The organism is Pseudoflavonifractor sp. BSD2780061688st1 E11, assembly GCF_005844125.1.
In the GTDB taxonomy this organism is placed as follows: domain Bacteria; phylum Bacillota; class Clostridia; order Lachnospirales; family Lachnospiraceae; genus Sellimonas; species Sellimonas catena.
In genome coordinates, this window is the sequence record NZ_SPHM01000022.1 from 1 (window position 1) to 57,671 (window position 57,671).

The following is a 57,671-nucleotide window of genomic DNA, read 5'->3' on the forward strand; positions in this document are numbered from 1 at the left end:
TAGCCGTTGACCACAGGCATGAAACCTCACGCCTGCCGCTTGCTAAGCGGATTTACTCTGCCCCTTATGGGCGCACAGACAATGTGGTTATGATAATGTCTGGTATTCAGATGCGTTGTGATAACGACTTCATACTGTCCCTTTAAGAGCCGGTCTGCCAGTTCCTGTCCGATGAGATGTGCCAGTTCCGGTGTCACCTCACCTTCTGCAAAACTCTGTACCAGATGGTATCCTTCCACACCGCCCATCTTATGGAATCTCTTTTTTGTTGCCACCATATCTGCATACGCATTTTCATTGGTACATCCGATGGTATCTTCGAAGACCGCCTGTTCCGTCTTTGTCCGGTTCATGGCATAATCAATGGCAGCCTCCAAAGAGTCTGCTTTCTGTGTGGTTTTTTCTTTGTCTTTCACATATTCGATGGAACGGTCCAGGCGGTGGACGGGGATAACACTTGTATAAGCCATCGGTCATTACCACTCTTCCTTTACCAGATGCCATGTCTCTTTGGTAAGCCGCAGCATTTCCTGAATACTCTGCTCGCTTGCCATACCAGAAGCATTGGCAACATGTGCAAGCTGATTGGCATTGTTGCATAAGCCTGCAATCTTTCGGAGCAATTCGGGATGATGCTCACAGGGTTTTGCATGAACCTGCGCTCCTAAAATCAACGAACGCATAAACTCTTCCCGGCTCAGACCGCTTCTTTCGACCTGCTCATTCAGTTCCCTGACTTCCCTTGCATTAAGCCGTACCGGGATCACATGGTTTCGTTTTCGCATTGCATCACCGTCCCTTCTTTTTTCTCTTCCTCTTTCATCATACCGCCAAGATCCTCATCGGATTTTTTCGCTGCAACCATGCAACAGGTCACTATCACTCCTATAAATCCTCCGCTCATCAATGCGATTACAATCATTACTCCATTTCTTAACATGACTTGATCCTTCCTTTCCATTTCCGTCTGTGTCCGGGGGATTGGGGTTCTCCCCAAAGTGCGTTTGGATATCCAAACGCTATGCTTGCAAAACGAGTACCGCCAGTTTCTGTAGCACCGGATTGACTCGATTCTGATTTATTTTGATTCTTTTATCTGTACCAGTCCATCAAGTGTCGTACAAATGATATGGAGTCTGTCTGCCATACTGATTTCGGTATTCATTGTTCCTGTCACTTCTTTCCCACATACGACTACCATCCGGCATCTCCGTAAAAGGATATGGGACATTCTTCCATATCCCTGCATATCTTCTGCATCAGACTCTTCCAAGAATGGTGAGAATACAAATCTCGGACAGATTGGTACATACCCAAGTTCATAGATTTTTCTGCAATATTTCTGCACTTTTACCCGGCTTTCTTCTGCTGAACAGCACACATAAGCCAGCGCCTGTTCCATACGCTCCATCTCCTTCCTGCATCCAGTTGGATGCCACTCATTTTCTCTATAAAAAACAAGATGTCCAATTGGACATCCCGGCTACTTTTCATCCTCTTTCTGCTCTGCTTCTAATGCAATTTTCACTCTGTCACTTCCCAGTTTGTAGTAGGCATCTGTTACCTCAATTCCCACTGCACGATAACCTGTCATAACCGCTGCAAGGACAGTTGTTCCTGCTCCGACAAACGGGTCCAGGATCAGCCCTCTCGGTTCACAAATCTGGATAACATCTTTCATAAGCTGCAACGGTTTCTCTGTCACATGAATCCGGTTCTGCGGATTGCCATATCGGAAGACGCCCGGCAGACAAGATACCGGACGGTTGATCGGCATCGGTCCGTTACTGCCCCACACAATATATTCAGCCTGCTGGCGGAAACGGCCTTTCTGTGGACGGGAGTTTCCCTTATCCCACACCGCTGTTCCTCGCCAGATCCATCCTGCCCACTGCAATGCATCGGTAATCGATGGATACTGACGCCAGTCAATGAACAGACAGATCGGAGCACCTTTCTTGCAGGCTTTCCGCACATCATAGAGCCATTCAGCCATCCAGTGCGTCCAAGATCTCTGGTCTTTGTTATCCCCATCGAAATCCGGAAGTGCATTGGCAGCACTCATACTGCTGTATTTCTGATTTGTAGTACGATTTCTTTCATTCTGTTTTGTTCCACCGGATGCATACGGCGGATCGGTAATAACTGCATCAAAGATTCCCGGCTGGAATGCTTTGACCAGTTTTAATGTATCTCCATGTAATATTTTCCAGTTTTCCCCTTCAGTATATTCCTCCGGGTATGTTCCCTCTTTCATAAGTTCTTCCAAACTCAGGCCATTTGTCATAGGCATCATCCTTTCTTTTCTCAGCGTTCCGGCTGATTTTTCTTCTTTGTCTTTTTATTTTCTTTGGGCGGCGGACTCAACTCAGTTTCTACATATTCGCTGATAATCAAAAGTGCTTTGTAATAGTCCCCACTTTCCAATACCCTTTTACGCATTTCTTTTGCTTCTGCTGTCTGTTTATTCTTTTTCAAAAGAGTTGAGGCATCGCCCATAATGGAAAAAATATTCCCATCATGTCCAAGGAGCTGTAACTTGGGACGTTGTTTCTCAGGCTTTGTCGGAATCTGCTCTGTTTTCTTTTCATACATTTTCGGCTGTTCCATATTAGGATGCCAAAAATGCACATTCATCGTTCCACCATCTACCTTGATATCCCTCTGTTCAAATCCTTCACCCCACCCGTCACTGTACTGCCCTGTAATGTATTCGGTGAATTCCTGTAGTTCTTCCTGACTTAAAAATTCATTTAATTCCAGTTTGGTACAGCCGTACAGGATTCCGTCTTTGTTTTCTATCGTAACAACTGCACTTTGTATCTTTTCCTGAATGGACTCACTTCCGTCAAAATACTGCATGAGATCATCTTCCCCATAGCGTTCCAGTTCTTCTCGGATGACTTCTTCATAATCGGCAAGTTCTGTTCCATCTAATGGCATTCCATATTCATCACTCTCCGACCACTCTTCTTCCCATTCGGATTCTTCTGAATAAAGATTTCCAGTCAGCTCCGTCAACAGATGTACGTGCATCGTTCCTTTTTCTTCCATTCTCTATCACCTTCTTTCCAATGGTCTGTCCCTGCATTTATTTGCCTGCTTTTTTTCTTTCGCAAGGTCTGCATAATCTTCCCCTTCTTTTTCCGGCAGATTGCAGATAATCTGATACGTTCCCTCGTAATGTTTTTTCATCTGTTCTTTCGCCCATCTCCCGGCAAAGTCATTATCGGTGCATATTTCAATTTCTTTGATTTCCGGATGGTTCTTCAGAAACTCTTCCAGTGCGTCCGGCGGCTTTTTAAAACGTTCACTCTGTATCAGTGCGTTTTCTTTCGGAGCAGCGATTCCCCCAAGGGAAAGACGATATTTATCCCTCTTTCCTTCTTCCAGTGTCATGTGTGCCAATGCATCAATACACGCTTCATATACGGCAACTCGCTTTGTTTCTCTTTCAGGTGGAATGCAAAAGCTGTACTTTTTTTCACTCCCGGTCTGCTCCATCTTGAATCCCTTCCCGTTTTTTTCATAGATTCCTCGCAGGAATGCATATCTTGCTTTTCTGGATTCATCTTTCCCAACAAAAACTGCGTTATGGTACGGGACACTTTCATAAAGGATTTCATGTGAAATACAATATGTGATCACTTCATCGCTGATTCCTCTGTGGTTTAAATAAGCCCTGATTCGTCTGCAATTACAATATCTCTCCGGCAGTTTAAATAGTGGTTTTTCCTTTTCGGCAGACTGTGTCGGAATAAAAGACGGACTCTCTTCGCACAGCAGTTTTACAGCATCTGTAAATTTCATTCCATCCACTTCAATCAGGAACCGCAGTGCAGACACTCCCCCGATATCTCTGGATTTCCAATGCCATTTACTCGACAATTCATTGATTTTAAAACTGTCATGGTCCGTCAACTGCCATTCATTTCTGGTTCTTGTCTTTTGCAGTCTCTGTGCCTGATGTGTTCGCAAATACTCATACGCAGTCATATTTTTTGCTGCCTGAATCTCTTCTTCTGTTACCCAAGGCATTACAGAATCGTATCCTGAAGAGCCAGTACCTTATCTGTCCGCTCCCAAGGAAACTCCTTTCTTCCAAAATGACCAAAAACTGCCGTCTGCCGGAAAATCGGACGATTCAATCGAAGGGATTCCATGATCTGAACGGGTGTCACTCCAAACACCAGTGGGATTGCTGCCGCCAGACAATCATCTGCACACACTTTTCCTGTACCAAAGGTATCTACCTCAATCATAACCGGTTCTGCTACTCCGATTGCATAAGCCAGAGACACCTGACACTTGCTTGCAAACTCAGCAGCTACTATATTTTTGGCGATATACCTTGCCATATAAGCCGCCGAACGGTCTACTTTCGAACAGTCCTTTCCCGAAAATGCACCGCCGCCATGCGGAATCATACTGCCATAAGTATCCACCATCAGCTTTCTCCCCGTCAGTCCGGTATCTGCATCAAACCCTCCACACACAAATTTTCCTGACGGATTAATCAGAATCTTCGTATCCTCATCCGGCGGCAGTAATCTGAGTGCTGAGCGAAGCACTTTCTCTCTAATCTCGGCATCTAACTTCTTCAGGCTCTTTTCTGCACCATGCTGGCAGGAAACAACAACACTTTCCAGTCTCACTGGTTTTCCATCTTCATATTCTACGGTTACCTGTGCTTTTCCATCCGAAAAGATATCTTTGATATATCCGCTTCTTCTGCAAGCCGAAAGTTCACGTGTGATCCGGTGTGCCAGAACAGTCGGCATTGGCATAAGCTGCGGAGTATCATCACACGCATATCCGACCATAACACCCTGATCTCCAGCTCCCCTGCTTCTATCTCTTAATTTTGCGCCGATATTATCCCGAAATTCTTTCGACACACTCACTGCTTTCGCAATATCTGGACTCTGCTGGTGTACAAACGTATCCATTTCTATCCCATCTGTACAATATCCACACTCTTCTAAAACTTTTCGGATCACATCAAACACTGGTGGTTCATATCCGCTGGTGATTTCTCCTGCTACAAACACATTTCCTCTTGTAGCAAGGACTTCACACGCCACTCTCGAAGATGGATCGTAACGCAGACATTCATCTAAGATTGCATCTGCTATCTGATCGCATACTTTGTCTGGGTGTCCTTCTGTTACTGATTCTGCTGTATAAAAACGTCTCATCATTCTTCTCCTTATATACAGACAGGGCAGAAGCTGCTTTATGCACATCTCCTGCCCTGTCAGATTGGTTTATCCTGTAATTCTTATTTTATTTTTCTTCTGTTTCTTTTTTGTTGTCTGTCATTTTTGACTTCTTTCTGCGGTATACAGTCACTCCTGTAGCTGTTCCAGCAGATGCCAGTGCAAGCAGAACAAACGCCCATATTTTCTGGTTATCACCTGTTTTTGGTGCATTTGTTTTTTCTGTTGTTTTCTCCGGTGTTCTGGCATCTTTCATTTCTACTTTCTGGACTTCCATTGTATCTTTCAATGTAAATGTGACATCTTCCGCAATCTCGTAACCATCCGGTGCTGTGATCTCACGCAGAGTAAGTTCTTCATTGACTGGGAGTTTTTCAACGGAATGTGGTTTTCCATCTGTAATCCACTCTTCCAGAACAGTTCCGTCTTTGCGGATAATCTGAAGCTTTGCCCCTTCCAGTTCTTTTCCGGTTGTAAGGTCTGTTTTTGAAATTTCCACTTTGGAATATTCATCTTTCATCTCAACCTTTGTCACACTGCCATCTTCTTTGACTTCAAACATCACATCGCTGGCAGACACATAGCCATCTTCATAAGGAGCCAGTTCCTCATGTAAGGTATAACTTCCTTCCGGCAGTCCGTAAATGACATGTTCTTCCTTACTGCTTACCCATTCTTCCACAACATTTCCGTCTTTATCAATGACCTGCAGTTTGGCTCCTTCCAGCTCATTTCCGGTAGTTGCATCTGTTTTTGTAATGCGTGTTTCTGTCGGCTGATTCTCAACTTCTTTGTTCAGTTCAATCTTTGCAAGATTCTGATTTTCGTAAGTTGCATCTACATTCCATACTTCCTCATTTGGAAGATATCCAGCTTTTCTGACTTCCTCTTTGACATAGTATTTTCCATGTGGAAGATCACTGTCGAAAGTAAGTGTTCCCTTTGCATCCGTTGCTTTCTTTTCCAGCAAGGTATCTTTCTCTACGAGAACCTCTCCCTGATTAGAAAGAATATCTTCTGCAGCATACAGTCCAAAAATAACACCTTCCAGCTTTTCGCCTGTGACAGAATCTTTCTTTTCTACTGATACGAAAACTTTCTGTCTTTCATTTTTATAGGTAACGCCTTCATAAACAACTGCCTGTGTATCATCCTCTGCTGTCAGGGTAAATTCTTTCTGTTCTGTATTTAGGACAAAATTCTCTCCTGCTACAACTTCTTTCAGATAATACGTTCCCAGTGGCAGATTGTTGATAACTGCTGTTCCATTTTCATCTGTAGTCAGTTTGGCTACCAGGTCATCTTTCTCATATCGGACAACTGGATTTCCTGCTTCGTCCTTTGCTCCGTCCGGTGAATAGATGGTATCTTTGGCATATATTTCGAATTCAGCGCCTTCTACTCCGGTTTCTTCATATTTAAAGCCTTTATAAATACCTGTTTCTTCTTTTCCAGATACGGCATTTCTTACTTTTGAAACCAGTGCTTTTACTTTTGCCAGAACAGAATCTCCGGTTACTTCGGTAAGCTGTTCTCCCTTTTTCGTCAGGAGCAGGCTTCCTACCTGTTCATCGTTTTTCTGTTCTACCTCTACAATCGCAGCTCCTGTATCTGGATCAATCTGATGTGCAGTGTTTGAGGATACTGTAATTACAATACCACTCTGTGGATTTTCTTTATATGTTCCTTTTGTAGTCTGTTCTAATGGTGAAATAATCGTTGTTCCATCATACAGGGACTCCTCGCTTCCCTGTCTTACAAATCCTTCCGGTGCTTTCACTTCTTCGATTCGGTAGGTAGAGCACTTCAGTTCCTGCGGTGTGATCAGATATCCTTCCTCGTTTGTTTCGAATACACTGATCTTTTCTTTCTTCGGATACTGAACAACCTGTTCCACATATTTCTTATTTGTCACATCGTAAATCTTATAAGAAGCACCAGCCTTTAAAACAGTATTTCCAGTCTGTGCATCCTTCTTTACAATTTTCAGCAAAAATTCAAACGGGCGGTCATCAAATACTCTCCACTGCATTGGCTCTCTGCTGTCATTTTCCACATTTACAACAAATGGATCAATGGTTTTCAAATTCTCAGGGGTAGTACTTTCCACTACAACATAACTTCCATACGGCAGTTCCGGGCTGACTGCATATCCTTTTGTATCAGTGATCAGTTCTGGTACTGGTACGGCTGTTCCATTCTCGTAAGTAACTGCAACCTGCTCTTTGCTGAAGTCATAATTTTTGAAATCGCTTGCTGTATAGCTTTCTCCATTGGCTGGCTTCAGTTTTCCATTTTTTACCTGTGTCAGGTCGCTGATCAGATATACCTTAAATCCTGCTCCTGCAACCAGGTCTGTTTCTGTCTGCTCTCCATCTTCACTGATTTTGATTAACTGGAATGCCTGTTTCTTTACCTGCTCTTTTACCGTAAGGTCTCTTGTCACTTCGGCAACATCCTGACCTTCATAAGTTACTGATACCTCGTATTTGGTAGTATCCAGTGTATATCCTTCCGGTGGAGTGATCTCTTTTACATACATTTCTCCAAGGTATAATTCTGAAAATTCCAGTGTTCCGTCATCTCCGATGACTCCCTGTGCAATCAGGCTGTCCTGTTTATACAGAACCCCTGTTGTGCCATCCGGATGCACGATGTCCTCTTTTGCATACAGACCATACACAGCACCACGAAGAACACTGTCCCCCTGCGCTTTAAATGCAAGTGTTTCTTTATCGATCTTTGCGATTTTCACCTTTCCGGTGACTCTCTCATCTGTTGCTGTTACAGTCATTGTCTTTCCGGCAGTAACAGCCACTTTATATACTTCTGTATTCAGTTTGTATCCTGTCGGAGCAGTGATCTCTTTCACGTACACTGTTTTCAGTGCAGAATCAAAATAATCGCTGACTGCTTTTCCGTCTGTTCCGGTTGCTGACATTGTCATCAGCAGATTTTCACACTTCTTATCAGTATAAATACCATAAACTGCTCCTGACAGTGGATTCTGTGTATTGACATCTTTCTTCATAAGTTCAATGCGTGTCATATTCAGCCACTGTACACTGAAGCTTACCGGCGCTGCTGTTTCGCTTTCAAATACACCGATATCCTGCTTGGAATCTCCGGTTGTCAACACCAGTGTTCTCCATGTCTTTCCGACAGAACCATATAAGTTGCCGGAAGCATAACTGCCTGTCAGTAATAAATCTGCGGACAGATAGAATGTATCTCCACCATAAATCTGGATTTTTCCATTTGTAACACTTGTTCCTTTGGAAAGATTATGTGCTGTCACATTTTCTGGTACACTCAGTGTCACATAGTTTCTGTGATCTCCAGACAGTGTGATATTTGGTGTTTTCTGGATGTTTCCATCCCGTACTGCATTCAGCTTTGTGCTTGAAAGGCTCAGTTCACCTTTTGGCGGTTCTTCCTGTCCAAACAGATAATTGATATATGCGATAACCCCTGCATTTACAAGGTCATTATAATTACACCCTGTAAATCCGGCTTCTCCTGCATAAGCATAGCTGGCTGCAATGTGTGTATACACATACTTTTCATCTTCCGTTTTTCCAGACAGATAACTTCCTGTCAGATCTCCTGCCCCGCCATAACCATAATAAAGGACTTTCTGCAGATTTTTATTGCTGTCCAGTACCTGTGCTACATAACTTCCACTCGGTGGGGATGCTTTCTGGGACTGAAGGCAGTATGCAATTTTTCCATTGACTGTAAACAGGCAAGTAAGATAATTTCCAATATAACTTGGATAATAAATAGTTCTCCCCTTTGTCAATGTAACTGTGGAACCGCTGCTTGTAGCTCTTTCAGCCGCAGACAATACCATCACATTTCCCTCTTCGATGTCCTCTTTCAGTTCTTTGATTGCCTGTGCAGATGCATCTTCTTCGGATGTTTCAATTTCTACATCTGTGTAGTTCTGCACAGGCGAATCCGAATCATCTTCAGATTCTGTATCTGACTTCTGTTTCTCTCCACCATTTTCTTCGGAATGTGCCTGTCCTTCGGTATCCGTCAGAGTCACTTTACGGGTGATGGTATAGCTGTCACTCTTATCTTTTGGAACGACCATATAAGTGGCAATATATGTTCCTGCTTTGTCTGAATGATACTCTCCACCATTCTCATCTTTGATACTTACAAGCGTAACATCTTCTTTTTCTGCATCATAATGGATTCCTTCCATACTGGTTTCCACTGCAAATGTATCATCTGAAACTGCTTTTGTGATATCATCTGCTGTAACTGATGTATCTTTCTGGCTTGTTACCGCCTGTTCAGATGCCTGTACTTCCGTCTGCTGTTCCGAGCCTGTCTGTTCGGCCGCAAACGCATTCGCACTGCTCAAGGTACTGATGCCCATCAGGACAGCCAGTCCAAAAGCAGCAATTCTGGTCTTTAATTTTCTAACCTTCATGTGCTTTTCCTTCCTATTATAAATAGATTTTTTCAGTAAAATACCGCAGAAGATGTTTCCTCTGCGGTACGTTTTATCTTGCATATCGATTTTTTTCTTTTTTTACTTCCTGTCTGGTACGTTTTACCGCTTCCATGACAGACTCCGTTGGAATCTGGTTATCCTTACATCCTTCCAGAATTCCATCCAGATAAAATTTCGATGGCTTTGCCGGAACATCTTTGTGCGGAGCGTTCATCATATATACAAACACTTCTTTCTCCACACCATCCTGATTTTTTACCCGAATCGATTCTTTCCCATAAAAACTTGGGAATCCTTCATAAAAATCCAGACTCTTCTCACACGCTTCTGTGATTTTCCATAAGACTCCTTCGACATAGCTTCCTTTTTCCGGCAGAACCGTTGCTACCCCATTGCCCGGAGCCCTTCCCCGAAATGCCAGCCGATAATTTTCAAGCCGGACGTTTTCCACAACTTCCGCAGCCGGACACCTGTACTTCATCTGCTCCAGATTCATGTTGCTGCCATAAGCGAAGTAATATCTATCTTTCATTTTTTCTCACCTCTATCTGACTCCTTCTGTCCTTTGATTTTTCTTCAGACACTCATACGTGCTTTTATCATATCTCCACGCAAGATCACCATCCAGATTTGCCAGCAGATGTTTTCGAACATTTTTATATTCGTCTCCAATTAACCCAAGTCTCAATAAAAATGTACGAAATGTAAATGCCGGGTTTTCTGATATCAGTGTCTTTTTCATCTGTGTCGATCTCTGATTGATTGCCTGTGCGGAAATGGCTAATGCCAGTGTAATATTTGCTCTCACCTTTCCTGCATGTAGTGTGCTTTCAAAACAACGCCATTCCAAAGTTCCCTTGGAAAACACAGCATGAAGATTCAGAGCATAATAACGGGTATGATCATAATGGGTATGACTTCCATCCCTGCCTCCATACCAGACATTTCTTACTCGGTCCATTGTGATTGATTTATTTGGTATTTTTCGGATTTTCTCCAATACCTCCGGTCGCACCCTCTGACAATAACTATTTGCTCTTCTCTCCTGCACTTTCAGTGCTTTGAACAGGATATCTTCCTTTGCATACATAATTGTCAGTGCATTTTTCAGACTCTGCGGTGTATGATTCGATGCATCTACATGAACATGCTGACCACAGGACTCATTTACAAAACCTCCATGCTGTCGCAGACATCGTACTACTTCCTGTAACTTTCCCATTTCATCATAGGATAATTTCGGTGATACCATTTCTGTTGAATATTCTCCACCTGCGTCTACAATTCGACCGTATACTTTCCGTTGTGTATAAATGCTCCCATCAGACATAAATTTCCACTTTTTTCCTTCCAGATCTATCACTGACCAGACTCCATAAGTAGTGCCGTCATAATATGCTTCTGTTCCAAACATTTCAGCAACAACTTCTGCAGCACGTTGTCTGGTAATCCCTGTCATTTCGATTTCTGTGCCAAAGTATTGGTCTTTTATTCCGATCATGCCTAATGGATTCCTTTCTCAGACACTTTCTGTGTGTTAAGTTCGGAGTCTGCCTTTTGTAACAATCTGCCAATTGCCTCGATAACATTGACAGTTACTCCGTTTCCAGCCTGTTTATAAAGCTGTGCGTCAGAAGTGCTGTCTATGATCTTATCAATCTGCCAGTCGTAATAACCCTGCAGTCGCAGACATTCCCTCGGAACTAACCTTCTTATTCTGCCGTGATACAAGATGCCATGACGATCGGTTGCAGTAATTGTAAACATCGGTTCTTCGGGTTCTTTCATACGTCTGCCGTTCTGACGAACATTCTCTTTTGCTGGTGTTAAGACTGCTCTTGCTCCATCCTCTGCTAATACACCAGAACATTCTCCTTTGTATTTGTGGACACCGCATTGTCTGGTATTCAGGCTTCTGCATTCTTCCGTTACCACCGGCGGAGGTGAAAGATCGACAAAGTGCAGCGTTCCCTGTTGAACACCTGTTGTCAGGGTATGTGCGATCTGGTGTCCGACTCTTCCTCTCCTGCTGTTGAGATTCGCATAACCCAGATCGATGCTGTCCCCTTCTCTTGCAAGTTTGTAGCCGAGCTTTGTATTCTCTTTGATTGGAACACCTACATCATATAATCCTGTCTTGCCGCCCATTCCACCTGCCTGTGATGTCAGGGTACAGCTTAGTCCTTTGGGACTGTAGACTCTTTTCCCCTGACTTCCTGCCCGGACTTGAACAAGAGCTGCTCCATTTGTTTCTGGTTCAGGTAATACTTTTCCGGCACATCGGAAATCAAAATATCCGACAATATACACCCGTTTTCTTGCTTGGGGGACTCCGAAATCCTTGCTGTTAAGCACTTTCCATTCGACATGGTACCCCAGTTCAGAAAGCGTACTGAGGATGGTGCAAAACGTCCGGCCTTTGTCATGCGATAACAAACCGGGAACATTTTCAAGGATAAAATACGAGGGTCTTTTAGCTTCAAGAATCCGGGCAATTTCAAAAAAGAGAGTTCCTCTTGCATCTGCAAATCCTTCTCGCTTTCCGGCGATAGAGAATGCCTGGCAAGGAAATCCTGCACAGAGTAAATCAAAATCTGGCATTCGTTCTGGTTCGATTGTTCTTGCGTCATTACAATACCACTCCCCTTCCGTATCAAACAGCAATCGGTAGTTCTTATCCGCATAAGTATCCACCTCGCAATGTCCGACACAGACAAAGTTTCCTGCCCGTCTTAAGCCTTCACGAAATCCCCCGATTCCGCTAAAGAGATCAAAAAATTGAATGGTTGCGGCTATCAACCTCCTTTTTGCTGATAAAAACAGGCGGCATGATCTCTCATACCGCCCTTCGTTATTCTGTATCAATTGGTTACCATTCTGTTGGTTCTTCTGCTTTGGATTCTTCCGGATCAGTCTCTCCTTCTGGTTCAGTTTCCTCTTCCGGTTCACTTTCCCCTTCTGGTTTGTTTTCCTCTTTCGGTTCACTTTCTCCATCCGGTTCGGCTTCCTCTTCTGGTTCACTTTCCCTTTCCGGCTCAGTTCTTTCTTCCGGTTGAGTTTCTTCTGTTCCCAATTCTCCAGTTGTCTGTTCGGATTCTTCAGGCTGCTCTTTGCTTTGCCATTCGACCTCTACCTTTTCCAGTGCTTCTTCTATAATCTGAATTAAGAAGTCTTTCTGTTTCATGTGTTTCTTTCCGATGACTACTTTTAATCTCTGGAATAATTCCTCTGATACCTGTACTGCTACTGTTCTTACTGCTCCCATGCTTATTTCTCCTTTTCCTTCCACTCTGTTGAAATGTTCTTCAATGACCTGTTGTAAAAATTTTTGTGTGCTGCTTTCTGTGAGTTCAATCTCTTCTCTTACTTTCTCATGTAAGTCCATCGGGATCTTTCCGCAGATATTTTTCATCTCTGCCATAACCTTTCTCCTTTCACTTTTGCTACACACAACATACTCCAAAGCCGCATGGAAAGCTATTCACAATACCCACCAAAGATATCGATGCATTTCTTGCCTTACCCCTAGCAGATCCAACAATGTATGTATCGTGCAATCATAGGCCTCACCCCCTTTACAAATTTTCCATTTGAGATAGAAAATCCATCATCTGATCTGGTATTTCTTCCGATGATGGTTTCGTTTTCAATTGTTCCGTAGTGCCACATATTCCTAATTCCCGAACACTTTCTTTTATCGTCTTTTGAATGACTTCTTCCATCCATTTCCGATCCTCTTTTTCCAGAATTGCCTGAACCAGATACTGGCTTTTCTGCCCTTCTGGAACACTTTGAAATTTCTCCCATGCCCTCTGGTGTTCTGGATTTTTCAGGTTCGGGCGGAACGAATATACCGGGCGTGTCATCTCGTCCACATCTGCTCTACAATCCGTTCATACCCTGTTGCGTTGGCATGGACGTCCTCTATAAAAACGGGGCGGCAAATCGCGTCCTGTGCGGTCACGTGGCGTTTTAAAATTGCGGAGCCTCCCCCCATAAATACGGTGGGTACTGCCCGGAGATCAAACCCGGATTCTGTCACCGCAGACAGTATTCTTTCTATATATTTCCGTCCGTTTTCCTGTATGATCCGTCTGGCCTCCTCTGCCATACTGCAAGATTCCCTCCGAAGCACACGCTCAATTTGAGTTTCTGTCACAGACAGTCCGGTATTTCTACGCACTTGTTCTGCTGTCTCATCAATACATCGGATTACTCCAAGTTCCAGACTTCTGCACGTTGCTGCATTCGGAACAGCATTGTCCAGCCTCATAAGGTCAACGGTCCAGCCACCAATATCAACAAGCAGAACAGACGGTTCATTCTTCAGATACTCTGGATGCAGAGCAAGCGCAGAGTATCCCTGTGGGAACAGTTTCACATCTTTTATTGTTATCTCATATAACTCACTTTCATATAAAAATCGCACTGGCTGCTCTTTCCGCAACAGATACTCCCTGAATCCCTGTTTCTCTCTTCCAAAACTTGAAAGCGGAAGTCCAACAGCCAGAATTACCTCTGTCTTTCGTTCCGCTTTCCGATGCTTGATTTCTTCTGCAATGGCTGCCAACGTCAGCAGATAATAATTATCATTGGACGTTTTATTTTTTACCAGCGTCTGTCTTCCCGTACCGCAGACATAATACTTTCCTTGATATTGCAGAACATTCTGCATGGTATACGGCTCGTAATCATACCCAATAATTCCACTTGGGAAAGACACTTGTCTTGTTTTAATGGCATAATAGCCATGATCAATTCCTATGATTATCGCAATCACATCCTTTCATTTTTTCTGTTTAACGTAAGGTCAAAAATGTTGTCACTGCTGCAACGGATCGTTGCAAAAGTGCCATTCGTGAACACTTTTCTATGTTCCAGCGTCCCAAAACCTGCGGAAAATCTGGCTTTTTTATACCACTATCGCCAGAGGAACACTACTGTTCCTTCCCAGCCGGTTATAAAAGATCCCTCTCCCGGCGGCGGTCCAGCCTGTCCGGGGGAGGGATATATCGCAAGTTTCCTTTTTGAACAATTGCCTGTCTTTTTATTTTTATGAGATGTTTTTCCTGCTTTTGTAAAATGGGAAGATACTCCGGTTCTGTCAAAAACTTCCGTATATAATTGCCCTTTTTTCCCAGCTTGTTATCATTTTTCAGCAGTTCTATTTCTACCATGTAATGGGTATCTGGATGAAATCTCTTCTCACACAAAATGCTGTCCCCTTTTATATAATCAGATTTAGCCGATTCTCTTGCTGCCGCCAAGAGTTCATAAATACTTACTTCCACCTCTTATCACCTCCCAAAAGACCAGAAAAAAGCAGACCTCTTAATCGAAGTCTGCTCCTGTCGGATATGGTAATCCTCTTTCTTCATATTTTTTATCGATATAATTTCGAATCCATTCCCTGTATTCTTCCGTTAATGCCAGTTCCTGAAATTCTAACAACCACTTTTCCCCTTTTGCTTCGTCATCAAGCCATCGATCTTCTATGCACTCCGGCTCATCTAACATTTTCATCATCGCTTCAAATGGCTCTTTTACATCATCACCAAATTCTTTCCATAAGGCGATTCCATAGTTCTCCAGTTCAAAAAATTCTGTCAGATATGTCAATCGTTCCATATCCCCCAATGTCATTCTTTTTTCATCTGACAATAATGCTCGATCTCTTTTGCCACATAGATTTAAAAATTTTCTCTTTTCCATCTCCACATCCATTATACTTTTACCTCTTCCTGTTAAAAATAATTCCTTATTACGAAACATTATAAAATTTAAATTCTTTAGAATCAATATATATGTTTCTGTATTACGAAACTTTTTATTTTATAAGGGGAGTTCATCATTATGCAAAAGATTAGACCAGATATGGATATTGGTAAAAATATCCAAGCAATTCGATATAAAAACAATATGACTCAAGACCAAGTAGTTGCAAAATTAAATCTTATGGGTATCTCCATCACCAAAAGTACCTATGCCAAACTGGAAACAAATCGCATGAACATTAAGGCATCTGAATTAGTTGCACTTGCAAAACTCTTTCATACCGATATCAATGCTTTCTTTTCCGGCTTGCTATAGTTCGACATTCCCCGACTCCCTGTGTATATAATAGCATATTAAAAATAAGAACCAGTCTATATTCTTATCGGATATAAACCAGTTCTTTTTTCTTATCAAATAATATAAAAGTGACAGGGAATTCAGATTCTTATCTTCTGTCACTCATGTAATTATTATTCTATTTTAAATTTAATGAATTTACCCATTCTTGAATTTCTTTTTCAATGTTATTTTCTATATAAACGTCATACACATTTTTCCACATTATCTGTGTATACTGTTATTTTCAACCCCATAATTATAACTTGGTACACGCTATACACTACTATAAACTGTACTCCATTTTAGGGTAACCGATATAGATTCTTTTCACATCCTGCCAGTTATCTACAGTGTCAGCCACCAGCTCCACATTCCGCAGACTTTCATCAGCGTACTCCTGGGATACCCGACTGTTATCATCGTTATAATTCAAATCCTCATCGGTATAGGGATCAACCGGCTCCAACTCGAACAATTCTCCGCCTGTTGTATCAGCAATGACTTCAGCTACACGCTCTGTATTTCCGGTAGCTGAAAAATACACGACAAGGGTTTTCCCCTGGGTTCCATCGCCATCTGTCTCTGCCTCGTTACTCGCTTCGGTACTATCATCTTCTGTTGTAGCTGCACTGGATTCGTTCTCCGATGCCGCCCCTGTATTTGACTGTGTCTGGCTTTCATCTTGTCCGCTCCTGGCCCCGCATCCAGCCAACATACCGACTATCAGAATACACACTGTCATCAATATAAATCCACGTTTTCTCATAGGGAATGACCTCCTTCATTTAATATGATCTATACTCAACGTAATACACAAATCTTCTCTTTCTCTGTGTACACAGTTCTTTTCACTCTTAAAAATGCTACTCAATACACGCTATACACTCAAAAAACCATACTGTATTTTAGGGTATCCGAGAAATACGGTATCATATGCGTCAAGATTCTCGACACTGGATGTCAGTTCCGGCCTTGCGTCCTCTCCCCGTTCTTCATTTGCCCGTTCCAGACAGGCATCCCAGTCACTTGGATAAGAATCGGTAACCTGAATGGAGAACAGATCGCCTCCGGTTTCTTCCTGCACCCATCCTGCCAGCTCCTGAACATTTCCCGGCGCAATTACGCTTGGAGAAGCAACGGCATCTACATCCTCTTCCAGAATCGCATTCTCCGCCCAGGAAAAATAGGCTACCAGAATGTTAGAGTCTGTTCCCTGTGTCTCCTCACCGGTCTGTGCCGAATCTTCCTCCGCTGTTCCCTGAACGGTATCTTCCGGATCCGTCTCGTCTCCGGCAGAGTCTGTTCCGGACTGCTGTGTTGTTCCCTGTGTATTGTCCGCACTTCCATTGCTTTCATTGCCGCATCCGGCAAACGTCAATACCATTGATAAAACCAGACATAATGAAATCATTCGTTTTTTCATAAATCCGTCCTCCCATCTGTGTTGGATTCCATTTCATACAGAAGGTTTTCCTTCTATACCTTTATTATACGGACGGTATTTCCCGGAGACAAATACTTATCCTGCATAAGGAATGATACAAAAAATGAATGAAAAATCACCATATCTGCGGTATTCTTTCCGCAAATATGGTGAGATCCCCTTCTCTCCAAAGATCAGTCTTTTTCTGCCCGGCCGGATTTTGGAAGCTCCGGAAATGGAATAAACGGTTTCGGATGTTCTTCATGTTCTCCGATCATTTTCTCCATCCAGATCATGTTATACCATCTTCCGAATTTGTATCCGCACTGGTGGAATTCCCCTACCAACCGGTATCCCATGTGGGCATGAAACTGCGCACTGTTCTTCGTCAGATATTCATCTTCCGTCTCCGGATAGCCGATACAGGCATTCAGGTTCGTGATGTGCTGTGCACGGGCAATTTCTTCCACCGCCTGATACAGCGCCCGTCCGATTCCTGTTTTTCGCACCTGTTCTTTTACATAAATGGAAACCGAAGCAGACCAGTCATATGCCTTTCTTCCTACAAAGGAATCAAGATAGACATAGCCGGCCGCTTCCCCGGATATTTCCGCCACCAGATACGGATACCTCTTTAAAATCCTCCGGATTCTGTCCCGGAATTCTTTCACATCCGGCACTTCATACTCAAATGTAATTGCAGTCTTCTCGACATAAGGTGCGTAGATTGCAAGAAGTTGTTCTGCATCATCAGGACCGGCTGTCCGGATCCGGATTTTCGTCTCTTCCATCCTGTTGTTCCTCCTTTATCTGATGGGTTCCATAGTCCAGACACATGGACACAAAAGTCTGCATGCTTCTGGTAATATATTTGCTTTTATGATAAATAATATTAAGTTTTCTTTCAATCGGCCGGCGCAGGAATGCCTGACAGACCAGACCCTGTTCCAGATCCCGCTTCACAAGCAGATAGGGAAGGACTGCAACGCCAAGCCCTTTTGCCACGCCCTGCACAATCGCCTGGGTACTGGAACTTTCCCATGCCGGATGGACGGTGATCTGCTCCATGTCGAAGCAGGCATCCAGAATCTCTCTTCCGGCGCTTCCCTTTTCCCGCATCAGAAACGGATTCTCTGCCATCTCTCTCAGTGTGACATCGCACTTCTCCGCCAGAGGATGCTCCGCCGGTACAATCGCTACAAGAGAATCCTCCAGAAACGGTACCGCACATACGGAATCTGAAGACGGCTGGTTCTCAATCAGGCCAAGATCAATTTCATTTTCCAGCAAAAGCCTTTCAATCGTTCCCGACTGATTGACGACAGCCTCCATCCGGATTTCCGGAAACTGCTCCTGAAATTCTTTCATCAGGGACGGCAGGATATGAGTCCCGATCGTAATGCTGGCTCCAACCCGGATTGTCCCGATCTCATCTCCGTTTTTCAATTCCTTTTCCATTGCCTCAAACAGGGAGACAATGTGGACGGCGTATCCGTAAAATTCTTTCGCGGCGGCGGTTGGATAAATCCGTCTTCCGATCCGCTCGAAAAAGTGCTGCCCGTAATATTCTTCCAGTTCTTTGATCGTAACGCTCACAGACGGCTGTGCCAGATGAAGCTCTTTTGCCGCCTTTGTGATACTGCTGTTCTGGTAGACCGACACGAAGATTTTCATATGCCGAAGTGTCATGGTTCCTCCATATATAAGAAATTCATTATCTATTTTATAGAATAATACTATTTTTCATATAGATCAAGACCAGTTATACTAAAACAGGAGGGAGGACATTCCAATGGAAAAGAAACATAAGATTCTGTTAAAGTTATTTATATCAACGTTTTATCTCAGTGCCTTCACCTTCGGAGGCGGATATGTCATTGTAACACTGATGAAGAAAAAATTTGTCGATCAATATCACTGGATTGAAGAAGAAGAAATGCTGGATCTGGTTGCTATCGCCCAGTCCGCCCCGGGAGCCATCGCGGTCAACGGTGCCATCGTCGTCGGATATAAGCTCGCCGGGATTGCCGGCACGATCACTGCGGTCATCGCAACCATCCTTCCGCCTTTTCTTGTGATTTCTGTGATATCCATCTTTTATGAGGCGTTCCGGGACAATCAGGTCGTAAGCCTTGTGCTGGAAGGAATGCAGGCCGGTGTCGCCGCTGTCATCGCCTCTGTTGTCTGGGAGATGGCAGCCGGAATTCTTCTGGAGAAAAAATGGCTCTCTATTCTGATTATGGCGGCATCCCTGATCGCTGCGGCCTGCCTTAGCATCAATGCCGTCGTTATCATCCTTGTCTGCATTGCTGTCGGTCTGCTGAAGACATTTATGCCGGGAAGAAAGGGGGATCCATCATGATTTACCTTCATCTGTTTCTCAGTTTCCTTCAGATCGGCCTGTTCAGCTTCGGAGGCGGCTATGCGGCCATGCCTCTGATTCAGGACCAGGTCGTTACCTTGAATCACTGGCTCTCCATGAAGGAATTTACGGATCTGGTTACCATTTCCCAGATGACGCCCGGACCCATCGCCATCAATTCCGCCACCTTTGTCGGAATCAAAATCGCAGGAATTCCCGGCGCCGTAGCGGCCACCTTCGGCTGTATTCTTCCATCCTGCATTATCGTCACGATCATTGCAAGACTCTACTTAAAATATCGGAATATGGCAGCGCTCCAGAGCGTTCTTTCCACGCTGAGACCTGCAGTTGTCGCTTTGATTGCCTCGGCAGGAATCTCGATTCTGATTTCCGCTTTCTGGCCGGAAGGATCGATCCACTTTGGCTCTACCAACTGGATTCTGGTCGTGCTTTTCTTCTTCTGTTTTCTCTTACTTCAGAAATGGAAGGCAAATCCGATCCTTGTCATGGTACTTTCCGGCATTCTCTATGCAGGTATTTCTCTGCTTATCGAATAAAACAAACGGGAGATCTGTCTTTGATCTCCCGTTCTATCATTCATTTCTAAATTTTAATCAGCAGAGCTTCTTTCCATCGCTGAATGCGTTTCCTACTGCTTCTCCCAGTGCCGTATAGGTATTGTGAACCGGATCAAAGGTAATCGGGCACCATTTAGAAAGATCTACCGTTCCTTCTGCGTCCAGAATGGATTCATCCACACTGACATTGACGATTTCTCCGATGATATTGCCGTCTTCGTTTACTTTTTCCAGCTTACATTCCAGTGCCATCGGCAGCTCATCAATCAGCGGAGCATCTACGAATTCACTCTTTGTTGTATGGAATCCTGCCTTTGCTAGTTTATCCGGCTCTTTGTTGGCGGATACGATACCCACATAATCGGATGCAACAAGGTTCGCTTTGTCTGCAAAGCTGACAGTAAACGCTCCTCTTGCCTTGATATTGGCAGTTGTCTTATGTCCAGCGCTTAAACAGAGGACTACCTTTCCTGTATCATAAATTCCGCCCCATGCCGCATTCATGGCATCCGGGGTTCCGTCCTCTCCGTATGTTCCGATAATCAGTACCGGAAGTGGATACATCCATGTTTTCTGTCCAAAATTTTTTCTCATAACGAAAATGCTCCTTTCTTATGCTTGCTGAAAATATGCGTCAATTTCCTGCATCCGGCTCATCTGGTCTACGTGGAACGGACATCTGCGGTTACAGTGTCCACACCGGATACAGTCGGAAGCATTCTTTTCCAGCTTCTGATAATGTCCAACGGCCATGGAATCTCCTGCCTTTGCAAGATCATAGTACTTGTTGATCAGAGCAATGTCAAGTCCTGCCGGACATGGGTGGCAGTGATTGCAGTAAACACAGCTTCCTTCGGCCTCCTTTGGTACCAGTGTTCCGATCACGGAGTAATCTTTCATAGGAATATATAACCAAAAACTATGTTTACGGCTTAATGGTCTTCACTCTCAGGAAGAAATACAACAGGTGGCATACCCACACAACCGCCAGACAGATCCGACCGGCCGGAACATTGCTCATCATCAGAAATCCCGCCGCCATGACCATGGTCATGGTCCCAACAATCCGAATCTTTGTCCTCATAGTCATGGCACGCTGTTTTACAAAACTGTCCAGATGTTTTTTATAAAGTTTCGTTCCGACAATCCAGTCGTGAAGACGCTTTGAGCTTTTCGCAAAGCAGAATACTGTAGCCATGAAAAAAGGCACGGTCGGAAGAACCGGCAGGACGATTCCTGTCGTGCCAAGTCCCAGGCAGAGAAAACCCAGTATGATCCAGAAAATCCTGAACGGATTCTTATTCTTCATTATTATTTCACTCCCGTTAAGCCGGACCGGATGTGAGCTGTCACACGGTCAGGACAAATTTTTTCCCTTCAATGGTTGTCACTCCCAGAGAGATCCCGTACAAATCCCGGATGCATTCTTCTGTAATCACTTCATCCGGAGCTCCCTGAACTGCAACCTCCCCCTCTTTCAGGCCGATGATGCGGTCTGAAAAGTGGATCGCCTGATTCATATCATGGAGCACCATGATAATAGTGATCCCATACTCCTGATTGAGTTTCTTCACCAGTTTCAGGATCTCGATCTGATAACGGATATCCAGATAGGTGGTCGGTTCATCCAGAAAAAGGATCTTCGTATTCTGCGCAAGCGCCATGGCGATCCACACCCTCTGACGCTGTCCGCCGGAGAGACGGCTTACTTCCCTGTCCCGGTATTTTAAGATATTGGTAACCTCCATGGCCCATCGGATCATTTTTTCATCCTCGTCTCTTCGTCCCTGCATCATCTTTCTGTGAGGAGTTCTTCCAAAGGATACAAGCCTCTCCACAGTAATGTCATCCGCGGAGGAATTATACTGATGGACAATGGACACCCTCTTTGCGAAATCTTTCAGACCCAGATTCTGGATATTCTTCCCGTAAAGGAAAATATTCCCTTTACGCGGATAAAGATTCTTGGTCATCAGATTGAACAGGGTTGATTTTCCGCACCCGTTCGCTCCCATGATGGTTGTGATCTTCCCTTCTTCTATGGTAAAAGACGTGCCCTTTAAGACTTTGTTTTTCCCGTAGGAAAAAAACAGATCACGCACTTCCATGGCCGGTTTCCTCTGTTTTGTATCAGGCTGCATATTTCTTTGACCTCCTTAACAAAATGATAAAGAACGGACCGCCGATCACGCTCATTATAATGGACGCCGACACTTCGTAAGGTGCTGCCACGGTCCGGCCGATGGTATCCGCAAGCAGAAAGGTAAATGCACCTGCCAGCATGGAAAATGGTACCAGTGCCCGGTGGTCGCTCCCGACAAGCAGCCGCCCGATATGAGGTACGATAAGCCCCAGGAAGCTGACAGCTCCCACGACCGCTGTAGAGATACTGGCCAGAAGCACCGCAACCAGAGAAACCAGAATCCGAATCAGATTTACGTTGACACCAAGACTTCTGGCTGTCTTGTCTTCCAGAGACATCAGGTTGCACATCTTTGTAAACAAAAGTGAAAGGACAAGCCCTGTAATTACATAGGGGAGAAGGGTCTGTACATCTTCCCATGTTTTCTGAGTGATATTCCCTTCCACAATGGATGCCACACCGGAGGAAGTTCCTCCGCTCATTGCATTCAGGGCATCTGAAAGACCGGTGAACATGGCGCTTACCGCAACACCGGTCAGGATGATGCGAAGCGGGCTTAATCCTCCTTTCCACGACAGACTGTATACCAGAAAAAAGGCCAGTACCCCGCCTGCGAACGCGAAAAGCGGGGTAAAGAAATAAAGGACCGGCAAGAAGGCCGTGATCAGTACCGCGACAAAACCGGCTCCTCCGGAAATCCCGATAATTCCAGGGTCTGCCAGCGGATTTTTCAGCACTGCCTGGAAAAGGACGCCCGAGACCGCTACTGCCGCCCCTGCAAACAGGGAGATCACGATCCTCGGGAAACGCAGGTCATAAATAGCCGCCACATCATCGATCCTTTTGATGAACAGTCCCCTGAACAACTCTGAAGGAGAAACCTTCAGGCTTCCGATATTGACGGACACAACGATCAGCAGCACGAGCAGGACTCCTGTGACGATAAAGGAGGCTGCCGCCCGGGCTGTTTTTCGTTTTTTCCGGCTTTGGTCCTGCCTGCCGGATTCTTCTCTGTCTTCACTCATAGCTCATCCTCCTTACTTTTCCTGTTTCTCATCCTCTTCATTCTCCGGATAAAGCATCGGCTGGAGTTCCTCCAGTGCTTCCGGATAATTGAAGTTCGCGCTCATACCAAAATATTCATAGGTCAGATCGTATACCCGTCCGTTCTTCACAGCGTCAAAATGCTGCCAGATATCATCAGTGGCAAATTCTTCGTTGAACATCTCCACGATCTGATCCGGGAGCGCATGTGCCGCACGCAGAATCACATCCGGCTCTTTCGTCTTCATATCCTCGGTATTCACCGTAAGGAATTCCTGGTCCGTCCCGGCGTAGACGTTCTCACCCCCTGCCAGTTCCACCAGACTTCCCACATAGGAATTTTCCGTGGCAATGATATAGCTTCCCGGAAGACCCATCAGGATCAGAACTTTCGGAGCATCCTTTCCTTCGTTCTTATTTTTGTAATCCTCATAAAACGCCGTAAACTCGTCCACCATGGTCTGTGCCTGCTCTTCTCTTCCAAAAATTTCGCCCAGTTCCTGAATAGAGCGGTACATCCCCTGAACACTTCTGAGATTTAAAAATGCCCAGTCCGTATTGATGGCTTCGTATTTCGGCTGCAGATCCGACTGAAGGGTGGCAGGACTCAAAATCCAGTCCGGGTCTAAGGAAGCCACAATCTCCATATCAGGAGCCATAGCGGTTCCAACTTCTTTCACTTCGTCATACCGCTTCGGAAGTTCCGAAACAGAGCTTGAACATACGCCGGTCAGGTCGAGCTCCAGCCGGTCACAGATCTCTGCCGTAGAAGGAGATGTGGCAATAATCTTCGGTTCTTCCCCCATTCCCTTTACTTTGGCTTTTGCTGCTTCTACAGCGGCCTTTTCTTCCGGATCTGTGATTTCAAGCATGGTACTGACACTCCCGCTCTGCGTGGAAGCACTGTTGTCCTCCGTAGTTTTATCTGTGTTTCCAGCGCTTTGATCCACACATCCTGTAAACAGGCTACAGGAAAGAACCGCAACGGCTGCAAGTACGGAAATTCTGCTTTTTCCTTTGATCTGGCTATACTTCATCGTCATCATAACCTCCGCCCCAGCGTTTCCAGTTCTTTCGAAAGAAAAAGATAATCACTGCCGCTGTACCCATCAGAATCAGCCCGGAAACTGTGACTGCCGCTCCGACGGCAAAAGGCCCGCCTGCACCGGAACCCGCCGTCTCTTCCGTCTCTTTGGATGCATCCGCTGCCGTGGAAAGACTTAATCCCTGTGCCTCATCAAGTTCCGTATCCGTAGATGCGGCCGGCTGAGCCGCTTCATCTATGGAACTGGACAGTGCCGGTGTCTCCGTACTTCCTTCTCCGGATTCTGTGTCCGTATTTCCGGAGGACGTCAAACCGGAACTGCCTGAAAGTGAGGAACCTGACAGATTGGAACCGCCCCCTGTAATTCCACTTCCGGTATTTGTGCTTCCGGTATCTCCTGTTCCACTTTCCGTACCTGCACTGCCGGAGCTGTCCGCTGTCGATGTTTCTCCGTTTCCGGATGCATCTGTCACCATGGTCGCATTCATATTTGTATTGTTTCCGGCAGCGTAATCACTCGGATACAGGTAAAAGACTACATCTCGTCCCATAGGCGCCACGTACATAGAACAGCGGACTACACAGTTCTCGCCCGGCACCTGTATGCAGATGTCTGCCGTTGTACCATTGTCGTCCGTTCCGTTTCCGGTTACTCCAACTGCCGGAGTCGCCCAGCCGCTGTCGCCTACATTTTGCACCCAGAAACTGTGTCCGGAAGTCTGATCCATCAGGCTGAACCGGACTGTCAGATAGTATTCTCCGCTGTCCGTCAGTTCCAGAATTCCCGTTGTGTACACCACTCCGTCTACCATGCCCTGACCGGTGGCGTAAGATGCCTCGCCGCCGGAATCTTCTATTTCACCGGTAACCGGATGGGCGTAGCATGGATGAACCGTACAGGTATAAACGTTCCCGGATGCCGCCTGTACCGGGAATGCTGTTGTCCACACTCCCGCAAAGACAAAGAGTACAACGGCAAGAAGCCCGATTCCCTTACTTTTAACTCTATTTCTTATCTTCATCTATTTTTCCCGCCTCTGCTCCCTGTCTTGTTTTCTTTTCCGCCTGCCGGAACGAACAGTTGTCAGTACACCCGCACCCAGACAGATGCATCCTGCAGCCAGTACTGCGATCCACAGACCCGAGTTTGAAGAAGTATCATCTGTCTTTACACCGGATGCAGACTTCAGACTGCTTCCTCCAAGAGAACTTCCGCCAAGGGAACCGCTTTTCAGCGAATTGCCGCCAAGGGAACTGCCCCCAAGGCTGCTTCCACCCGGAAGTGTACTGTTCCCAAGACCACTTCCACCTGTCAATCCTCCCTGGCCGGAACCGTCATCCTTGTCTCCCGTATTATCGTTATTGCTTCCCGGTTCATCGTCATCTGAAAACGACGGATCATCTTCCTCCGCAGCTTTCAAAGTCGCCCAGTCAAGAGCCAGATAGACTGACTGGTCACCCAGACCTTCAGATATCGATTCCATCACCGGCACATAAACTTTGAGAGGGACAAATCCATCATCCAGAGCTTCCGGAATCAGTTTGAACGTAACAAGATCCGGATAGTCCGTACCGTATTCATCACGGATCCGGTCACCGTTTTCATCTGTCTGATAAGAGTCTACCACTGCATCTTCCAGTTCTCCCTGAGGATATCCGTACTGATCTTTCGTATATCCGGTAAGAAAATACTGAAGCCCGCCAAGATACCCGAGTTTCCCGCTGATATTCATCCCTTTCATATCCAATGTGACTGAATAGACGCCATCTTTTACAGTCAGCCTGATCGTATGGTTGATGGCATTATCTGCCATGGAAAGTGTGGACTGGTCCACCTTTACCATCCTGCCCGTCACTGCGTAAGTGCCGTCTTCCAGGTTGTGAATATCCAGTTCTGTGTCTCCCGGATCCTCCGGATCCTTCGAGTCCTCCGGTTTCTCTTCCTCATCTGTATTCTCTGTTTTATCGTCATAGGTAATGGTAAAGGTTGCGGTTCCCGTATAATTTCCCGGAGATGCCGCCGCAACATCTTTTCCTGTGATAGTAATATTACCGTTCAGTACAATACCCGTCTCTGTACCGCCCGCTTTTGCCACTCCGGTCTCTGAAGCTGTCTGTGAGCCAAAGTCATTTCCGAAAGGAAGTGTTTTTGATCCACTGTAAAGATTGCCGCCCGCCGGCGCGCTTACCGTGACCGTCTCGCCCGGTTCAACATCAGATACACGGATCTCATAGGGCTGTACATTATCGACAGTTGTCTCCAGTTTTCCCATGGAAAGGGACTCCGGAATCATGATCATGCCGTCCGGCTCCGATGTCTGGTCGGAAACATTCGCAGTAATTTCCATAGACTGCTGTCCGGTTTCTCCGCTGCCGTGTCTTGTCAGTGTATTCCAGTACATGGTAACGATAGTTTTTACGCTGAACTTTCCGTTTTCAAAGTGTATGCCGTTGATTTCGCCGTTTAAGGCGCTCATAGCCGGTACATAAATCTTAGTGTTGTTATAATAATACCGGCTCAGCCCGGTAAGCGGAAATGTGACGTCCGTCACCACTTCATAATCTCCCCGCTGTTCCGTTGCATATGTTACGTTCTCCATGGAAAGTTCCCCGGCCGGATCGTTGCCTTTATAATAGCCGTTAAACCCGAGGATATACATCGGTTCCTGTTCCGTTCCGGAAACCATCGTGTAAGAAAGACTCATTTGTCCGTCTTCACTGACCGTCAGAAGAGCTTTTGCCGTTTCAGTCTGAACAAGGCTGTGGTCTACCACGTCGCTTCGTACTGCAACGGTCACGTCATATGTGCCCGGATCCGGTAGTTTCTCCGGAACATCCTCCGCAGACTCCTCAGCAAGGTTCAGACCCAGTGCATCTGCGACTGCCTCCTTAATTCCATTGGAGGAATAGGTCGCGCCTGCCACGGCATCCAGATCCCGGATACCCTCTGCGTCGTTATCCGCCAGTCCGGAAAACATCCCGGAAATGCCATCAATGGCGGTCTTTAGTTTGCCCTTGTTTACCTCCGCATATGTTCCGCCGAAATTATCTCCGGTAATCGTCACATCCGTGATTTTTCCGTCTGTAACAGTTACTTCCGCATCAATATCGTATTCGCCAAACTGGTCGATATGATAAGTTCCGCTTTTGATATACGATCCGCTCTTCTCCCCTGGCGCCGCTTTTGCCGCTCCTGCCGGAGTCAAGGCTGTCATAGCAAGCAGTCCTGCCAGGGCAAGGGCGGTCCATCTCTTCCTGTTTCTTTTTCTTCTCATTCTTTCCTCCGTCCGAAACTATCCGTTTTTGAAAAACAGAGATCCCCACAAGATATCGTGCGGGGATCTCTGCATCGTTCGGCTGACATATACTAGTTCGCCGCGTATGAAATCATAAAGGTTGTTGTTCCTGTGTAGTTTCCGGCTGCCGCTTTCGCCACATCTGCGCCGCTAACTGTAAGCTTTCCGCTCAACGTTTTGTCCGCCACATCTTCTGTTACGCTCTGGCTGCCAAAGCTGTTCGCAAATGCAAGTGTATTATCACCGTTTGTCAGGCTGCCGGCTGCCGGAGCAGAAATCGTCAGTTCACCATTCAGATTTGCAGCATCAACTTCTACTGAATACACTGTTACATTATCTTTCTCTGTACTCAGAGTTCCCATGCTTGCAGATTCCGGAACAGTTACCGTATATTCTGGTTCGGAAACCACTTCCTGTACATCTGCGGTAATCTGCATATTCTGCTGATTCTGTGTGTCCCCTCCCGGTTCCTGGCTTCCGCCTGCCGCCTGCAGATCAGTTACCTTTACAAAGAAATTCTGTGTTGAATTCATAACCACATTCACATAGGCGCTGGCCGCTACTGTACCGGCCTCCAGATCATCCAGCACATCCCGCGGAAGCTCCACAGTAAGCACCTGGGTCGGCAGAACGTCTCCGGCATTGACGCCAAACAGCGCTGCATCTGTATCAAATTCTTTTTCCGGTTTTGTAGTAGTGTCCGATTCTGCCGTATATTCTGTTCCGTCTACCGTAAATTTCACATCTTTTACAGTTCCATCTGTACCCTGATCCGGGAATGCCGGGATCGGGTAAGCCACATAGAATGTAAGCTCGGCAGAATCCGCCGTCAGTTCTACATCTGCCTCGTGTACAAAAATCGGATCACACATGCTGTTGTTTCCTGTTCCGTTTGCATTCAGGAAATGGATTTCTCCTGTATAGCTGCCGTCCGCCGGCTCCGCTGCGAATGCGGTTCCGCACAGCATCGTAGATATCATCGCCGTTGCAACGGCACCGGATAAAATTTTTCTGAATCCCATAATTGATTCTCCTCTCTGTTTATGTTTTTTGTTTATGCTAAAGTGCTTTGCACTGTAACATCATCAGCATCTTTTTTCACGCAGTTCTTATGTGACTACAAGTGTGCAGTTGACTTCCGCCCCGTTCCTTGGAGTCATATCTTCGTCTGCAGTAAATGTTTCATACTTCACCGTCAAGGGATATTCCCCCGTCTCCATCTCCTTTTCCAGCGTGATCTCATAGAGACTCTGTCCCGGTTTGATTATTTTTGACGTGTAGATAGTCTCCTCTGTCTCAGGCAGATAAAAGGAAATCCGGAAATAGACCTGATTCTCTTCCGGGTTATTCAGCTCAACGGACACATCTTTTGTTCCGGAAGGAATTTCTATTGATTTGTATCCTGGAATCCGGATCCCCTCTCCCACGGAAGGAGTTGTAGATTCACTCTCCGGCTTTTCCTGATCTTCCTCAAACGCCACATCATAATTGGTCACTTCTTTTGGCCTGGTATAGAACCAGATGCCTGCGGCCGCAATTATCACCAGAAGGATCAGGATCCCGATTTTTTTCTTACTCTTCATATCATCTTTCTCCATAGTTAACTCAGTTAGTTATTACTAACTCTTGTTTTAAAAAGAATCTCACATAAACAAAGAATGAAATATGTGAGATTCATACACTGGAATTAGTTTCTACTAACTGCCGTAATCATATCATACCATTTCTATTTCTGTCAATCCGTGCTAATGATACTAATTCTCATTTATTCTATTTTCTGTTTCTTCTGTTTTCCGGGAATCCACGCACACCGCATGAACCGCGAACCGTCTGCTATATCCGCTGTCAGTGCATGTGGAAAGCGTCATTACTTTATGACTGCTGTCCGGATGAATTCCTGTGTCGATCAGAGAATTACAGACCATACTGTCAATCAGCTTCTGATATTTCTCCCCCGGTTCATATCCGATCTTATAGACATCCCCGCCGTTTTCCGCTTCGTGGCAGGCAAAGATCTGATACCGGTATACTGCCCCTTCTGTGTACAGGGTAAAATACGGATTTTCTTCCCAGAATTCTTTTTTCCGGTATTTTTTCAGGCCGCCGAACATGCTCCCGTCATTCATGTTATGCCCGTATATGACTGTATAATAATCCGTGAAATCCGGCCGGTTCAGTCCCTCCAGAAAGATGCTCCCGGCGATGTGGGATTTGCCATACAGATCCCGTCTCAAATATTTCTCATTATCTCCCGAGTAGAAAACCGGATAATCGATTCCTGTGTTTTCCGGATCATCTGACCGGATTCATGCCACGATATCCGGATTTTCTTCTCTTAATTCGTCAAACCGGATCATCACATCCGTGAGCCACCAGTCTTTTTCCTTTTCCCCGCCGTCCCCTTTCCGGATCTTTGTATAGCTTTCTCTCAGGTTTTCATAGGTCCGGGATGAATTATGTTTATCAAGATAATCCGGGAGAATGTTCCCGAGAGAAAGACTGATCAGCACAAGGGATACCGGAATCAAAAGTTTTGACAAACTGAAATGTTTTCCCTCTTTACAGTCCTGCTTTTTTCTATTCATTTTCATTTATGCCGCTCTCTCTTTTCGGCATCTCCTGACTATGATAAATAATCTTTGATATTTTCTTTCCCTTGCCAAGATAACCACATTTTCTGACTCCATCCCGGACAATCTGATCCAGCTTTTCTTTTGGCATCCGGAACACAGTACTGTCCTCCAGAATAATCTCGCATCCCTCTTCATCTGTAAGATCTTCTGCACATTCCACTTTGTACATATTTTTTCTGTTGATCGCCCCGATCTCTTCCAACGCATTGATCATACGGTAGACAGTCGCTACTCCGATCCTGTTGTCTTCCCTCGAAGCCTTATAAAAGATTTCCTTGCAGCTTGCACAGTCATTTTCCAGAATAATGTCAATCAGTATCTTCCTCTGTCTAGTAATACGGCATCCGTTTTCTTTCAGTCTCTCAATAATCTCATCTTTTCTGTTCAAGATACTATCCCGCTTTCTGCCCGTAAAACGTTGGAACCTGCACTAATATGTTAGCCATATCTACTCCTCCATACACTGCTGATTATCATTATTCTGTCATATTTTTCTTTCCTTAAATTAGTATAGACTAACCGAATTGAAAAATCAACAATTATTCATGTTGTTTTATATTTGACATGGTATAAAAGAATACTGTTAACAGAAAGAGGGAGATTCCGCACACAACGTGAATCTCCCTCTTTGAATGATTTTTATTTCTTTTCATCAGTCAGCAGATTTCTCATGCTCCTGAGACTGATCAGTAAAGTCGATGTGTTATGAAAAAGAGCTGATGACGTTGGCTGAATCATGCCTGCAACGCCAAGAAGGATCAGTCCTGCATTGATACCGATGATCTGATGATAGTTTTTTACGACCCGATTCATCATTCTGTTTGCAAGATGTTTCAGTGTAACCAGTTCCCGAAGGTCTTCCGCCGCAATGGTTATGTCGGCAATTTCCCTTGCGAGTTCTGCACCATCGCTGATAGCGACACCTACATCCGCCGCTGACAGGGCCGGAGAGTCATTGATTCCGTCCCCGATCATGATTACCTTATGCCCCTGCGCCTTCTCTTTCTCCACAAACCCCGCTTTTTCTTCCGGGAGCACTTCCGCATAATATTCATCTACGCCGACCCTTCGGGCGACTGATGCTGCGGTCTTCTCACTGTCGCCGGTCATCATAACGGTTTTCTTTATTCCTGCCGTTCTCAATGCCCGAATCATATCCCCTGCCTCTTTTCTCAGCGGATCTTCAATACATATCACTGCCGTCAGTTCCTGTTCAATGGCAAGATACAGATGAGAATATTCGTCCGGCAGTGATTCGAATCTGTCCCGGTATTCCGGACGGACTTGACATGCTTCATCGTCAAATACAAAATGGCTGCTGCCGATTACCACTTTTTTCCCGTTAATATGGGAAGAGATCCCATGGGCAACAATATATTCTACTTTGGAGTGCATTTCCTCGTGGGCAAGATTCCGTTTCTTTGCAGCATCCACTACGGCTTTTGCCATGGAATGAGGGAAATGCTCCTCCAGGCACGCTGCAATCCGCAGGCATTCTTCTTCCGGCACATCACCAAACGGAACCACTTCTTTCACCGTTGGTTTCGCCTTTGTGAGCGTGCCTGTTTTATCAAAGACCACCGTGTCAGCTTCCGCGGCCGCCTCAAGGAATTTTCCGCCTTTCACGGTGATCCCGTATCCGCCTGCCTCCCGGATTGCTGAAAGTACGGTGAGAGGCATGGCCAGTTTCAGTGCACAGGAAAAATCCACCATGAGCACGGATAAGGCTTTGGTTACATTCCGGGTCAAAAGCCATACCCCCGCGGTTCCAAGCAGGGTATACGGTACGAGCCTGTCGGCAAGATGTTCTGCTCTGCTCTCCATAGAAGATTTCAGCTTTTCAGAATCTTCGATCATTGCCACGATCTTTTCAAATCTGGTGGAACCTGATACCGCTTTTACCAGAACATCAAGTTCCCCTTCCTCAACTACTGTACCCGCATAGACGGACTGTCCCTGTACTCTGCGTACCGGCATGGCCTCTCCCGTAAGAGAAACCTGGTTTACCATCCCTTCCCCGCCGGATACTTCCCCGTCAAAAGGAATGACATTTCCCATATGTACGGTCACTATGTCACCTTTCCGGATCTTGTCGGCCTTTACAAGAATTTCCTGTCCGTCGCGTTTCAGCCAGACTTTCTTAACATTCAAAGACATGCTCCGCGCCAGATCGCCAACTGATTTCTTATGGGTCCACTCTTCCAAAAGCTCTCCGACTCCGAGAAGAAACATCACAGATCCTGCAGTATTAAAGTCCCGGCGCAGGACAGAGACGCCGATTGCCGCTGCATCCAGAAGTGGGACTTCTATCTTTCTTTTTCGGATGCAGTGCAGCCCGGCTGCAAGATATTTTAAAGACCTGGCCGTCACAACCACCGCCCGGAGCGGTCCCGGAACCAGAAGCCGGCATCCGTAGTGCAGCAGCATTTTTGCAATCAGCTTTTCTTTATATGACGCATTCAAGGATCTCCCGGAATTCCGGATCATGTTTTCCGGTACGTTTACCTTTTCGTACCGGAATTCCTTCAACATCCGGATCAGTTCACCACGGTCTCCTGTATAGCAGATGACAGCGTCTGAGGTGCGTTCATACACTTTGACATCTGTTATATTTTTCTGCCTGTCCAGATACCAGAAAAGAGTATCCGCCTCCTCACATGTCATTTTCTTCTGAACGATGTGAATCCGGAGGCGGCCCTTGATCTCATGCTTGATAATATATTTCATGAGCGGTTACATCTTTCCATTGTCAGAAGAGGCCGCACCGTCTTCTTCCGCCTCCTGGACTGCCGCTTCTTCCACTGCGGCTCTTTCCTCATTGATCTGCTGTGCTTCTGCAAGAATATCCTCTGCGTTTTCCTGAACATTCGTTACCGTTTTCATCACGCAGTCCTTTGCGCGCAATGCAGCCGCCGTACACGTTGTATATACTTTCTTTGCATCTTTACTGGATAAAATCTTTACCCCTGCCGTCCCGAAAAGGACTCCTCCTGCGAATAATCCGATTTTCTTCATCAATGAATCACTAAACATATGTTTTACCTCCTGCTATAAATTTTTTTGATGTTTGAATTACTTATGCTTGTATCCGGTATAGAATACCATTATGAAACAGAACACGGCAGCCCATGCCCAGAATCTATGCTGCTTCATGCGCCATCACTTCCTTTTTTACTGAATTATCATAAGGATACTCTATAAGCATAGCAACACATTTTCAGGCTAGTCAAACCTAACCGGTCTTGTTGATAAATCTTCTCAATATCCATATAATCATCGATGTTCCCTTAAGTTCTATAACAAAACGGACCGTGGAGATCTGCTCTCTTCGGTCCGTTTGCCATATCTTAATCTATTGGGTTCCTGACGATTACGCCATCTGCGTCGCTGCGTTTTCGATACAGCGGTTTGCATTCAGGCTTCTCGGATATCCGATGTACGGAAGAATCTGAGAGACAACCCGTACAAGAAATTCTTTGTCATTTCCAAGATTCATATTTCCGATTGCATGGGACGTCAGCTGCGGCTCACAGCCTCCCTGTGCCGCCAGAAAGCAGAAGGTAATCAGTTCTCTCTGCCTGAGATCCAGTCCTTTTCTTGTATAAATATCTCCAAAACAGTTAGACGCAAGCCAGCGGTTGATGTGTCCGGCTTTCCATGCTTCCAGCATCTGCGGTCCGAAGATCTCAGCCTGGGCGGCAGCTCCTTTTTCCAGACGGTCTTCCATCGTAGTCGTTCCACGGTTCTCCTCCGGATTCGGGATTCCGTTTGCTTCAAACACTTCATTGGTTGCTGCAAAGAATGGAAACACTCTTCCAAAACCAAGATAATCTACTGCCTGATAAACGACTTCTTTTACCATCGCCGGAGTCAGGGCGCTTTCGACTGCCTTTGGCAGATAATACCGGTATGCGTCAACGGACTGGCTTCCGATCAGCGCAGCAAGGACTGCAAGATATCTGGTGGTCTCATCCAGTGTCTGTCCCGGTTCGTTTACAACCTCGTTATATGCAAATGCTTCCCACCGTTCCATAAATTCTGAATCTGTCTTGTGAAAATTCATTGTTTCTGTCATCGTTTCTGCCTCCTGTTTCTATGTGAATTTCAGGCTCTCCACCTCTTCTTACAGTATAAAACTCCGGTTTTGCAAGATCAAATACTTAATCTGAATAGGTATATATAACCAGAAACTTTGCTTCCGGCTTCAGCGGCCCGTAAAAATACGATGCGGTCGCGCCTCCGTCAATGAGTATATCCGCTCCAGTGATGAAGGTCCCCTTTTCACTCATCAGCAGTTCCGCCACATTGGCCACCTCATCGGCAGTTCCCGGGCGGCCTGCCGGGCATTTAGCGAACATATTTTTATAGAAATCTCCACGTGGACCGTTAAACTCATCTATTGCCAACGCGTCACGATAATGCCGGGAGAAATGGAATTGATACGTGTCTTTGATCTTTTCCGGCTGAAGGATATCCAGCTTCAAAAGTTCCTCTGTCGGTATACAGGCAAGCATTTTACTTCTAATGTCTGTTTTCTTACATATGACCAGATTATGATTGTTTCAAAAGCGCCCGGTTCATATTGAACCGGGCGTGGTATCTAAATATATCATATCTTTACATATCTTTGGTTCCTGCTGTTAGGTTTATCTGGAATTGTCATACGGATAAGATTCATGTCTACTGCCGGCCGTAAATAATTTCTTCGAAAACCTTCCTTAGATTTCAACCCCAGTTTTTCCATAAGTGAATTGCTTGTATAAGGAATATCATATTCCATAACATCAAGCAGTTTCTTAATGTATTCCGAAAGCTGCCCATTATCTTCACTGATCTGAATGGAAATGTCATCCAGAATTTTATCAATTTGTGACAACATAAATTCAATGAAAATTGTTGATGCACCATCCAGATGGCATTTAGCAATCGCGTCATAGTATTCTTCTTGAAATTTTTCGATCTGACTCTCAATTGGAATAAATTCAAATATCGGCTTCCACTTGGAAAGGATCGCAGTATGCCATAATCTTGCCATTCTACCATTGCCATCAGAGAACGGATGGATAAAGACAAATTCATAATGAAATACGCTGCTTAAAATAAGAGGATGAACACTATTTTGTGCTTCTTTCATCCAATCAAAAAGTTCATCCATTAACTGGGGAACAAATCGTGAAGGTGGTGCCATAAAAATGCACTGATCGCCATTAAAAACACCTTCTTCACCTCGACGGAAGTCACCTGATTCTTCTACAACATATTTGGTCATTATGCCATGAAATTTTTTCAAATCTCTTATGTTGTATGGATTGATCTCGGAAATTTTTTCATATGCGGCATAGGCATTTTTTACTTCCTGAATTTCCTTTTGTTCACCAAGCACTGTCTTTCCGTTGATTACATCTCTAACCTGCCCCAAAGAAAGAGAATTCGCTTCAATCTTCAATGAAGAATGAATGGACTTGATACGATTGTTTCTTCTCAAATGTGGTTTGGATTCTAAATTACTGGTTGCCGAAATTCGTCCAATCTTTTCTGAAATCGAAGATACATATGATAATATTTCATTTGTTATTGTAAAAGGCGGTTTATACACTCCCATGACAGTACCTCCATATACTTGCGTATTATCTTGCGTACTTTCTTCCTCTATTATACAGCAAGTCAAAAATTTTTCAACACCTATATGAGTTCATCCACTGAAAAAGGGATCGCACACCAGTAAACGGTGTACAATCCCTTTTCTGCTACTCTACAAATAAAATATGGATCTGTCCTTTTTTATCTTTGACGACTTCTGCCTCCACATCGTAAATTTCCCGGATAAACTCCGGTGTCAGCAAACTCTCCGGTGTCCCTTCTCCTGCGATCCTGCCGTCTTTGAGCGCGTAAATACGGTCGCAGAACATGGCCGCAATATTCAGGTCATGGACGGCCGAGATCACCGTCACATTCCGCTCCTTTACAATCCGCATCAATTGAAGCTGGTGGGTAATGTCCAGATGGTTGGTAGGTTCATCCAGAATCAGGCAGGGTGTCTGCTGGGCAAGGGCTCTTGCGAGAATAACCCGCTGCTGTTCCCCTCCGGAAAGCGTGGAGAAACTTCTATCCGCAAATTCCGACATGCCGACAGCCTGCAATGCTTCTTTTACAATGGCATGGTCTCCGGCATTGTCCCGTTCCAGTGCCTTTTTGTGGGGAGACCGCCCCATCATGACGATTTCCTGTACGGTGAAATCAAAATTATAATGGTTATGCTGAGCTACCACTGCCAGTTTTCTGGCGGAATCTTTGACGCGGATCGTACTCAGCTCTTTTCTGTCCAGATAGACAGCACCCTGATCCGGTTTCAAAGTCCGGTAAATGCACTTGAGAAGCGTTGATTTTCCGCTTCCGTTCGGCCCGATCAGTCCGATAAATTCCTTCTCCTTACTTTGGATGCTGATTCCCTTTAAAATCTCCTGCGCCCCGTAGGAAAGATGGAGATCTTCCGTATTGATTTTCACGCTTCCCCACCTCCAAACCCATAGGATTTCCTTATCATCAGATAAATAAAGCATGGTGCACCGATCAGGGAGACTAAAATTCCGATCGGCAATTCCACATAGTCCAGAATGACCCTGCAGGCCACGTCGGTCCAGATCAGAAAGACCGCTCCGGTCAATGCGCTGACCGGGATGAGCCTTTTATGGTCTGTCCCCAGACACATCCGCACTGCATGGGGAATGATCAGCCCGACAAACCCGATCATTCCTGCCGCACAGACTGCGGTTCCCACCATCAGGGAGGAAAGAATCAGATACACGATCCGCACCCGGTGGAGGTCGGTCCCAAGTGTCACCGCTGTCTCATCGCCCAAAAGCATCAGATTCAGCTTCCGGGATTGAGTCCAGAAAATCAGTGTTGCGACTATCATGACCGGAAGAACAACCGGCACATTGTCCCAGTCAGCCGTGGCAAGACTTCCCATGCTCCAGTAGGAAATCTGAGTCGTTGCTTCCCGGTTCTGGGAAATATAAATCAGGAAGTTCGCAAACGCGGAGCAGACGGTACTGACCGCCATTCCGGCCAGAATCAGTTTCCCCGCGCTCGTGCGTCCTCCGATGCCGGAAATAAAAAGCACACCAAAGGACGCTGCCAGCGCCCCGAAAAAGGCCATAATCCCCATGCCCTGATCTCCAAATACGGAACCGATCCCAAGCAGAATGGATGCCGCAGCCCCAAGGTATGCCCCGGAGGAGACGCCAAGGACATACGGGTCTGCCAGGGGATTTTTGACAACTGCCTGCATGACAACGCCGCACACGGAAAGCCCTGTCCCCACTGCTGCCGCCATCAGCACTCTCGGCAGACGGATCTGCCAGACTACATCGTGGACAGCTCCCTGGCCGTAGGCGGACAGGCTCTTTGTATGAAAGACCTCATATCCGATCACACGGTACACATCCTGAAAGGACAAATCCGCATTTCCAAACAGTACCGCCGTAAAAAGTGACAGTATAAGAGCCGCAGACAGCCCAAGAATCAGAATTCCATATGTCTTTGTTTTCATCGCTCCTCTTTTCATCATGCTCCCTCTATTCGTTCAGATCCAGATCCGGATACAGGCCTCTGGCGATAGTCTCAATCCCGTCCTGCGTCCTTGTCGCACTTGCGTACATCTCACTTAACATAATCGGAACAACCCGGTCATTTTTCACGGCGCTCAGACTCTGAAAGGCTTCATCTTCCAGAATCTTATCCAGATTTTCCTGCTTCACCGTTTCCGGATCATCCCCGGTATATGGCATGTAGACGACAAAAATCACATCCGGATCTGCCGCTAAAATGTCTTCCTTTCCAACCGTGGATGCGTCCGGATTTGCAAGGCTGGCACCAAGCTGGGTCACCATGTCCCCCGCAATGCTTGCCGCGCCATAATTGGTAAAGGTATCATTCATGCTCTCCACCACCATGACAGACGGCTTTTCTTCCTGTTCTTCGGCCAGCGTTTTTACGTGTTCTACGGTCTCTTTCATTTGATTTACGATCTCTTCTGCACGGTCCTGCACATCAAAAATCTTTCCAATGTTCAGGATATCGTTATATTCATTTTCCAGAGAATCTTCTTTCACCGCGGTATTCGTATTGATATAGACATTTGTTCCTTTTTGAATCCATTCATCCGGGCTTCCAAGGTTATCCTCATCAAACAGGGATACCCAGGAAAAAATCATATCCGGTTCCAGCATCGTCATTGTCTCTTTGGACGGTGTAAACTCGTCCAGATAGTCTGTTTTGGAAAATGCGGCTTTCTGATCATCCGGCACCTCATTATCAAGCCCTGCCGTCGCTACAATCCGGTCCTCCAGTCCAAGAGCAAGCAGCGTCTCCACCGATCCCTGGTAAACCGCTGCCACCTTTTCCGGCGCCTTTTCATAAGTCATCGTGTACTCGGCGCCATCCCGGCCATAAGTCGTGATCGTCAGCGGATATTCGGTTTTTTTCGTACTCTCTGTGGTGTCCTTGCTGTCAGACGAACCGTCATCTGCAGCCTGATTGTCCTCTTTCACCTGATCAGAGCTGATTCTGCCCGCATCCCCGCTGTTGTTTCCGTCACTGCCTCCACAGGCGGAAAGTCCTACCGTCATTGTGGCTGTCAGAAGACACGCCAGTACCTTTTTCACCATGTTCTGTTTCATGTTCTCTCCTTCTTTCTTTCGGTATATTTTCCTTTCCTGTTACAGGATCTTTGGCTTACCCGTCAGATCCATATTCCTACTTACCGGAAGATTCGTTTTGCAGAACAAAAAAACCTGCTTTTTATAAGCAGGCACGACAAAAACATATGGACAGGCAAAGACCGCCGCCCATATTTTCAGATGTCTGCTTTACACGGAAGCTTCATCTTCTCTATCAAGCAGGTTTCCTGGCTTGCCTCTCCTTGCCTGTCCCAGCCTTCTCACGGCATTGCCGCAATGACATAAATTGGGACAGACTCCTTGCTTACAGTGACCGGATCGCCGGAGATTTCCACTCCGTTCCCTTTTAAAATTCATCCTCTTTGACAAAGGAATTCTTCACTTGATAAAGTTATTCAATTCTAACAGGAAATATTACAGTTCCCAATTTAGCACACTTTGGCGTCAATTGCAACCGCAGTTCCCACCGGACATTCTCCCTATGCTTTTTTCTAAAAGCCAGTGCAGAATCTCAGCAAACTCTTCCATGTAATAGTTGCTCCGGTCTTTCTTCCAGAACATGCAATAATTACGCAGAAACGGCTTCCCATCCTTATAAATCGGAATCCGGAGAAAGACGCGTCTTTTCCGCTCCCTCCTCTATCTTCTGATAATATGTTTCTCCATATTGCTGAAGCTGTCAGTCAAGGTAAAATTGTTCTCAATGCCTTCTGTCAGATAGATTTCTCCATCTTCTGTCATCAGAATCATGTCAAATCCCTCATGAGATTTCCAGTATTCCTGCGCACCTTCCAGTCCTTTTACGAACATGGAGGTGGAAAGGGCATCTCCCGTCTTTCCTTCCTCGGTCACAATCGTCACAGAAGCCAGTCCGTTATCCACCGGATATCCGGTCTTCGGATCAATGATATGTCCGTATCGTTTTCCGTCCTCTCCGGTAAAATACCTCTCATAATTTCCGGAGGTCACCACGGCGCAGTCCGATACCTCAAGCACGCCGACCTCTCCGTCTCCGTAAGGACTCCGTATGGCAAGCCGCCAGTCATTTCCATCCGGTCTGGAGCCCACGGTCTGAATATTGCCGCCGATATTTAAAAGAGCCGACGTTACTCCGCTCTCTTTCACAATCTCTGCTGTCAGATCTCCCGCATAACCCTTTCCTACAGCGCCCAGATCCAGCTCCATTCCTTCCGGCAGACGGATTTCCTGCCCGTTCAGCTCCACTTTTTCGTAGCCGACACGGTCAAGAAGCGACTGAATCTCCTCACTTCCCGGAATCCGGTTTTCATCGGTCGTAAATCCCCAGGCCGTCAACACCGGATAAATGGTAGGCTCCAGTGCTCCATCGGTCTCTTTTGCCATTTCCAGGGCAAAGCTGACAACACCTGCTGTATCCTCACTGAGCGTCACCACATTTCCATTACTGTGATTGACCGCGTAAATTTCGCTGTTTTCATCCGTGACGGACCACTCGGACTCCAGTGTATGAATCTCTTTCTCCGCCTTTTCCAGCGCTTCGCCGGCATTGTCCCCGTAAGCGGTAAAGGTCATATAGGTATCCATGGCGAAAAACTCTTTTCTGGATTCCTCCTGACTATTGCCGCCTGTATTCTGTGCTCCCTGACATGCCGTCAAAGCAAGACTGCACAGAAGCACAAACGCTGCTGTCCCTGTACGGTAGTTATTTTCTGTCTTATATCTTCTCATGTCTGAACCGCCTTTTACATTGCTTTTAATGAGATTTTATATATTATTATTCGGTACGAAGCGCTGTCACCGGATCGCTCTTTGCCGCCTTTCGTGAAGGGATCAGTCCGCCAAGCAGCGTAAGCACGACACTTAACGCGATCAGAATCAGTGCCGGCACTACAGGGAGCACGGCGCTTACCTCATTCGTATCTGCAAGATGATGGATCAATGCATTTCCCGGTATGAGAAGCAGAAGGGTAAGCCCGATTCCAATGAGCCCGGCGCAAAGCCCGATGATAAAGGTCTCCGCATTGAACACCTGGGAAATATTCCCCTTTGAGGCACCAATGGCCCTGAGAATTCCGATTTCCTTTTTCCGCTCCAGCACGCTGATGTAGGTAATGACACCGATCATGATGGAAGAAACCACCAGAGAAATGGCCACAAAGGCGATCAGTACATAGCTGATAATATCGATAATATCCGTAACCGAAGACATAAGAGTACCAACCATATCTGTGTAGGTGATCACCTGCTCGTCTTTTCCCTGTGCCTCCATCTGACTATTATAGCCGTCCAGAATCTTTACGACTTCTTCTTTGCTCTCAAAATCCTTTGGATAAATGGCAATACCTGCCGGGACATCAAAATCCACATATCCCAGATTTCTTAAATTACTGTCATAGGAAGTCTCTCCCGTAGACTGCATGGACATCATCAGCTCGGAGAGCTCCTCCTCACTCATGTTCATTTCAAACGCATTGGCAAAGGCGTCTGCATCGATGGTCATGGCATCTCCCATGGCCTCCTGAAGGCTCGTTCCCACCCGACTCATTGCTCTTTGCATCACCGTCTCCATTCCGCTGCTCATCTGGCTTACCACCTGGCTCATGGCAGAGCTGATCTGAGTTTCCAGTGCGTTGGAAATTGCGCCTGTATACGCGCCCATCACTTCTTTCATATAAGTTTCAAGGGCCGTACCAACCTGCGACTGCAGGCTCTCCATATCAACTATCTCCGAAATTCCGGAGGAAAGCGCTTCTTTCCCCGCATCTGTATTCAGGTAGCTGACAAAATAGTCATCCATCTTTGTCAGATCCGGCAGCTGATTCTTTTCTGCGTAATCCAGATATCCGGCTGCCATCTCCCGGGCAATCTTCTGAAGCTGCTCTGTGGTGATGGAAATATCCTGTACAGAATCAAAGATTCTGCTGCCCCAACTGTTGATGATCTCTGCCGCAGCCGGTGTCTGAAGGTATTCCAGAAGATATTCATCAAACCTCTCCGAATCCGTATATCCATGCTCCGATGCATACTCCATAAAACCGCTTAAAACTTCACGGAAGAGGTTCTGAATCTGTTCAACCGATGCGGTGATGCCGCCGTTTGATTCAATGATCTCCAGAATATTTTCTTTGAGAATCTTCTGTGCGTCCGTACTTTTCAAATATCCTGCAAAGTCTTCGCTCAGCCCCGAATAATCTGCCTCCGGATGCTCTTTTGCGTAGTCCTGATAGCCGGAAATCAGATTTCCCGCCAGTTTTGTCATCCCTTCCGTCGAAACAGTCAGGTTCAGATTCCCCATCAGATCATTCAGATTCAGACTGCCTGCATCCGGAAGCTCGATCTGGATTCCGGAAAGATCCACCATTTTGGAAAGGTCCAGAGTGTTTCCATCCATCTGGAACAGGTCGGAAAAATCCACTGCTCCGGACAGACTGCCTGAGAGCGCATCGCTGTTGAACTGAAAAGCATTTTCCAGTGCATCCGTATTGACGGTAAATAACGAGTTCATATCCAGCCCGTTCTGGCTTTCTGTCTCACCGAACGCCTCCCCGGTAAAGACATTGACGTCTGGATTCGCAATCTGCTGTTTTACGATCTCACTGTCTTCCGCCTCTTCTGCTACATGCCGGGTCAAAGAAGACGGGTAGCCGATTCCGGAAGAAAGTGCCACTGCATTGGCATCTTCTGCAGGCTGGACAACACCTACTACCTTGAGATCTTCCCCGTTTTTCACGAGATCTTTCATATAGGTTTCATTGCCGGATTTGTCTGTCCAGACACCATACTGACTGTCGTACGTATAATAGTCCGCACTGTTGACCAGTTTAAAGGTAATACCGAGAAAATCTTCATAGGAATAGCTTCCCATATTTTCCGGTGTTTCGATATCTTCTTCATTGATAAACTGCCGGATCATCTCATCCAGTTCCACAGCATCCCGAAGTCCGAGTGTATAAAGCATAAAGTCACTGACATTCCCGTTTGCCGTCAGGACAACCACACACTCATTATAATTCTCCGGCCATCGACCGGCCTTTACATCGTACTGCCCTTTATAGAGATTTTCATTTTCCGGCATTTCATAAAACATGTCCGTACTCATCATGGAGGACATCATACTGTTGGACCCGGAGGCTGATCCGAATCCAAGTGCATCAAATGAGCGGTCCGGATTCACCTGCCGGATGGAATCTCCATCTTCACGGTAAATCTGCGGAAATACAGAATAAGAGTATTCCACCGCATTGGTATAGTCTTTGATATCACTCTCACCGCTCTCCAGATACTTTTTTAAGGATTCCAGATCATTGGAATCCATGGTAGAAAACATATTGCTGACCATCTGGATCACATCCACGTCGCCGGCCTCTTTCTCTTCCCCGCCTCCGTCTCCGAGCATGGCGGTCATATCAATCCCCGTGCTCTGGATTTCGAGCGGATACTCCGAAAGTGTATCCTCTTCCACAGACTGAATATACTGATTGACACCTGTAGAAAGCGCAAGAATCAATGCAATTCCAATAATTCCGATTGATCCCGCAAAGGAGGTCAGAAGCGTCCGCGCCTTTTTTGTCCTCAGATTATTAAAACTAAGGGATAATGCAGTCAAAAGTGACATGGATGATTTTCCCATGTTCTGATGCTCCGGCTGCTTCATTGCAGTTTCATCCACCTCATATGGATTGGAATCCGACCGGATCCTGCCATCTTTCAGATTAACGATCCGGGTCGCGTACTCCTCTGCCAGCTCCGGGTTATGGGTGACCATGACAACCAGCCGGTCCTTGGCCACTTCCCTTAAAAGATCCATTACCTGGACACTCGTCGCGCTGTCCAGCGCCCCCGTCGGCTCATCCGCCAGCAGGATATCCGGGTCATTGACAAGGGCACGCGCAATCGCAACCCTCTGCATCTGACCTCCGGAAAGCTGGTTCGGCTTTTTGTGCGACTGTTCCCCCAGTCCCACCTCTTCCAGCGCCTTCTGAGCCCTCTCGCGCCTTTCAGCTTTCCCGACTCCGGAAATCGTAAGTGCAAGCTCTACATTTGCCAGAATCGTCTGATGTGGAATCAGATTGTAGCTTTGAAAAACGAATCCGATCGTATGGTTTCTGTAGGAATCCCAGTCTCTGTCCTTATACTTCTTTGTCGATATCCCGTTGATAATCAGGTCTCCGCTGTCATAACGGTCCAGCCCTCCGACAATATTCAGAAGTGTCGTTTTTCCGGAACCGCTCGGTCCGAGGATCGCGACAAATTCATTGTCTCTTAAATTCAGACTAACATCATCAAGTGCTTTCTGCACCAGTTTCCCCGTCCTGTACTCCTTTCGTATGTGTTTGATCTGAAGCATATACGTTCTCCTTTTTTGTCATTCTTAAATCCAGTGAAAATACTCTCTCTGATAGCGTGCTTTCTCCCCCGTCATCAGAAGAATGTCATCGCAAAGCGCCAGAACCTTTCCTTTCTCCCGAAGCGAGTCCGTCTTTACCGTACTCATCAGCTCCTCGATCAATGCATAGGCTGCCTGTTTTTTCTCCTCCGGATATCCGGTCATCGGCTCTTCAAATTTTCGGCTTTTCTGATAGACCTCACGTATCAAAAGCTCCTCCCTGGCCATGGAAAGCCTGTCCTGCGGAATCTCACCCTTTATCACTGCGCGATAGCATAAATAAAGAAGCCTCGCATCGTTCAGCGCATTGTGAAGTGCTCCATCCACCGAGACATTCAGGATTCTTCCCATCTTTTCCAGGGAAAGACTCCCGTCCTTTCCAAATAAAGTAAAAAATAACTGAAGCGAAATATCCCTCATTCCTTCACCGATCCGGTACAGCTCCTCTTCCTCTTCATTCAGAAGCAGATTATCCAGAAAGACCGGCTTATCCGCGCTTCCAAAGACAAAGGTCTGCCGGATGTTCCATTTACGATACAGATCCAGCACTTCACGAAAAACCCGTCCGAATCCAGGCGCGTGGTCGACTTCCACCTGCCTGAGTCCTGTCAGCTCCATGCAGTATGGATTCAGCACAGTATTAAATTTAGGGCGTACAAGAGAATAGTATGATTCTTTTTCCTTCATACTTTTCCTCTCAACGATCAATATCCCGACGGAAATGATTTCCGTCGGGTATTTATTCTGATCCCCTGTATTATATTCCAGATCCAGAAACGCGATATAATTTCCAAGTTTCTCCTTCTGCCTGCCCTGCAGGCCCTGCATGGAAATCCGCCTGATTGACCGGATCTGTCCTTTATATTTTCGTTTAACCGCCGGTATGGACTGCTGCCCTTTTACGAGCTTGACACTTTCATCTTTCAGTGTAATCTCATACCACTTGTTGTCATGTTCTTTCCGGTATCTGTTCATCGTTTCACTCCTGTCATGATGTACAACCATATTATATGGTCTGTATCCGGAAAAATCAAGTAGTATGCCGGACCTACTGATTTGACTGGCTGGAAATCAGTGTCACTGTAATATCCCGGGAGGTGTATTCCCCGTCTGATCCTGCGGACTGTACAGTCAGCGTAACATCTTCACCTGCACGGTAGTAGCCCAGTTCATTCTGGAGATCGCTGGTATCTGAGATGGTTGTTCCATTCAACGCGGTAATAATATATCCACGCTGCAGGTCGGAATCTGTATTATCCTGTGTAAGCCCTGTAATATAAACGCCCTGCGGCATTCCGTAACGTTCTGCCGTTGTCTCATCGATATCCATTACCTGAACTCCGAGACTTCCCTGTTCCTCTTCACTAACTCTTGTCTTTGTCTGCTGGTTCATCAGATTCTGAATAATATCAGAAACTTCGGAAACCGGAATGGCATATCCCATACCCTCTACAGACGAATCACTGATCTTCGCACAGTTGATACCGATGACCTCACCTTTTGTATTCAGAAGCGCGCCGCCGCTGTTACCAGGGTTGATCGCTGCGTTTGTCTGAATCAGAGTTCCGTCATATCCGCTGATCTCTCTGTCCTTGGCACTTACAATTCCGTTCGTTACGGACTGTCCGTATCCAAGTGCGTTACCGATTGCAATGACTTCCTCTCCAACCTGCAGTGCGTCAGAATCGCCAAGAGTTGCTGTCTTGATTGCTGACTTTGTATCACTGCTGATGCTGTCAAGCGGAACAGCTACAACCGCAAGGTCTTTATCGGAATCAGAACCTTTGATATTGGCTTCCAGACTGGTTTCATCATTAAATGTTACTGTCAGGGTATTTGCATTCTCTACTACATGAGCATTCGTCACAATCAGAAGCTCTGTATCATTCTCTCCGACGATAATACCGGAACCTACACTCGTGGATTCCTGCTGGGATGTACCGCCGAAGAAGTTCTGTACTTCTTCCACTGACATATTCTGGATCGATACAACAAACGGCATGCTCGCTTTGACCAGATCCGTCAGATCTGTATTGGTTGTCCCTGAGGAGACCTGTGTCAGACTTGCTGTATCCGCCTGCGCAATCTGATTGGAAGAGCTGCCGCTTCCGCCCACCAGATAATTGACTCCATAAAATGCTCCTCCTGCTATGCCGCCAAAGAGAACGGCCAGTCCTGTAACTGCCGCGACCGTCTTGACGCCTTTTCTCTTCTTTGGGGACTTCTTGTGCGGATCCTGCTCCGGAGTCTGCTGTCCATATGGATAAAAAGAATCCTGCTGGTAATTCTGCTGATAATCGTTCCGGTAATTCTGATATCCTTCGTATCCCTGTGACTGATCATTTGTCATATTGTCTTTGTTCTCTTCAGTATTTTTATGGAAATTGAAAAACTGTTTTTTCATAAATTATGCACTTCCTTTTTTTATCTTTGTTTCCTTTTTACATCTATTACTATAATGTCTCATTGTGGTGATCATGTGATGAAATTTTGAAAAAAGTATGTCCTGTCACTTTTTCTTATTTTTTCCTAAAGTTGCTGAAAAGCAAATAGAAATCCGATATAATGAAATAAGAATATGATACTTTTGCATTCTATATTTATAAGGAGGGAATTGCATTTTATGAGTCGAAAAAGAAGACGTTCTTCTTCCCGGAAGAAATCCATGGTTCTTCCCGTGATCCTGATTGTGGCAGTCATTGTCATAATCGCAGCAGGAGTATTTCTTTTCTTCCGTCTGCGCGGTACAGGAGAGAATCCTTCCGATATTCTGAAGAATTATTTTTCCTATATCACTTCACAGGATTATGAAAAGATGTACAATCTTGTAGATACCGGGGATGTCTCCAAAGATGATTTCATTTCAAGAAATCAGAACATTTACGAAGGAATCGGCTGTTCCGATGTCAAAGTAGAGATCAAATCCGAAGAAAAGGACAGTGTTTCCTATTCGGTTACTTTGACAACGCTCGCAGGAGAAATTTCCTATGATAATACAGCCCGATTTACAAACGACAGCGAAAAGGGGACCGTCCTTGTCTGGGATGACAGCGTGATCTTTCCAGAGCTGACTTCGACGGATAAAGTCAGAATCTACACCGATGAGGCCGCACGAGGCCAGATCCTTGACAGAAACAATGTCGTACTTGCAGGTACCGGCACCGCCTATTCCGTCGGTCTTGTTCCTGGAGAGATGAATGAAGATCATTCTGCGGACGTTGAGACACTGGCAGAGCTTCTCGGGATGACCAGTGACGCCATCGAATCCGAACTCTCACAGGGCTGGGTGACAGATGACTCTTTCGTGCCGCTGACAACCATCTCTGCTTCCGATGCGGATCTTCGAAGCCAGCTTCTCGAGATTTCCGGTGTGATGCTCTCTACTGTAGAAGTCAGAAACTACCCTTACGGAGAAGCCGCCGCACATCTGATCGGATACGTGTCCAGCGTCACTGCCGAAGATCTGGAAGAACATCCGGACGAAGGATACTCTTCTGACAGCGTCATCGGAAAAAGCGGGCTGGAATCTCTGTATGAAGACGAACTACGCGGGAAAAACGGTTATACCATAGTCATCGAAGATGAAAACGGGGAACAGAAGTCTGTTCTCGCCTATCAGGAAAAGACAGATGGTGAGGATATCCGGCTGACCATTGATATTACACTGCAGCAGTCTCTGTACGAACAGTTCCAGGAAGATGAAGGCTGCTCCGTCGCTATGAACCCGTACACCGGCGAGGTGCTTGCCCTTGTAAGTACACCATCCTACGACACAAACCAGTTCATTCTCGGTCTTACTACCGATCAGTGGGATACGCTGAACAATGACGAAAGCCAGCCTCTTTACAACCGCTTCCGTCAGACCTTCGCTCCGGGCTCCACGTTGAAGCCGTTTACAGCAGCCATCGGTCTGGCAGAAGGAACAATCGATCCGAATCAGGATTATGGAAGCAATGGCACAAGCTGGCAGAAAGACTCCAGCTGGGGCAGCTATTATGTCACTACTCTGCAGGACTATTCACCGGGTACTCTGGAAAATGCACTGATTTACTCAGATAACATTTTCTTTGCCAAGGCGGCTCTGAATCTCGGAGCAGACAAGTTTACCGCCGGTCTGGACAAATTCGGTTTCAATCAGGTTGTTCCGTTTGAGATCAAGATGTCCCAGTCCCAGTATGACAACGACGGCTCCATTACCGAGGAGATCCAGCTTGCCGACAGCGGTTACGGACAGGGACAGGTACTGGCCAATCCGCTTCATCTGGCTGTTATGTATACGGCCTTTTCCAATAACGGAAGCATGATTCAGCCTTACCTGATTTACAAAGACAATCCGTCCGCTACCGTTTGGATTGAAAACGCGATCTCTCAGGAGAATACATCCATTCTCACAGAAGATCTGAAATCCGTAGTCAACAACCGGGCCGGCTCCGGCTATGCGGCACACCGCAACGATACGGAACTCGCAGGAAAAACCGGAACTGCGGAGCTCAAATCCGAGCAGGGAACTACCGGTCAGGAAATCGGCTGGTTCAGCGTCTTCACCACTGATCCGAATGCAGCCAAACCGGTACTACTTGTCAGCATGGTGGAACATGTAGAAGATAAAGGCGGAAGTACGTATGTTGTGGAAAAGGATGATGCTGTGTTGGATGAGTATTTCAGTTCATGATGAGACTTGCAAATAAGGATACAAAGGGAGCGGCTGCTCTGACATAATAAGTCAGGGTGGCCGCTCTCTTATATTCTCCAGGTTCTATTTGAGTACGGATTCTTTTTTTTACAGCGACCCGGCATTTTTTCTTATAGCATGCAATCCCGTATTTGATAATCGTATAGCAGCCTTCTTCTCTCAATTCTTCCACATAGCTGTTTCTTTCGATCTGAAGAATCGCCTCCCGGCAGACGGATTCAAGCTGCCTTTCCTGTGCATACTTCACTTCAATAATCATGCCAAGTTCCTTTTCTTCATCGTAAATCCAGATGTCACTGTATCCGTTTCCGGATTCCTTTTTGGATTTCAAAATCCACCCCTCTTTATACCCCAGTATTCCGAGGAGTATCCCATGATAAAAATTTTCCTTCAATGTCTTTTGTACAAATGTATCCCGAATGCTTATGGTCTTTTTTAAATAAGAAGTAAAGAACTTCTCTACGTCAGGAGCATTCCCTGTTTCTAATGCATGACAGAATTTTTCTAAAAGTGTTCCATCTTTTGCAACTTCTTTCTGAAACATTGTCATGATCTGCCGGATAAAAATACTTCGAATCTCCAGATTTGGAATTACAAGCTTATACCGGTCTCCCTCTGCCTGCCCCTGCCCTGTCAGATATCCCGTCATAAAAAGCATACTCCAGATATGTTTCACTGAAATATAAATCTCCTGATATGTTAAATCCTCATGAATTTCCTTCTCTACTTCTTTTCCGTCAATCAATGCTTCCATTTCACTTTGCATCACTCCGTCGCCCATCTTTTCGATGAAGTGACGAACTACATCATTTCCACTCGTATTGATCCAGTAATTCTTAGGTCTTGCATCCCGGTCATCGATCAAATCATCGCAGTAACTGATCACATCCCACGGGCAATAGACATCCAAAGCTCCAAAATGATACCCGTCGTACCATTCTCGAACAGTCTGATATTTTTCGGACTGTCCATAATACGCCAGCATTTCCTTGACTTCATTGTCTGTAAATCCAAAATATTCGTCAAATCGAACATCTGTAATGGAATAAATTTTAAAATTGTTAAATCCGGTGAAAATACTCTCTTTCGCTACACGAAGACAACCCGTCAGTACTGCAAAGTAAAGACTGTTATTCGTTTTTAAAACCTGCTGAAGCAGATTTCTCATCATTCGCACCATTTCATTGTAATATCCCTGCTCATTTGCTTTTGCGAGAGGAACATCGTACTCATCGATTAGCAGAATTACTTTCTTTTCATAATGCTTCTCCAAAAGAGAAGAAAGTGTCTTCAGACTTCCCATTAATACCGCGTCCGACATAACAAAACTTTCTGTCTGTGTCTGATCTGTCCGAACAAGCTGTTCATACTGCTGACGCTCCACTGTATTCAACTTTGCACTGGTTTTCAGAAGATCATAAAACCGAAGCGCTTCATTTCCAATCACAGAACATAAAAGTGTACGTGCAACATCATAGTCGGATCCTTCCACATCCTTCAGACTGATAGAAATCACAGGAAACTTTCCCATATACTCTTCACAGATCTCTTTCTCCTCCGAAATCTTCAAACCATCAAACAGCGCCCGATTACCGCCGATTTCAAAGAAAGCTTTTAACATGCTCATATTCAGCGACTTTCCGAAACGTCTTGGACGCGTAAACAGATTCACTTCGCCCCATCTTTGAATCAAATCCCGAATCATTACCGTTTTATCTACATAATAAAAATCCTGTGTACGGATCTTTTCAAAACTTTCGATTCCTACCGGCAATTTTTTCTTATTCACATTACTCATCTGCTGACCAGCCTTTCTCCCAGCATTACAATCAGGCCTTTACAACCATACATTCCTTTTTGTAAAATGCCATTCCGTACTTGATGATCTTCTTCATTCCCCGACGCCGGAGACCTTCTGCATAGTTTCTGTCTTCAATCTGCTTTAATGCTTCCGCACAGGCCCCGTCTAAATTACCATCATTTGCATATTTTATTTCGATCACAATCCCCGTCCGCTCCCGAGTGCTGATAGAAATATCACTGTATCCTGTCCCGGTCTCATCATTGGACTGAACCCTCCAGCTTCCCTGGCTTTGCAACAGTCCCAATACCATTCCATGATAAAAGTTCTCTTTCCTATTCATTCGCACTGCTGTATCACGCACGCTGATCGAATCCCATAAATAATCATGGAGCATGTCCTGAATTGTGGATACATCTTCAGCCGGGAATGCCGCGCAGAATCGATGAATCCTCGCAGAATCCGCAAGGGTTGTTTCCTGAAACCATTCCTTTACCAGATCAATAAACAATTCCCTTACTTCCCGGTTCGGAAGCGCCAGTTTCACCTGCTTTCCATTCAGGCGTTCTTTCAGGGTCAGATATCCAGTGGAATACAGAATACTCCAGACATTATCAATCGAGTCCTCCACATCCCGGCAAGTCAGTTCCTGCCGGAGTGTTTTCGCAATCGTACCCCCGCCAATCAACTGCTCTATTTCATCCCGTGTGGTCTGATCCGATCTTACCAGTAAACGGCGGACAAGATCATTCCCACTTGTGTTCGCCCAATAATTCTCAGGTTCGGCTTCCGGATCCGCCAGCAAAACATCACAATAATTAATCACATCCCATGGGCAGTATACATCCACTTTGCCGAAACGATATCCATCGTACCATTCCCGTATCACATTCTTATACGACGTCAAGCCATAAAAGCGCAAGATTTCATCTACATCTGCATCCGTAAAACCAAAGTATTCATCATACCGGACATCGGATATCGTATGTATTTTCAGGTTGTTCAGTCCGGTAAAAATACTTTCTTTGGAGATTCTGAGACACCCTGTAAGCACCGCAAAATACAGACTGTCATTCGTCTTCAGCGCATTGCCAAGCAGATTACGGATGAAATTTACCATCTCATCATAATATCCGGACTGAAACGCTTTATCCAATGGAACATCATACTCATCGATCAGCAGGATGACACTCTGACCGTAATGTTGCTTCAACAACCTGGAAAGTGTATTCAAACTGTCGATCAATGTAGCATTTGACATAGCATAACTCAATTCAAACCGTCCACACTTTTCAGGCTGATAGAAATCACCGGGAACTTCCCCATATATTTTTCGCATAGTTCCCTTTCCTCTGCGATCTTCAGTCCTTCAAATAAAGTTGGATCATTTCCAATCTCAAAAAAAGATTTCAACATACTGATATTCAAAGATTTACCAAAACGTCTGGGGCGGGTAAATAAATTCACTTCGCCCCAATTTTGTAAAAGCTCTTTAATGAACATTGTCTTATCAATATAATAAAAATCATTACTTCTGATTTTTTCAAATCCATCGATGCCGATAGGAAGTTTCTTTCTCATCCTCCCCATTCTCCTTTCCGATGCCAGTGACATAAACAATAGGATGTCCTCTTTTCTGTCTGGAAAGGGCGTCTGCCCAGCCAGATTTTAAAAGGACATCATTCACCTGTTATGCTTTACTTTATCATGAAGATGGAAAGCGGTCAAGGTTGGGAGTGTCCTTATCTTACCTTCCACGCTTCCTTGACCTTCATTGCTGTCACATAGATCATGCCGCCAAGAACTCCTCCCAGCGTATTGTAAAACAGATCGGAAAGCTGGAAGGTCCCCAGGCAGAGAAGCAGCTGTAGAAATTCAATTCCAAGGGATGTCCCAAAACCGATTCCCAGAGCGGATGCCAGCATCCATGTCACTTTTCTGGTTTTCCATAGTTTATGAGAGAACGTCCAGAACAGAAGCAGGATGTACGGAATAAAAAGAAAGACATTCTCAACTGCCTCTGTGCTCAGCTTACCATCATCTCCGTTCAGTCCCCATCCTCCCATCACATTGGATAACGGGTTACTCCAGATACTTCTGTTCAACAGCGTCCGGAAGAGCATCAGCGCCACATAAAAAACAAACAGGAACATTTTCCGGAATTCGGATGACTTCCGAAACATTTCCAGCCAGATCTTCACCGCCCGCTTCCAGCTGGTCGCCTTAGCGAACAGATAGAAAAACATAAAAAATATGGCAAGAAGAACTGCAAAGCCAAAAGACTCATATATGGCTTTGAGAATGTTGGTCAAAATTGTTTGAAGGATAGAAATCATGATCACCTCCCGGAAGGTTCCTTTGTAATTTGTTAACAAGGTTATCGGTAATAGTTTAGCACTTGTTTCCGTTTCTCTGCAATACTCATCCGTTTCTTCAGGAGTTCCCGTTTCTCCTTTCCTGATCCGTATTCCAGAAACAGTTCAAACCATCGTTTCACAACGAAATACGGATACAGGTATGGTTTTTCTCTCAATTTAGGATAACGGTCTCCCAGTCGTATCCTGGATGGAAAAAGAATCCTTTTCCATTTGTTTTCTCCAGAATCTATTTCCACCGCGGTAAATCCGGAAAGTTTCCTGTCATTATTCTCCCCGAAGCCGTAAATGCCTCCTGCAAACATATCATCCACCAGTGCTTCCGGGCGAACCTTTTTGCGGATAAACGTGCCCGGAATATTTTCAAGCTCCAGATGCAGATAATCTGTCCCCGCATTCAGGATTGCAGCAAACAGTTTCTGCATATGATGCTCTTTCAGGAACTGTCCAAATTTGTCCCAGTCAATCCGGTCGGAAAGCTTTTGGATGCCAAGAAGCAGATCGATCATCTGGCGGACACCCACTCCAGATCCATAGAGGTGCTTGTAAAAATGTGACATCAGCTGAATCATCTGCTCGGTTGGCTCTAACACGAAAAAGTCATGTCCCTCAAATGTAATTTTTTCCGTCTTGTCCAACAGATTCGTAAACTGTACATTCAGCTGCCTTTGCATGGCGTTTTCTTTGCCAATCGCATCCAAGTGCACTTCCAGATAAAGTGATCCGTTCTGTGCAAGGTACGTGATTTCATGCTCTTTCTGAATGTCCGGGACATCCAATGATTTTTCGTTTATAAAATGAAGTTCTCGTAATACTTCATGACAGACTTTCAGATTTTCCGGGTCGATCAGAATATCCTCGTCTCCCGACGGACGAAGTTCCGGATGAGAATACCAGACTCTGCAGGAAATACCTTTCAGTACTACGTATCGAATTCCCCGTCTGGTCAGTTCATCACAAACCTGTGCAAAGGATTCTGTCTGGATCACCTGCCTGCCTGCCGCTGCTACTGCTTCTCCCCTCCACTTTTGCTGTAATGACGCCGGAGCTTTCTGAAAGGCCGGCAGACGATACAGCTGATCATAGATCATTGGTGATAGTTTCTGTTCGGAACTGATCTTATGTAAACGCTTCCAGTCTTCAGGCAGCTGATAGCCCTGAAAATCAGGCGGCTGATTGTTCAAAGCTGCGGAAATGATTTTTAAAAAGTCACGCTGTTGAGTATTCATGTAAAATTCCCTTCTTAAATTTAACAAACTGCACAATTTTGTTTATTGCTTTGTGCAGTTGAATATTCTGCGGTGGCGGGTTCTTCCGCAATTATCCGTTTTACTCTTGCCTCATATACCGCAGTTTTGCTTCCACTAATTCTTTATTACATTTACCGTATATAGTGCGTTTTATCATTTTGAGTCTGCTATTGGTTCCCTATACAAAACCATTACTATAATCATAGGCCACTGCATTTTCAACGGCATCCATGTCATTTTCCAAACCTTTAGCAAAACTGCGTAATTCTTTGACCTTACTCTTTTTATACTTATCAATGAATAAATAGAGCAATACTACCATCTTTTTCTTGAAAACATTCCGAAACTCCCTAATGCATATATGCAGTTCCCATAGATGGGGAAATTGATTGTAAATATAGCATTTTTGAAGATTTGTCAGGCTTACATCCATCCACATATGTTTGAACACGCCTTCTCTTGTAATATAATCTGCTGTTTTCCCTTTACTTCTCATTCTATATTTCAGTGCTTCTGTCTGCGTTCTGATATATGGCTGCGGTTCAAAAGTTTTTCCTTCTCGATGCTCTATTTTTACAAGATATTCAAAAGCATTGCTCTTTGAGCCGTTGTAACCTCTGGCATATATTGATTTTACGGTTTTACTTTTACTCTTTCCAGAATGCAGGCAGTCTAAAATAAAATCATGAAAAATATCCAGTTTACTTTGGTGTATCCCATACATACTCAATTCTTTGGGATCCCCTTTTCTGTATTTTGCTATTGTGTTCCTTCCAACTCCCATGCGGCGGGCGATTTCTCTATAACTACATCCTTCCTTTAGTAATTCCTGGATCTGACAAATCTTCTTATACCGTTTTTCAGAATAATTCGAGAAGTTATCCACATCTTGTGCGATTTTTTTTACCAGTCTCATGATTTTCTTCGGATTCATCGTCATGCGGAATCTTTACAGTGGCCGGCAGTTCATGATTTAAGGCTTTTTTTATTGCTTCCAGTAAATTTTGATGAAGATGGAAACGGTCTGCTACCTGCATTGCATCCGGCAGCTCTTCTGCTATAACCTTTGCATAAGCACTGGCTCTATCTCTGGTAATTACTTTGATATGTTTATTATTTTTCAACCATTCCCGCAAAGAGTCACCGTCTCTTCCATCCAGTAGTGTGATAGGATTATGAGTTTCCTCATCTACTATGATGGTTCCATATGTATGACGTTTTTTATAAGCGAAATCATCAATCCCTATTTTACCTCCAATGAAATCATGTTCCATAGCCTGATATCTCTTCAAAAGAAGACGGATCACCGTATCTCCACTAATCTTTATCCCTAATACCTTACATATCCTGGAACAGCCTTCACAGCTGGTTTCTAATGCTAATGAACAAATAAAGTCAGCGCAGCGTTCTGTCATCCGGCTATAATAATTGAGAAAACCATTAAAATTCTCTGCGATTGTACTGGCATTACAATCGGTATTTGCACACTTATATTCATGCGCTTTAATATGTAACTGAACATTTTTTCCCAAAACAGGAAGATCCTGAACGTGTCTTACATAGGTGCCGTGATATTCCTCAGTAGATTGGCCACATTTGGGGCAGACACAACTTTTTGTTATTGATTTCAGGTAAATATGAATTCTCTCTTTTGTTTGTTCAACCTTAATTAACTGCAACTTGTCTTTCGGGAAAAATGAATCTAAATCAAATGTATTCATAAGAAATCTCCATAACTTTATTACAATCATTATACTATAAACTTATAAGATTTCCTAGATTAAAAACGGATAATTGCGGAAGAACCGAGAATGAGAGCCATGCATTCCGGTAATTCAGAGCCACTTTATGGACTCTATTACATAGATTTCCTTTATACTGTAAGCACACATCAGCAGATGTGAATACAGTTAAAGGAGGTCACCATTATGACCAAGTATCGAGAAATCCTTCGCCTGAAAAGCTTAGGATTCAGTGAACGGAACATCGCACATAGCTGCGGTGTGTCCCGTAACACAGTTGCCAAGGTCGTCAAACGGGCTGTGGAAATGAATCTTTCCTGGCCATTGGATCATGACATGACCGACAGCGCACTTGAGGAAATGCTTTTTCCCAAGGTAAAATCAGCAACCAATAGAAGGATGCCTGATTATGACTACATCCGCAGGGAGCTCCTGCACAATGGGGTCAACAAGAAACTCCTATGGGTAGAATACTGTGAGGAATATCTTCATGTACAGTATTATTGCTATCCAACAACGCAATTTCATAGTGCTGATGTAAGTGTCGCAGCTCATGAAAAATGAAGAACTCTATATCAACCCTATGATTTTCCCATCTATCTTGTCCTGTAAACCACGGCTTATTAAAATACAATTTATTTCCGCATCCCTCTGCGGCATTGTCCATTGTTTTGAATCTGTCAGATGGGCAGTCTTCAAAATAGGATTCAATAGGTTCGGGTAATGTCATGAAACTTCTTGCATAATTAATACAATTCTGAACAAGTTCCAAGTACTTTCCTTCCATTGCTTCCACTTCTACCAGCTCCTTTCTTCTATGTTTCTTCACATCTTCGCCGATCCTTAGACCGTTGCCTGCTGCTCACCACGGAGAGGTGTGTGATATTATTACGAGCAGCGTAGGGAGCTACTGCTCCCAGTATATCACAATTTCATCCAGTTTTACAGACGCTTTCTTGCCTTCATCGCCACATAGTACGCCATACCACCTACTACTCCGCCGACTGTGTTGTAAAAGATATCCGATAGCTGGAACGTACCTAAGCGAAGCAATAATTGCAGCATCTCAATGCTTACCGAAAAGATAAATGCCATCTTTCCACTATACCACAGTATCTTCTTCCAGCCGTTTCCAATCTTCTCTCCGAACGTCCACAGCACTACTGCTGAAAACGGCACCATCATGATCAGGTTCTCGATGCACTCAGTAGTCAGCTTCTGCTCGCCATTCACGGTCTCCCAGATGCCCCATCCGCCCATGACATCAGACAAAGGATTTAGCCACAGATTACGGTTTAGTAACGTTCTAAACAAAATCATTGATGTCACAAAGGCCAGTAAGAACAACTTCCGAAAGAACACGCTCTCTTTGAACTTCTGATACCCTGTCACTATGGCATTCTTCCATCCATTACCAGCTTCTTTAGACTCATACGCAT

General features: G+C 45.3%; 58 protein-coding genes, 1 pseudogene and 1 riboswitch (1 of these 60 running past the window's edge). Of the genes and pseudogenes, 5 read left to right on the top strand and 54 right to left on the bottom strand.

What is annotated here, in order from left to right:
• Positions 1-26: 26 nt before the first annotated feature.
• The 17 genes from FGQ85_RS10745 to FGQ85_RS10825 form a co-directional block, all read right to left on the bottom strand.
• Positions 27-470 carry a relaxase/mobilization nuclease domain-containing protein gene (locus tag FGQ85_RS10745; protein ID WP_347563088.1) on the bottom strand — a complete coding sequence of 148 codons (444 nt, stop codon included), beginning with the start codon at positions 468-470 and terminating at the stop codon, positions 27-29.
• A gap of 6 nt (positions 471-476) precedes the next feature.
• Positions 477-785 (bottom strand): plasmid mobilization relaxosome protein MobC, encoded by a 309-nt coding sequence (gene mobC / locus FGQ85_RS10750; RefSeq protein ID WP_015513332.1) that lies wholly within the window; start codon positions 783-785, stop codon positions 477-479.
• A complete protein-coding gene (locus FGQ85_RS10755; protein WP_015513331.1) occupies positions 764-940 on the bottom strand; it encodes a DUF3789 domain-containing protein in 177 nt (58 codons plus the stop codon). The genes mobC and FGQ85_RS10755 overlap by 22 nt, the downstream gene beginning before the upstream one ends.
• Before the next feature lie 138 nt (positions 941-1,078).
• The gene (locus tag FGQ85_RS10760) at positions 1,079-1,402 is read right to left on the bottom strand and encodes a hypothetical protein (protein WP_015513330.1); all 324 of its coding nucleotides are present in this window, start codon (positions 1,400-1,402) and stop codon (positions 1,079-1,081) included.
• Positions 1,403-1,483: 81 nt separating this feature from the next.
• Complete coding sequence (locus tag FGQ85_RS10765; protein WP_007884620.1) at positions 1,484-2,296, bottom strand: site-specific DNA-methyltransferase; 813 nt, start codon at positions 2,294-2,296, stop codon at positions 1,484-1,486.
• Positions 2,297-2,307: 11 nt separating this feature from the next.
• Positions 2,308-3,054 carry a hypothetical protein gene (locus tag FGQ85_RS10770; protein WP_007884619.1) on the bottom strand — a complete coding sequence of 249 codons (747 nt, stop codon included), beginning with the start codon at positions 3,052-3,054 and terminating at the stop codon, positions 2,308-2,310.
• A gap of 6 nt (positions 3,055-3,060) precedes the next feature.
• On the bottom strand, positions 3,061-4,038 hold the full coding sequence (locus FGQ85_RS10775; protein ID WP_110102380.1) for a DUF3991 and TOPRIM domain-containing protein: 978 nt from the start codon (positions 4,036-4,038) through the stop codon (positions 3,061-3,063).
• Entirely contained in the window at positions 4,038-5,198 is a 1,161-nt protein-coding gene (metK, locus tag FGQ85_RS10780) for a methionine adenosyltransferase (protein WP_171027942.1), read from the bottom strand. The genes FGQ85_RS10775 and metK overlap by 1 nt, the downstream gene beginning before the upstream one ends.
• Before the next feature lie 88 nt (positions 5,199-5,286).
• Positions 5,287-9,663, bottom strand: coding sequence for a SpaA isopeptide-forming pilin-related protein (locus tag FGQ85_RS10785; protein ID WP_055247154.1), 4,377 nt, complete (start codon positions 9,661-9,663; stop codon positions 5,287-5,289).
• Between the two features lie 73 nt (positions 9,664-9,736).
• Positions 9,737-10,219 carry a gamma-glutamylcyclotransferase family protein gene (locus tag FGQ85_RS10790; protein WP_006426989.1) on the bottom strand — a complete coding sequence of 161 codons (483 nt, stop codon included), beginning with the start codon at positions 10,217-10,219 and terminating at the stop codon, positions 9,737-9,739.
• Positions 10,220-10,231: 12 nt separating this feature from the next.
• Positions 10,232-11,188 carry an amidoligase family protein gene (locus tag FGQ85_RS10795; RefSeq protein ID WP_006426990.1) on the bottom strand — a complete coding sequence of 319 codons (957 nt, stop codon included), beginning with the start codon at positions 11,186-11,188 and terminating at the stop codon, positions 10,232-10,234.
• 2 nt (positions 11,189-11,190) lie between these two features.
• Positions 11,191-12,471, bottom strand: a complete 1,281-nt coding sequence (gene dcm / locus FGQ85_RS10800; RefSeq protein ID WP_338126111.1) for a DNA (cytosine-5-)-methyltransferase — start codon at positions 12,469-12,471, stop codon at positions 11,191-11,193.
• 85 nt (positions 12,472-12,556) lie between these two features.
• A complete protein-coding gene (locus FGQ85_RS10805) occupies positions 12,557-13,108 on the bottom strand; it encodes a hypothetical protein (protein WP_007884604.1) in 552 nt (183 codons plus the stop codon).
• A gap of 104 nt (positions 13,109-13,212) precedes the next feature.
• Positions 13,213-13,494 carry a hypothetical protein gene (locus tag FGQ85_RS10810; RefSeq protein ID WP_171027943.1) on the bottom strand — a complete coding sequence of 94 codons (282 nt, stop codon included), beginning with the start codon at positions 13,492-13,494 and terminating at the stop codon, positions 13,213-13,215.
• Positions 13,495-13,549: 55 nt separating this feature from the next.
• Positions 13,550-14,458: a ParM/StbA family protein gene (locus FGQ85_RS10815; RefSeq protein WP_044912250.1), complete on the bottom strand. Its 909-nt coding sequence runs from the start codon at positions 14,456-14,458 to the stop codon at positions 13,550-13,552.
• Positions 14,459-14,645: 187 nt separating this feature from the next.
• Positions 14,646-14,978, bottom strand: a complete 333-nt coding sequence (locus tag FGQ85_RS10820; protein WP_005341391.1) for a DUF5720 family protein — start codon at positions 14,976-14,978, stop codon at positions 14,646-14,648.
• A 40-nt stretch (positions 14,979-15,018) separates the two neighbouring features.
• Positions 15,019-15,411, bottom strand: coding sequence for a hypothetical protein (locus FGQ85_RS10825; RefSeq protein WP_225877015.1), 393 nt, complete (start codon positions 15,409-15,411; stop codon positions 15,019-15,021).
• Between the two features lie 129 nt (positions 15,412-15,540).
• On the opposite strand from FGQ85_RS10825, the gene FGQ85_RS10830 reads away from it, so the two are divergent.
• Complete coding sequence (locus FGQ85_RS10830; RefSeq protein ID WP_005341369.1) at positions 15,541-15,777, top strand: helix-turn-helix transcriptional regulator; 237 nt, start codon at positions 15,541-15,543, stop codon at positions 15,775-15,777.
• A gap of 307 nt (positions 15,778-16,084) precedes the next feature.
• Here FGQ85_RS10830 and FGQ85_RS10835 read toward each other — a convergent pair whose 3' ends face one another.
• The 4 genes from FGQ85_RS10835 to FGQ85_RS10850 all read right to left on the bottom strand — a co-directional run bounded on the left by FGQ85_RS10835 (position 16,085) and on the right by FGQ85_RS10850 (position 18,913).
• Complete coding sequence (locus FGQ85_RS10835) at positions 16,085-16,567, bottom strand: flavodoxin (protein WP_243128540.1); 483 nt, start codon at positions 16,565-16,567, stop codon at positions 16,085-16,087.
• Between the two features lie 111 nt (positions 16,568-16,678).
• A complete protein-coding gene (locus FGQ85_RS10840) occupies positions 16,679-17,224 on the bottom strand; it encodes a hypothetical protein (RefSeq protein WP_138373449.1) in 546 nt (181 codons plus the stop codon).
• Between the two features lie 194 nt (positions 17,225-17,418).
• Positions 17,419-18,015 carry a GNAT family N-acetyltransferase gene (locus FGQ85_RS10845; protein ID WP_171027944.1) on the bottom strand — a complete coding sequence of 199 codons (597 nt, stop codon included), beginning with the start codon at positions 18,013-18,015 and terminating at the stop codon, positions 17,419-17,421.
• Positions 17,975-18,913, bottom strand: a complete 939-nt coding sequence (locus FGQ85_RS10850; protein ID WP_138373450.1) for a LysR family transcriptional regulator — start codon at positions 18,911-18,913, stop codon at positions 17,975-17,977. Before FGQ85_RS10850 ends, FGQ85_RS10845 begins: the two co-directional genes overlap by 41 nt.
• Before the next feature lie 103 nt (positions 18,914-19,016).
• On the opposite strand from FGQ85_RS10850, the gene FGQ85_RS10855 reads away from it, so the two are divergent.
• A complete protein-coding gene (locus tag FGQ85_RS10855) occupies positions 19,017-19,586 on the top strand; it encodes a chromate transporter (protein ID WP_138373451.1) in 570 nt (189 codons plus the stop codon).
• Positions 19,583-20,143 carry a chromate transporter gene (locus FGQ85_RS10860; RefSeq protein WP_087167918.1) on the top strand — a complete coding sequence of 187 codons (561 nt, stop codon included), beginning with the start codon at positions 19,583-19,585 and terminating at the stop codon, positions 20,141-20,143. The genes FGQ85_RS10855 and FGQ85_RS10860 overlap by 4 nt, the downstream gene beginning before the upstream one ends.
• A gap of 57 nt (positions 20,144-20,200) precedes the next feature.
• Here the strand turns inward: FGQ85_RS10860 and FGQ85_RS10865 are convergent, their stop codons facing one another.
• The 25 genes and pseudogenes from FGQ85_RS10865 to FGQ85_RS10985 all read right to left on the bottom strand — a co-directional run bounded on the left by FGQ85_RS10865 (position 20,201) and on the right by FGQ85_RS10985 (position 46,775).
• A complete protein-coding gene (locus tag FGQ85_RS10865; protein WP_087167919.1) occupies positions 20,201-20,758 on the bottom strand; it encodes a flavin reductase family protein in 558 nt (185 codons plus the stop codon).
• Between the two features lie 18 nt (positions 20,759-20,776).
• Positions 20,777-21,064, bottom strand: coding sequence for a 4Fe-4S dicluster domain-containing protein (locus tag FGQ85_RS10870; RefSeq protein WP_138373452.1), 288 nt, complete (start codon positions 21,062-21,064; stop codon positions 20,777-20,779).
• A 25-nt stretch (positions 21,065-21,089) separates the two neighbouring features.
• Positions 21,090-21,473: a YbaN family protein gene (locus FGQ85_RS10875; protein WP_138373453.1), complete on the bottom strand. Its 384-nt coding sequence runs from the start codon at positions 21,471-21,473 to the stop codon at positions 21,090-21,092.
• Positions 21,474-21,513: 40 nt separating this feature from the next.
• Positions 21,514-22,305 (bottom strand): ABC transporter ATP-binding protein, encoded by a 792-nt coding sequence (locus FGQ85_RS10880; RefSeq protein WP_243097678.1) that lies wholly within the window; start codon positions 22,303-22,305, stop codon positions 21,514-21,516.
• Positions 22,295-23,332: an iron ABC transporter permease gene (locus FGQ85_RS10885; RefSeq protein ID WP_138373454.1), complete on the bottom strand. Its 1,038-nt coding sequence runs from the start codon at positions 23,330-23,332 to the stop codon at positions 22,295-22,297. Before FGQ85_RS10885 ends, FGQ85_RS10880 begins: the two co-directional genes overlap by 11 nt.
• Before the next feature lie 12 nt (positions 23,333-23,344).
• Entirely contained in the window at positions 23,345-24,394 is a 1,050-nt protein-coding gene (isdE, locus tag FGQ85_RS10890; protein WP_330680196.1) for a heme ABC transporter substrate-binding protein IsdE, read from the bottom strand.
• Positions 24,378-25,418 carry a heme-binding Shp domain-containing protein gene (locus FGQ85_RS10895; RefSeq protein ID WP_138373455.1) on the bottom strand — a complete coding sequence of 347 codons (1,041 nt, stop codon included), beginning with the start codon at positions 25,416-25,418 and terminating at the stop codon, positions 24,378-24,380. Before FGQ85_RS10895 ends, isdE begins: the two co-directional genes overlap by 17 nt.
• Positions 25,419-27,671: an NEAT domain-containing protein gene (locus FGQ85_RS10900; RefSeq protein WP_138373456.1), complete on the bottom strand. Its 2,253-nt coding sequence runs from the start codon at positions 27,669-27,671 to the stop codon at positions 25,419-25,421.
• Positions 27,672-27,763: 92 nt separating this feature from the next.
• Positions 27,764-28,714: a hypothetical protein gene (locus FGQ85_RS10905; protein ID WP_138373457.1), complete on the bottom strand. Its 951-nt coding sequence runs from the start codon at positions 28,712-28,714 to the stop codon at positions 27,764-27,766.
• A gap of 87 nt (positions 28,715-28,801) precedes the next feature.
• Positions 28,802-29,275: a hypothetical protein gene (locus FGQ85_RS10910; protein WP_243097676.1), complete on the bottom strand. Its 474-nt coding sequence runs from the start codon at positions 29,273-29,275 to the stop codon at positions 28,802-28,804.
• Between the two features lie 171 nt (positions 29,276-29,446).
• Positions 29,447-29,998: a class B sortase gene (locus FGQ85_RS10915; protein ID WP_138373458.1), complete on the bottom strand. Its 552-nt coding sequence runs from the start codon at positions 29,996-29,998 to the stop codon at positions 29,447-29,449.
• The gene (locus FGQ85_RS10920) at positions 29,999-30,283 is read right to left on the bottom strand and encodes a hypothetical protein (RefSeq protein ID WP_138373459.1); all 285 of its coding nucleotides are present in this window, start codon (positions 30,281-30,283) and stop codon (positions 29,999-30,001) included.
• On the bottom strand, positions 30,270-30,713 hold the full coding sequence (locus tag FGQ85_RS10925) for a transcriptional repressor (RefSeq protein WP_118637396.1): 444 nt from the start codon (positions 30,711-30,713) through the stop codon (positions 30,270-30,272). The genes FGQ85_RS10920 and FGQ85_RS10925 overlap by 14 nt, the downstream gene beginning before the upstream one ends.
• A gap of 251 nt (positions 30,714-30,964) precedes the next feature.
• On the bottom strand, positions 30,965-33,052 hold the full coding sequence (locus FGQ85_RS10930) for a heavy metal translocating P-type ATPase (protein ID WP_138373460.1): 2,088 nt from the start codon (positions 33,050-33,052) through the stop codon (positions 30,965-30,967).
• A gap of 6 nt (positions 33,053-33,058) precedes the next feature.
• Positions 33,059-33,358: a DUF6110 family protein gene (locus FGQ85_RS10935; protein WP_087169497.1), complete on the bottom strand. Its 300-nt coding sequence runs from the start codon at positions 33,356-33,358 to the stop codon at positions 33,059-33,061.
• Between the two features lie 337 nt (positions 33,359-33,695).
• A complete protein-coding gene (locus FGQ85_RS10940; protein ID WP_243128542.1) occupies positions 33,696-34,400 on the bottom strand; it encodes a carboxymuconolactone decarboxylase family protein in 705 nt (234 codons plus the stop codon).
• Between the two features lie 85 nt (positions 34,401-34,485).
• Positions 34,486-34,842 (bottom strand): annotated as a pseudogene (locus FGQ85_RS10945) (SDR family oxidoreductase); the annotation flags it as partial.
• A gap of 92 nt (positions 34,843-34,934) precedes the next feature.
• Entirely contained in the window at positions 34,935-35,927 is a 993-nt protein-coding gene (locus tag FGQ85_RS10950) for a Fic family protein (protein WP_087254406.1), read from the bottom strand.
• A 145-nt stretch (positions 35,928-36,072) separates the two neighbouring features.
• Complete coding sequence (locus FGQ85_RS10955) at positions 36,073-36,831, bottom strand: ABC transporter ATP-binding protein (protein WP_138373462.1); 759 nt, start codon at positions 36,829-36,831, stop codon at positions 36,073-36,075.
• The gene (locus tag FGQ85_RS10960; RefSeq protein WP_243128543.1) at positions 36,828-37,877 is read right to left on the bottom strand and encodes an iron ABC transporter permease; all 1,050 of its coding nucleotides are present in this window, start codon (positions 37,875-37,877) and stop codon (positions 36,828-36,830) included. The genes FGQ85_RS10955 and FGQ85_RS10960 overlap by 4 nt, the downstream gene beginning before the upstream one ends.
• A gap of 25 nt (positions 37,878-37,902) precedes the next feature.
• On the bottom strand, positions 37,903-39,006 hold the full coding sequence (locus tag FGQ85_RS10965) for an ABC transporter substrate-binding protein (RefSeq protein ID WP_138373464.1): 1,104 nt from the start codon (positions 39,004-39,006) through the stop codon (positions 37,903-37,905).
• 199 nt (positions 39,007-39,205) lie between these two features.
• A riboswitch (cobalamin riboswitch) is annotated at positions 39,206-39,407 on the bottom strand.
• Positions 39,408-39,645: 238 nt separating this feature from the next.
• A complete protein-coding gene (locus FGQ85_RS10970) occupies positions 39,646-40,713 on the bottom strand; it encodes an FAD:protein FMN transferase (RefSeq protein ID WP_243128544.1) in 1,068 nt (355 codons plus the stop codon).
• Between the two features lie 46 nt (positions 40,714-40,759).
• Positions 40,760-44,332, bottom strand: a complete 3,573-nt coding sequence (locus tag FGQ85_RS10975) for an ABC transporter ATP-binding protein/permease (protein ID WP_138373465.1) — start codon at positions 44,330-44,332, stop codon at positions 40,760-40,762.
• Between the two features lie 24 nt (positions 44,333-44,356).
• On the bottom strand, positions 44,357-45,346 hold the full coding sequence (locus tag FGQ85_RS10980; RefSeq protein ID WP_171027946.1) for a 3'-5' exonuclease: 990 nt from the start codon (positions 45,344-45,346) through the stop codon (positions 44,357-44,359).
• A gap of 73 nt (positions 45,347-45,419) precedes the next feature.
• Complete coding sequence (locus FGQ85_RS10985) at positions 45,420-46,775, bottom strand: trypsin-like peptidase domain-containing protein (RefSeq protein ID WP_243128545.1); 1,356 nt, start codon at positions 46,773-46,775, stop codon at positions 45,420-45,422.
• Positions 46,776-46,994: 219 nt separating this feature from the next.
• Between FGQ85_RS10985 and FGQ85_RS10990 the strand changes: the two genes are divergently transcribed.
• Entirely contained in the window at positions 46,995-49,043 is a 2,049-nt protein-coding gene (locus FGQ85_RS10990; protein WP_138373467.1) for a penicillin-binding transpeptidase domain-containing protein, read from the top strand.
• Here the strand turns inward: FGQ85_RS10990 and FGQ85_RS10995 are convergent.
• The 7 genes from FGQ85_RS10995 to FGQ85_RS11020 form a co-directional block, all read right to left on the bottom strand.
• The gene (locus FGQ85_RS10995) at positions 49,033-50,862 is read right to left on the bottom strand and encodes an AAA family ATPase (RefSeq protein ID WP_138373468.1); all 1,830 of its coding nucleotides are present in this window, start codon (positions 50,860-50,862) and stop codon (positions 49,033-49,035) included. The two genes, FGQ85_RS10990 and FGQ85_RS10995, sit on opposite strands and share 11 nt — an antisense overlap.
• 31 nt (positions 50,863-50,893) lie before the next feature.
• Positions 50,894-52,204, bottom strand: coding sequence for an AAA family ATPase (locus FGQ85_RS11000; protein ID WP_347563089.1), 1,311 nt, complete (start codon positions 52,202-52,204; stop codon positions 50,894-50,896).
• Entirely contained in the window at positions 52,135-52,446 is a 312-nt protein-coding gene (locus tag FGQ85_RS19185) for an AAA family ATPase (protein ID WP_330680200.1), read from the bottom strand. The genes FGQ85_RS11000 and FGQ85_RS19185 overlap by 70 nt, the downstream gene beginning before the upstream one ends.
• Positions 52,447-52,607: 161 nt before the next feature.
• A complete protein-coding gene (locus FGQ85_RS11005; RefSeq protein ID WP_138373469.1) occupies positions 52,608-53,201 on the bottom strand; it encodes a VanZ family protein in 594 nt (197 codons plus the stop codon).
• Positions 53,202-53,242: 41 nt separating this feature from the next.
• Positions 53,243-54,469 carry a nucleotidyltransferase family protein gene (locus FGQ85_RS11010; protein WP_138373470.1) on the bottom strand — a complete coding sequence of 409 codons (1,227 nt, stop codon included), beginning with the start codon at positions 54,467-54,469 and terminating at the stop codon, positions 53,243-53,245.
• 199 nt (positions 54,470-54,668) lie between these two features.
• Entirely contained in the window at positions 54,669-55,406 is a 738-nt protein-coding gene (locus FGQ85_RS11015; RefSeq protein WP_171027947.1) for a helix-turn-helix domain-containing protein, read from the bottom strand.
• Positions 55,369-56,211 (bottom strand): ISL3 family transposase, encoded by an 843-nt coding sequence (locus FGQ85_RS11020; RefSeq protein ID WP_138373472.1) that lies wholly within the window; start codon positions 56,209-56,211, stop codon positions 55,369-55,371. The genes FGQ85_RS11015 and FGQ85_RS11020 overlap by 38 nt, the downstream gene beginning before the upstream one ends.
• A gap of 207 nt (positions 56,212-56,418) precedes the next feature.
• Between FGQ85_RS11020 and FGQ85_RS11025 the strand changes: the two genes are divergently transcribed.
• Complete coding sequence (locus FGQ85_RS11025; protein ID WP_347563090.1) at positions 56,419-56,796, top strand: hypothetical protein; 378 nt, start codon at positions 56,419-56,421, stop codon at positions 56,794-56,796.
• A gap of 378 nt (positions 56,797-57,174) precedes the next feature.
• Here the strand turns inward: FGQ85_RS11025 and FGQ85_RS11030 are convergent, their stop codons facing one another.
• Positions 57,175-57,671: the 3' portion of a VanZ family protein gene (locus tag FGQ85_RS11030; RefSeq protein ID WP_347563091.1), read on the bottom strand. Its footprint extends 118 nt past the window's final position; only the last 497 of its 615 coding nucleotides appear in the window; the start codon falls outside the window, past its right edge; the stop codon is at positions 57,175-57,177.

Coding starts and splice junctions, on each gene's coding strand:
- FGQ85_RS11020 (WP_138373472.1), bottom strand. CDS start 56,211: ATGAATACATTTGATTTAGATTCATTTTTCCCGAAAGACAAGTTGCAG.
- FGQ85_RS10860 (WP_087167918.1), top strand. CDS start 19,583: ATGATTTACCTTCATCTGTTTCTCAGTTTCCTTCAGATCGGCCTGTTC.
- FGQ85_RS10805 (WP_007884604.1), bottom strand. CDS start 13,108: ATGGCAGAGATGAAAAATATCTGCGGAAAGATCCCGATGGACTTACAT.
- FGQ85_RS10950 (WP_087254406.1), bottom strand. CDS start 35,927: ATGGGAGTGTATAAACCGCCTTTTACAATAACAAATGAAATATTATCA.
- FGQ85_RS10990 (WP_138373467.1), top strand. CDS start 46,995: ATGAGTCGAAAAAGAAGACGTTCTTCTTCCCGGAAGAAATCCATGGTT.
- FGQ85_RS10835 (WP_243128540.1), bottom strand. CDS start 16,567: ATGAGAAAACGTGGATTTATATTGATGACAGTGTGTATTCTGATAGTC.
- FGQ85_RS10930 (WP_138373460.1), bottom strand. CDS start 33,052: ATGAAATATATTATCAAGCATGAGATCAAGGGCCGCCTCCGGATTCAC.
- FGQ85_RS10985 (WP_243128545.1), bottom strand. CDS start 46,775: ATGAAAAAACAGTTTTTCAATTTCCATAAAAATACTGAAGAGAACAAA.
- metK (WP_171027942.1), bottom strand. CDS start 5,198: ATGAGACGTTTTTATACAGCAGAATCAGTAACAGAAGGACACCCAGAC.
- FGQ85_RS11000 (WP_347563089.1), bottom strand. CDS start 52,204: ATGCGAAAAATATATGGGGAAGTTCCCGGTGATTTCTATCAGCCTGAA.
- FGQ85_RS10900 (WP_138373456.1), bottom strand. CDS start 27,671: ATGAGAAGAAAAAGAAACAGGAAGAGATGGACCGCCCTTGCCCTGGCA.
- FGQ85_RS10870 (WP_138373452.1), bottom strand. CDS start 21,064: ATGAAAGATTACTCCGTGATCGGAACACTGGTACCAAAGGAGGCCGAA.
- FGQ85_RS10840 (WP_138373449.1), bottom strand. CDS start 17,224: ATGAAAAAACGAATGATTTCATTATGTCTGGTTTTATCAATGGTATTG.
- FGQ85_RS19185 (WP_330680200.1), bottom strand. CDS start 52,446: ATGAGAAAGAAACTTCCTATCGGCATCGATGGATTTGAAAAAATCAGA.
- FGQ85_RS10745 (WP_347563088.1), bottom strand. CDS start 470: ATGGCTTATACAAGTGTTATCCCCGTCCACCGCCTGGACCGTTCCATC.
- FGQ85_RS11025 (WP_347563090.1), top strand. CDS start 56,419: ATGACCAAGTATCGAGAAATCCTTCGCCTGAAAAGCTTAGGATTCAGT.
- FGQ85_RS10965 (WP_138373464.1), bottom strand. CDS start 39,006: ATGAAACAGAACATGGTGAAAAAGGTACTGGCGTGTCTTCTGACAGCC.
- FGQ85_RS10910 (WP_243097676.1), bottom strand. CDS start 29,275: ATGAAGAGTAAGAAAAAAATCGGGATCCTGATCCTTCTGGTGATAATT.
- FGQ85_RS10995 (WP_138373468.1), bottom strand. CDS start 50,862: ATGAGTAATGTGAATAAGAAAAAATTGCCGGTAGGAATCGAAAGTTTT.
- FGQ85_RS10830 (WP_005341369.1), top strand. CDS start 15,541: ATGCAAAAGATTAGACCAGATATGGATATTGGTAAAAATATCCAAGCA.
- FGQ85_RS10855 (WP_138373451.1), top strand. CDS start 19,017: ATGGAAAAGAAACATAAGATTCTGTTAAAGTTATTTATATCAACGTTT.
- FGQ85_RS10850 (WP_138373450.1), bottom strand. CDS start 18,913: ATGACACTTCGGCATATGAAAATCTTCGTGTCGGTCTACCAGAACAGC.
- FGQ85_RS11010 (WP_138373470.1), bottom strand. CDS start 54,469: ATGAATACTCAACAGCGTGACTTTTTAAAAATCATTTCCGCAGCTTTG.
- FGQ85_RS10940 (WP_243128542.1), bottom strand. CDS start 34,400: ATGACAGAAACAATGAATTTTCACAAGACAGATTCAGAATTTATGGAA.
- FGQ85_RS10905 (WP_138373457.1), bottom strand. CDS start 28,714: ATGGGATTCAGAAAAATTTTATCCGGTGCCGTTGCAACGGCGATGATA.
- FGQ85_RS10875 (WP_138373453.1), bottom strand. CDS start 21,473: ATGAAGAATAAGAATCCGTTCAGGATTTTCTGGATCATACTGGGTTTT.
- FGQ85_RS10880 (WP_243097678.1), bottom strand. CDS start 22,305: ATGCAGCCTGATACAAAACAGAGGAAACCGGCCATGGAAGTGCGTGAT.
- FGQ85_RS10885 (WP_138373454.1), bottom strand. CDS start 23,332: ATGAGTGAAGACAGAGAAGAATCCGGCAGGCAGGACCAAAGCCGGAAA.
- FGQ85_RS10865 (WP_087167919.1), bottom strand. CDS start 20,758: ATGAGAAAAAATTTTGGACAGAAAACATGGATGTATCCACTTCCGGTA.
- mobC (WP_015513332.1), bottom strand. CDS start 785: ATGCGAAAACGAAACCATGTGATCCCGGTACGGCTTAATGCAAGGGAA.
- FGQ85_RS10920 (WP_138373459.1), bottom strand. CDS start 30,283: ATGAAAATGAATAGAAAAAAGCAGGACTGTAAAGAGGGAAAACATTTC.
- FGQ85_RS10935 (WP_087169497.1), bottom strand. CDS start 33,358: ATGTTTAGTGATTCATTGATGAAGAAAATCGGATTATTCGCAGGAGGA.
- FGQ85_RS10970 (WP_243128544.1), bottom strand. CDS start 40,713: ATGAGAAGATATAAGACAGAAAATAACTACCGTACAGGGACAGCAGCG.
- FGQ85_RS10960 (WP_243128543.1), bottom strand. CDS start 37,877: ATGAAAACAAAGACATATGGAATTCTGATTCTTGGGCTGTCTGCGGCT.
- FGQ85_RS11005 (WP_138373469.1), bottom strand. CDS start 53,201: ATGATTTCTATCCTTCAAACAATTTTGACCAACATTCTCAAAGCCATA.
- FGQ85_RS10770 (WP_007884619.1), bottom strand. CDS start 3,054: ATGGAAGAAAAAGGAACGATGCACGTACATCTGTTGACGGAGCTGACT.
- FGQ85_RS10790 (WP_006426989.1), bottom strand. CDS start 10,219: ATGAAAGATAGATATTACTTCGCTTATGGCAGCAACATGAATCTGGAG.
- FGQ85_RS10765 (WP_007884620.1), bottom strand. CDS start 2,296: ATGATGCCTATGACAAATGGCCTGAGTTTGGAAGAACTTATGAAAGAG.
- FGQ85_RS10795 (WP_006426990.1), bottom strand. CDS start 11,188: ATGATCGGAATAAAAGACCAATACTTTGGCACAGAAATCGAAATGACA.
- FGQ85_RS10980 (WP_171027946.1), bottom strand. CDS start 45,346: ATGAACAGATACCGGAAAGAACATGACAACAAGTGGTATGAGATTACA.
- FGQ85_RS10810 (WP_171027943.1), bottom strand. CDS start 13,494: ATGGGAGAAATTTCAAAGTGTTCCAGAAGGGCAGAAAAGCCAGTATCT.
- FGQ85_RS10845 (WP_171027944.1), bottom strand. CDS start 18,015: ATGGAAGAGACGAAAATCCGGATCCGGACAGCCGGTCCTGATGATGCA.
- FGQ85_RS10755 (WP_015513331.1), bottom strand. CDS start 940: ATGTTAAGAAATGGAGTAATGATTGTAATCGCATTGATGAGCGGAGGA.
- isdE (WP_330680196.1), bottom strand. CDS start 24,394: ATGACGATGAAGTATAGCCAGATCAAAGGAAAAAGCAGAATTTCCGTA.
- FGQ85_RS10825 (WP_225877015.1), bottom strand. CDS start 15,411: ATGGATGTGGAGATGGAAAAGAGAAAATTTTTAAATCTATGTGGCAAA.
- FGQ85_RS10775 (WP_110102380.1), bottom strand. CDS start 4,038: ATGCCTTGGGTAACAGAAGAAGAGATTCAGGCAGCAAAAAATATGACT.
- FGQ85_RS10975 (WP_138373465.1), bottom strand. CDS start 44,332: ATGCTTCAGATCAAACACATACGAAAGGAGTACAGGACGGGGAAACTG.
- FGQ85_RS10785 (WP_055247154.1), bottom strand. CDS start 9,663: ATGAAGGTTAGAAAATTAAAGACCAGAATTGCTGCTTTTGGACTGGCT.
- FGQ85_RS10760 (WP_015513330.1), bottom strand. CDS start 1,402: ATGGAACAGGCGCTGGCTTATGTGTGCTGTTCAGCAGAAGAAAGCCGG.
- FGQ85_RS11015 (WP_171027947.1), bottom strand. CDS start 55,406: ATGAGACTGGTAAAAAAAATCGCACAAGATGTGGATAACTTCTCGAAT.
- FGQ85_RS10895 (WP_138373455.1), bottom strand. CDS start 25,418: ATGAAGATAAGAAATAGAGTTAAAAGTAAGGGAATCGGGCTTCTTGCC.